Consider the following 53,095-nt stretch of genomic DNA (forward strand, 5'->3'; position numbering starts at 1 on the left):
CGGAGGGGCCGTAGGCGTTGAGCATCAGCCGGTTCGGGCTCCACTGCGTCACGACGTCCGCTCCGAGGACGTCGCCGCCGACGGCTACCGTCGTCACGCTGTCCACGGGCGGGACCGTGGCGAGGACTGCGGGAGTGGACAGGAAGTGGGTGACGGCGTGTTCGGTGAGGAACTGGGCCATCGCGTCACCGTCGACCAGGTCGGTCGGGGCGATCACGAGGGTTGCGCCGGCACCGAACGCCAGGATCAGCTCCAGCATCGCGGCGTCGAAGTTGACCGAATAACCGTGCAGTAACCGGGATTCTGCGTCGACGCTGTAGCGCGGAACGACCTGCTGAGCCAAGGCGTGGACGGTTCCGTGCGTCACGGCGACCGGTTTGGGTGTGCCCGTGGATCCAGAGGTGTGGATGACGTAGACGGGGTGCGCCGGCAGCAGCGTCGAGGTGCGCTCGGCGTCGGTGACGGGTGCGTCGCTGAGCAGTAGGGCAGCGGCTTCGTCGACCCAGTCGATTCCGGTCTCGTTGCCGCCGAATCCGATTCGGATGCCGTCGAGGATTGCTGTGCGTCGGGCTGCGGGGTAGGTCGGGTCGACGGGGACGAACGCGGCCCCGGCCTTCGCCACGGCCCACAGGGCCAGCACGTAGTCCGCCGAGCGTTCCAGCGACAGTGCGACGAGTGATTCCGGTCCGACTCCCTCGGCGATGAGCAGGCGCGCGATGCGGTTGGAGCGACGATCCAGCTCGTCGTACGTCAGCGTCTCGGCTCCGTCGAGAGCGATATTTCCGTCGGTCCACACGTCCAACAGAGTGCCCACGGGTGCATCCACGGCGGGGTGCTCCGGCTGCCCCAGCTCGATGTCGCCCAGCTCGATGTCGCCCACCACCGCATCGGGTGTGTCGGCGACGGTGCTGAGCACGGTGAGCAGGGTGTCCGCGAAGTGCTGGACCGTCCGGTGCTCGTACAGGTCGGCGGCGTACTCGATCTGGCCGGTGATGCCGTCGGCGGTCTCGGTGAGTACCAGTCCGAGGTCGAATTCCGAGGTGTGCGTCGGAACCGACACGACGGTGATCGGGAGGTCGTCCACCGACCGGTGCTGTGCGTTGTCGAACGCGAGCATGACCTGGAAAATCGGGTGCCGGTCCAGTGATCGGTCCGTCGCGAGGGCGTCGACGATGCGCTCGAACGGCAGTTCGGTGTGCGCGAACGCGTCCAGGTCGTTGTGCCGCACGGCGGCAAGCAGTTCCGTGAAGGTCGACGAGGGATCGACGTCGACGGCCAGGGGCACGGTTCCGACGAACATTCCCACCATGTCGTCCAGTGCCTCGTGGCCGCGGCCGGCCGACGGTGTGCCGACGACGGTGCGCGAGGCGTCCCCGAACCGGGTGAGAGTGGCGGCGAGTGCTGCGTGCACCACCATGAACGTCGTTGCGTTGGATGCCTTCGCGAGATCGCGAATCGCGGAGTGCACCGACGCGTCGACGGTGATCGGGACGTCGGCGGTGACCAGGGACTGCACCGGCGGGCGTGGATGATCGGCGGGCAGCGCGGCAAGCGGAAGATCGGTATCCAACACGGTTGTCCAGTAAGCGAGTTGGCTTTCCGCGACGGCGTCGACGACCGCTCGGTTCCAGACCGCGTACTGGCTGTACTGCGCGGGGAGTCTCGACCACGTGGGTGCGTGCCCGGCGAGTCGAGCGGCATGTGCGACGGCGAAGTCACGGACCAGCGGGTCGATGGACCATCCGTCGATCGCGATGTGGTGCAGCACGATCACGACGGTCACGTCCTGATCGGACTGCAGAACGGCGGCGCGGATCGGCACGTCGTCGGCAACGTCGAAGCCGGCCGACGCCAGTGCGGCGATGCGCCCGCCCAGATCGTCCGGGTGCACCGCGTACGTGGGGATGTGGCCCAGCACCTGGCCGGTGGGCTTCACCACCTGGCGTGGGCTGTCCTCGTCCGCCGGAAAATACGTGCGTAGCGACTCGTGCCGTTCGAGCACGTCTCGCAGTGCGGCCACCACGATCGATCCGTCGCTCGCGGTCGCATCGGTGATCCGCAGCGCGACCGGCATGTTGTAGGCCGGGGAGCTCGCGTCGAACTGGTTGAGGAACCACATGCGCTGCTGCGAGTAGGACAGTGGAATCCGTTTCGGCACCGGCATATCGAACAGAGCCTGGGTGTCGAGCAAGTCCAGCGACGAACCGTGATCGGCGGATGCGTCGAGGGCGGCAGCGACTCCGGCGACGGTGGGGACATCGAACAGCGTCGGCAGCGTCACCGCGCCGCCGAGCCTGGACAGCACGCGCGTGGCGCTGAGGGAGTCCCCGCCGAGGTCGAAGAACGAGTGTTCGCGTCCGACGCGTCCGACGCTGCCGGCGCCGAGGACGTCGGCGAAGACGGTCGCGACCAGCGTTTCGGTCTCGGTCCGCGGCGCCACGTACGCGGTGTCCTCGCCCACGACCGGCGCCGGCAGAGCACGTCTGTCGATCTTGCCGCTCGCGGTCATCGGGAAAGCGTCGAGAACCGTGACGTGGGCCGGCACCATCCACCGAGGCAGGTGCGCGGAGAGATGCGAGTCCAGATTGTCGGTGGAACCTGCGACGTACAACGTGATTCGCTGATCGTGCACCGTCGCGACGGCCGCCGTGACGCCGGGTGATCGGGCGGCGACCGACTCGATCTCGCCGAGTTCCACGCGGCGCCCCTGCAGTTGGACCTGGCGATCGCTGCGGCCCAGATACTCGAGCGCACTGCCGTCGACAGCCCACCGCACGACGTCTCCGGTTCGGTACAACCGAGCGCCACCGACGTCCGCAACGAAACGCGAGGCGGTGAGACCGGGTTGGCCGTCGTATCCGCGGGCGATGCCGTCGCCCCCGAGATACAGCTCGCCGACGCCTCCGCGCGGTGCAAAACGCAGGTGGGCGTCGAGAACAACGGCGCGGACGCCGGGAAGAGCGGTACCGATCGTGACGCGTTCGCCCACCGTCATGGGCTCGGAGAGCGTGGCCAGGACGGTCGCTTCCGTCGGTCCGTAGGCGTTGAGCATCTGCCGATCGGACAACGCGCCGGCGGGCATGTGGTGGGAGGCTGCCGCGAACCGGTCGCGCAGTTCCGGTGGGCATTCTTCACCGCCGACGTCGAACACGTCGATGCCCGCGAGGTCCTCGGGTTCGAGTGTCGCGAGGACTGCCGGGGAGGTCACGAGATGGGTGATGCGTTCTGCGGCAATGAAATCAGCCAGCATTCTGCCCGCGTACACCTCGGCGGGCGCGATCACCAACGTGGCACCGGCTGCGAACGCGGAGAGTATTTCCTGGATCGACGCGTCGAAGATCGGCGATGCCAGGTGCAGCACCCGAGATCTTGGTGTCACCGAATAGCGTTCCACCACAGCGGCTGCCAATTGCGCGAGTCCGCGATGAGTGACGCTGACGGCTTTGGGACGCCCGGTACTCCCCGAGGTATGTACGAGGTAGGCCTCGTTGTCGACACGTGTTGTCGGAGCATTTGTGTCGGTCGGCTGCGCGTCGAGCAGATCCTCGATGACCAGCCACCGCACCGACCCGGGTAGCGACGCCGCGAGCTCGCGGGTGGTGATGCCGACCTCGACGGAGGCGTCGGTGAGGATCTGCGTCAGCCGATCGGCCGGCTCGAACGGATCGACGGGCACGAACGACCCACCGGCCACCGATACCGCCCACGCCGCCAGAAGCGAGTGATACGACCGTCCGATCGCCACGGCAATTCGCGTCTCGGTACCGACCGGCAGCCCGGAGGCCACTCCCGCCGCGCTCAGGGCGAAATCGGTAGCGGTGTGGTCGATTCCGCCGTACCGAACGACGGCAGATTTCTGCAGCAACGAGGTCAACAGCAGCGGCTCGGTGGTACCCCACGCTGCGCTGTCCTCCGCGCCGGGGACGGTGAGCTCCGAGACCGACAAGCCGTCGGGAGCGCCGACGAGTTCCCGCAGCAGGTCGAGAAACCGTGCGTGGTGGTAGCCGAGCTCGTCGGCGGTGTACACGGCCGGGTTGCCGAGGAAGTCGACGCGGGTGGTGGCCCCGGCGACGCCCGGGTAGACGTTGACCATCATGTCGTCGATGGGACCGCTCGACAGCACTCGATACTCGCCGACGACGTCGCCGAGTCGAATTATGCTGTTGTACATCATGATATTGACCGACGGGCCAAAAATGCCGCGACCAGCGGCAGCGCCGACGTCGGTGCCCGCGGCACGCTGCATGTCCTCCAACCGGAACCGCTGGTGCCGGAGTGCGCCGGTGAGCTCGACCTGAATGCGTCGGAGAAGCTCTTCGACGGTGACCCCGGCCTCGACGCCGATGCGCAGGGGTACGACGTTGGACATCATGCCGGAGGAGTCGCGCAGCTTGGTCGTCGCGCGGCCGGAGACGGGGAGGCTGAGCATGACGTCCTCGGTGTCGGTCATCCTCGCGAGATACAGCGAGAACGCTGCGAGTACGACGGGCACGTCGGAGGAGTTGTAGCGGCGCGCGAGTTCGGCCATGGCGTCGGCGATCTCGGGCTCGAGCTCCGCCCCGACGCTGATCGAGATACCGCTCGGCACCGAGGACGACCGCGCGAGGCGCGGGGCGTCGCTGTGTCCGTCGAGCCGGCCGAGCCAGTACTGACGGTCGGTCTCGTAGCGGGACGACGCGGGGTAGGCGGCCTCGTAGTCGTAGATCTCGCGGACGCCGACGGCTCGGGTCTTCGGCGCATCGGTGCCGGTGAGCAGAGCGGTGTAGACGGCGGCGGTGCGTTCCTGGACGGAGATGGCTCCGAGGCCGTCCATGACGATGTGGTGGGCGCGGCTGAACCAGTAGTAGTGCTCGTCGCCGACCTGGATGATCTCCGACGCGATCAGTTGATCCCGCACCAGGTCGACAGGTGTGCGGTACTGCGCGTTCATGTACTCGTGGGCGTAGGCGACGGGATCGAGTTGGACGCGGAAGTCCCGGTAGATCATCGCGTAGGGCACGCCCGAGTCGAACCACTGGTAGGGACGGCCGTCGATCTCGGTCAGCCGAACGCCCGGTGACTCGAGGTCACGACAGGCGATATCGGTGGCGCGGATGAGCGTCGGTGGGTCGATGTGCCCGCGGATCTCGACGTACTGCGCGATCGTGAACGGCACGTCCGGTGCCAGCTTCTGCGCGAAGTAGATGTTCATCTGGGCAGCAGAAAGCGGAAACAGGCCATCCTCCAACGGCGCACTTCCAGACGACACTTCTGCTACCCCTCCTCAGGCTCACTGCGGACGGCTTCGCAGACAACTCAGCTACCCATACGGTCGTTCTGTAGGGTCGCAAAAACGACCTCGACCTCTCGTGGCCCCTCTACAAACTAGTGGACGGGCGGCAATTGCTCTACTTGCCGGGAAATGTCGGGGCATTTCGATGTTCGGGATTCGGCGAACCCTCAGAAATGGCCCCGAAAAAGGTCGACTTGCTTGTTTTTCGACGGGAAATCACACGAGGTCAGGTCGTTTTCCAGCCGTAACGAACCGCGCCGGCCGTCAGGATCAAGATGCGGATATCACGGAAAAGCGACCAGGACTCCACATACGTCCTGTCGAGCGAGTGAATGTCTTGCGGTGTCAGTTCGGTCCGGGGAGTGAGCATCCAGAGGCCGGTCATGCCCGGGCGTAGCCGAACCTCGATCGGCCTCTCCGACAGCGCAGGCCGTACCGGCCGGGGCCGTGGACCGACGAGGCTCATGTCTCCGCGCAGTACGTTGAGCAGCTCGGGCAAGTGGATCAGACCGTACTTGACCAGCGGCCGGTCCTTCCGCTGGTCAGCCGGTGCGGAGAAGTTGAGCAGGTCGAACGCCTCACCGCCGAGACCGAGCCGGGGCACTGTGGTCACCGGGGCCTTCGAGGGGCCGGTGACCTTGGCGTAGATCCAGCAGCACACGAACACCGGAGCGAGCACCGCGAGAGTGCCTGCGGCGACGATCTTGTCGAACACTTCCTTGGTTGTTGCATCCCACGAACCGAGCGCTACAACTCCCGCATTCGAATGTGACGGGTCACCGCCACTTCGACCCAGTCGGTCGCCCTGCACCGATTTTTCACCCCAACTCGTACGTCTGTCGAAACTCGACTCGAATGTCGTATGTAAGCACCATCACGTTACGATCACGCTAACGCGTTGGCCTTTCCTCGGTTTCGCGCATTATTCGATTGCTTGAAATGTCATTCACGTGAATTAATCGCTACTCTTCCCTGAGCATCGTCACATTTTTCACGGTGTGACGCTCACCGACCTAGCCCACAGGAGTTCTGGCGACATGACGACCGGTACCGAGACCCGCTCATCGTCACGCGGACGCAAGAAGCGCCCGATTCTGTGGACCGTCGTGATCGTCCTCGTGCTTCTCGTCGCGTTCGTGGCCTGGCTGGCGTACGAGGCCGTGACAGCGAAGTCCAACCTCGAGACGACGCGTGACGCCGCCAACAAAGCCAAGGATTCTCTGCTCGACGGTGATGTCGCCGGTGCGCAGGCCGCAGCGGCGGAGGCGTCGGACTCGGCGAAGAAGGCACAGGACGCCGCGTCGTCGATTCCGTTCTCCGTCGCGGGAGCGATCCCCTACCTGGGCAGTCCGCTCGCGACGGTGTCCGATATCGCCGACGTCGTGCACGGTCTCGCCGTGGACGTGCTGGAACCGGCGTCCGCTGCGAGCGCGAGTATTTCACCCAACAGCGTCATCGAGGGCGGCGGGCGAGTGAACCTGCAGGCGTTGACGGATGCCGAGCCGGTCCTCGCCGAGACGTCCGCCGCTGCGGAGGATCTGTACGTCCAGGCTCAGGCGATCGAGGATCCGGTGTTTCTCGGAGTGGTGCAGGACGCCAGGGTCCAGCTCGAGAACCAGACGCACGATCTTGCCGGGCTGCTCACCAACACCTACACCGCGAGCCGCTTGGTTCCGTCGATGATGGGTGCTGACGGACCGCGCTCGTACTTCATGGCGTTCCAGACCAACGCCGAGGCACGCGGAACCGGCGGTCTTCTGGGCGGTTTCGGCATCATCAGGGCAGACAACGGCACCGCTCGCGTGGATACCCTGGGCGCCAACAACGAGTTGGAGTTCGCCGAGCAGCCGATCGATCTCGGGCCGGAGTACAACGCGCTCTGGGCGCCGCGCAACACCACCGTCGACTTCCGCAATTCCAATGCGAGCCCGAACTTCCCGTACGCGGGACAGATCTGGTCGTCGATGTGGACGGAGCAGACCGGTGAGCAGTTGAACGGTGCCATCGCGACCGATCCGATTGCTCTGAGTTACATCCTCGACGCCACCGGACCCATCACTCTGGCCGACGGCGAGGTGATTTCCGGAGACAACGTCGTCGAGGTGACACTGTCCACCGCGTACGCGCGCTTCGGGGACGATCAGATCGCACGCAAGGCGTACCTGCAGGAGATCGCAGCGGCCGTCGTGGCCAAGATGACGACGGGCGTGGCGCCGACACGCCAGCTGCTCGACGCCGTCGGCCGCGCCGGAAGCGAAGGCCGCATCTCGGTGTGGAGCGCGGACCCGGCGGAGCAGGAAATTCTGGCTGCGACCAAGATCGGCCATGCACTGCCGACCGAGCCTGTCCCCTACGCGAATGTGATCGTCAACAACGCCGGCGGCAACAAGCTGGATTACTACCTGGCCCGCGACATCACGTACACCGCGGAAAGCTGCAACGGTCCCACCCGAAAGTCGACTGTTACAGCGACATTGACCAACACCGTGGATCCGAACGGTCTGACGCAGTACGTCGCCAGCACCTTCCAGCCGGGCGTTCCGTACGGCACCAACGAGTCCATCGTCTACCTGTACGCAACCCAGGGCGCCAAGATCCTCTCCACGAAGGTCGACGGGCTCAGTGCCTTCGCCGTTCAGGGCGGCGTCGAACTCGGCCACCCCGTACAAGCTGCCTACGTCACCATCCCGCCGGGTGAATCCTCGACAGTGACATGGGAAGTCGAGGAGCCCACCGTTCCGGGCGAAGCGTTGGTTCCCACGCAGCCTCTCGTCGACGACCCCACCATCACCGTCGACGTCCCCACCTGCTGACCCCGGAATGCCCCATGGTTTCCGTGTCGTTCGTTCGTATGTAATCCGATTGCCGGATACCCGTTCCGCTCGCCCCCTGTAAGCATTGATTCGACCGATGACACTCATTGTCGTTCGAAACTACGTGTGCGGAGCAAACATGTTGAGCAATAGACTGATCCGACGTTCCATCGCTGTGTCTGCGACACTCGGCGCCGCTCTTCTCCTCGCGCCTGGAGGTGTGTCCGCACAGCCGTCGGTCGGGAGCGCCGACGGAGCCATCAGCGGCGGCAGCGCAATTCTGGACAGCGGGAGCAGTGTTCTGGACGGGAACATCGTCGACGGAGTCACCGGCATCGTCAACGGCGGCAGCTCGATCCTCAACAGCCTTCCGGGGACCGGGTCGTTCGCTCCGCGCCAGCCGTGCAATCAGGGCACAGTCTCCGGCGGTCCTGGCGTGACCCAGACCAATCACGACTTGGGACGGCCCGGGCCTGCGTCGTTCGTCATCAACTACGAGACCGAGAGCGTTCCCGACGTCATCGAGGTGTTCTACCAGGGCGGCCTGGTTCAGAGCATCGGCCCCGTGGGTGACAACATCAACGAGGGCACCGGTTCCGCCGTCGTCGCTCTCCCGCCCGGTGGCGACACGTCCGTTCTGGTGAAGGTGACGGGGCCTGCGGACACCATCTGGGAGTACACGGTGAACTGCCCCTTCGCCTGATCAGCGGTTCGGCGCGTGCATCGACGGCGCCACTCGTGTGAAGCTGGGTCCCATGGGAACGCGAAGATGGTTCGACAACACATTCGCCGACACGTGGGGCCCAGTTCTGATGTTGGCACTGCTGGCCGTGATCGGTCCCGGCGTGATCGACAGCGCGCTCGACGAGCGGTCGCCCTGGCAGATCTTCCTCGTCCTGGCGTGGGCACTGCTCGTCGTCGTCCAGGTGACGGAGCTGATTCGTCGACGAACCCACCATCCCAGCACTCAGCTAGTCGACCCGGCCACCATCCCGGTCGATGACGTGGCCTTCGCGATCTCCGAAGCTCAGTCACGTGTGAAGGCCGTCAAGCTGCTGCGTGAACGTCATCCTGGCCTCGGGTTGAAGGAGGCGGCGGACCTGGTGGACGCCCGCCGATAGTTCAGTATTTCCTGAATACAGATTTCAATGTACAGTCACCGGAATGGACGTCCTGACCCGTGTATCGGTGCTGTCGCGCTTCGGCCATGCCCTGTCGGATGAGACCCGTACGCGGGTACTGCTGGCGCTGAAGGAAGCGCCGGCCTACCCCGCCGAGCTTGCGGCAGACCTGGGCGTGACACGTCAGAAGATGTCGAATCACCTCGCGTGCTTGCGTGGCTGCGGCTTGGTCGTCTCGGTGCCGGATGGCCGGAGAACGCGCTACGAGTTGGCCGACGCCAACATCGGGCGGGCTCTGGACGATCTGCTGCAGGTCGTTCTCGCCGTGGATCCCACGTGTTGCCCGGCGTCGAACACCGAGGGCTGCTGCTGATGGCCACCGACATCGGACTCCCGGTTCCGAACGCTCGTCGACGGGCAGTGCTGTCCAGGCGAATTCGGTGGTTCGTGGCGGCGACCATTGCCTACAATGTCGTCGAGGCGGTCATCGCCATTTCCGAGGGTGCCCGGGTGTCCTCGACGGCACTGATCGGGTTCGGTTTGGACTCGATCATCGAGGTCTCGTCCGCGGCCGCGGTTGCGTGGCAGTTCTCGGCCTCGGATCCGGAGTCGAGGGAGAAGGTCGCGCTTCGCATCATTGCGTTCTCGTTCTTCGGGCTCGCGCTCTACGTCACGGTGGATGCCGTCCGGACACTCTTCGGAGCCGCCGATGCCGAACACTCGTCCATCGGAATTGCGCTTGCGGCAGTGAGTTTGGCCATCATGCCTGCACTGTCCTGGGCTCAGCGCCGTGCAGGCCGAGAGCTCGGGTCGGCGAGCGCGGTAGCGGACTCCAAACAAACATTGTTGTGCACTTACCTGTCGGCCGTCCTGCTGGTCGGGCTCCTGCTCAACAGCCTTTTCGGGTGGTCCTGGGCCGATCCGGTCGCGGCACTGGTGATCGCCGGCCTGGCCGTCAAGGAAGGGCTGAACGCGTGGAAGGGCGACACCTGCTGCGCCACGCCGATATCCGCGCCGGCCTCGGCCGGAGCCGATCACTGCAACTGCTGCGACTGACCCGCATCACCATTCCCTCAGCGCTGCTCGGGCGGAATCCAGTGCCGATTGCGGACTTTCGAGCAACCAGTTGGCTTCGCCTGGTTTGTCGAAGTCGAACCACAGCAGCCCCGAGACGCGGGTGGTGCCGAGGTAGGCGAAGAGGTCGGTGATCCATTGCGCTTTGTCTCCCAGGGCATCTCCGCTGCCGGTTTCGTAGATCCACACAGGCTTGGAGGGTGCCACCGAGTTCGCGGTAGCGATGGCGTCGGCGAAGAGGTTGTCCGGGGTCTGCCAGTACGTCCCTTCACCCCCGCCGTTGTATCCGTCGATTCCCACGAGGTCGACGTAGAGGTCGCCGGGGTAGGTCTGCGCAGCGATGTCCAGCCCTCCTGGGCGGTCGCTGCTGGCGTCGTAGGACCACACCCATTGCACTTTGCTGGCTCCGGCTTGGAGAAATATGTCGTGGACCCGGCGGTAGGCGGCGACGTAGTCCTCGGCGGTCGAGCGTGAACCGTCCACCGACCACGGGTACCAGTTGCCGTTCATTTCGTGTCCGAACCTCAGCTGCATCGGCTGGTCGAACTCGGCGGCACTTCTCGCCCATCCGGTGATGTACTCGTCGAACTCCCCCGCTGCGATCCGCGCGGGTCGGAATCGTTCCTGATACTCGCCTTCGTCGGGATGCCACGGCTCCCACGTGACGGCGGGGATGGCTCCTCGGTCGTGGATGTCGTACAGGGTGTCGAGCGCGAGTGGGCGCTCCCAGGCCCACGCCTCGAAGTAGTTGATCACTTCCGGGGAGCGGTCCAGCGCATCCCCGGTCGTGAACGCCGTCGCGACGCCCGAGTTCTCGCCTTGCGAGGATAGGCCGAACGTTCGCGGTGGCGTGTCCGCGGTGGCCGCACAACTTGCCGCTGCGAGCACTGCCGTCGTGACCACAGCCAGGGACGCGAGCGTGAAGCGGGTCATGAGGATCCAATGTGTCGGTCGAACAGCGGACAGGTTTCGAAAAGCGGTCAAACCAAACTCGAGGTAGGTTTCAGGAAGTCGGGTGTCACTCAGGTCAGCGTCGACCATCTTTCTTCCTCTGCGATCGAAACTACAACAGTCGATTGGCCTCCATGACATCTACATACGAGGACCGGATTGCGATTGCATCCCGGTCCGTCGACCCAGCGCTCGTGTCCCCTCCTACCGATCCAGGTTTACCGTCGCCGCCGACGGACGTCGAACGTGATTCCTATCTCCAGAGTGAAAATCGTTGGATTCCTTTGGCTTCCACGTTCGGCGGTTTTCTCACGACGGTCAGCTTGCTGTATCTCGTCCAGGGCCAGATGTGGGCAATACCCCTGCTGATACCCCTTGCCATCACGACGACGGCGATGGTCGTCTCCCTGCTCACGTCCGTGCAACCGCGTCGAGACAACTTGGCCGGACACATCGCACGCGTGCGTTCCTACGCGCCGGTTCACTATCCGAGTGTCGATGTGTTCCTTCCCAGCGCCGGGGAAGACATTGCTGTGCTGCACAACACGTTCTGGCACGTCAGCCGGTTGGATTGGTCGGGCGAGATCACCGTGTACGTGCTGGACGACTCGGACCGGGGCAGTGTCCGCGAGCTGGCGGAGACCTTCGGCTACGAGTACCGAGTGCGCCCCAACCGTGGATTCCTCAAGAAGGCAGGCAATCTCCGGTTCGGTTTCGACGAGTCCCACGGAGAGTTCATCACCATCTTCGACGCGGATTTCGTGCCCCGGCCGGACTATCTGCACGAGCTCATGCCGTACACCACCGAGGACGACGTGGCGATCGTGCAGAGTCCGCAGTTCTTCGACACCACGCACCGAATGAACTGGATGGAGTACGCCGCGGGCGCCACACAGGTCCTGTTCTACCGCTGGATCCAGGCTGCACGGGACAAGAGCGACGCGTCCATCTGCGTCGGCACCTGCGCCGTCTACCGCCGGAGTGCCCTGGAGCTGGGCGGTGGGTTCTCGGCCATCGAGCACAGCGAGGACGTCTACACGGGCGTCGACCTCATGCGCGTCGGTTTCCGGACGCGGTACGTCCCGGTCGTGGTGTCCAAGGGCTTGTGCCCGGAGACTCTGGATCAGTTCGCCAACCAGCAGTACCGCTGGGCCAACGGATCCATGAGCTTGCTGAAGTCACGCGATTTCCACAAGATGCCGTTCACGCTTCGTCAGCGTCTGTGCTTCTGGTCCGGGTTCCTGTATTACATCGACACTGCGGTGAACGTGTATGTCATTGCGCTGCCGCCGATTCTGATGGCGTTCCTCGCGCCCGACGATGTGTCGATCAACAACTACCTGTTCGTGTTCCTGGCCATGGTGGTGCGCTTCGCGCTGGTACCGGTCATCACCATGGGCCGCGAGAGCACCCTCGGACTCGATCGCGTTCAGGCCTTCTACTCCTACATCCACTCCCTCGCGGTCGTCGACGTCATGCGCGGACGTACCGATGCCTGGCAGGCCACCGGAATCAAGACGCGCTCGACCACCGCGAGGCGCGTCAAACGCGTCATGACGTCCTGGTTGGTCCTGGTGCAGGTGCTGATGTGGGTGGGCATCTTCTGGCGGGCACCGCAGTACGGGTGGTCCAACTACGCTCCGATGATCGGTTTCGCTGTCTTCAACCTGATCGTCGTCTATCCGTTGATGTTCTGGCGCACGGAGTTCCCGTCGTTGCTGGATCCGATGACGCTCCGCCGCAGACTGTTTCGCTCGGAGGTCATGACCTTCACACAGCCACCGTCGTCGGAGAGAGTGCCGGAGCGTCGACGCAGGATCCGCATCGAGTGGTCGGCGTCCGCGGCATGGCCGTGGCTGCTCGTCATGGCCGTCGTCTCGGCGGTTCTTTCGCTGCGGCCGGGTTCCAACAACACCGCGTTCCAGGACGAGGGTCTGTACCTGTTCATCGGTCATCGCATGCTCGAGCACGTCGCCGACGGTGCCACCGTGACCGAGTACCCGGGCGGCTATCTGTCGGGCGCGCCGGGGTTGTTCCCGGTGTTGGGTGCGCTCGCCGATACGGTCGGCGGTCTGGAAGCGGCCCGGCTGGTCAGCTTGTTCTTCACCTGGGTTGCCATCGTCGCCGTCTACGGAATAGGTAACCGCTTGTTCGGCACGCTGGCAGGACTGTTGGGGGCTGCCGCATTCACGTTGTCGGGATCGGTGATCTTCGTGTCCCACATGGCGACGTTCGACGCGATGGCCATGAGCCTCGTCGCCGTCGCGCTCTGGCTCACTGTACGCAGTGCTCAACAGAATTCGCTGTTGTGGGCTCCGGTCATCGGCGCGATCCTCGCTCTCGCGTTCCTGACGAAGTATGCGACGGCGGTCTATGCGCCCGGCGTCGCCGTGATCGGCATGATTCTGGCGTGGCCGAGCATCCGCTGGGGTGCGGCGCGCCAGGCTCTGCTCATGCTCGCGTCGGGCACGGCGACGGCCTTTTTCATCCTGATCTTCTGGGCTCAGGATCTCATTCCGGGAATCATGTCGACGACGACCAACCGGGCGCCCATTTCCCCCGCGTCGGCATCACTGCTGTCGACGAACGTCGCGACGTGGGTCGGCGCGATCCTCCTCCTGGCGCTGGTGGGCGCGGCGACGCAGTACCGACGGTGGCCGATCGGGCTCGTCATGCTGGCTTTCTCGGTCATCGGGCCGGCCCAGCAGATTCGGATCGGTGAGGAGACGTCGCTCTCCAAGCACGTCGCGTTCGGTCTGGTCTTCGCCGCGCCTCTAGCGGGTGTCCTGCTGGCGTGGTTGATCATTCGAGCCAAGTGGGTCGGCATACCGGTGGCCGGTGCGGTTCTGGTGATGCAGTCGGTACTCGGGTTCACTCAGTCTCAGCAGTTCTTGACGACATGGGTCGACGACACCGCCATGGTCGCGGCACTTCGCGTCGAGATCGCTGCGTCTCCGGGGAAAGCGATTCTGGGCGAGGAACCTTCGGCTCAGCGTTACGCCCTGCGCGGTGAGGTGGAGCCGATTCTGTGGACGGACACCTTTGCGCTCGGTTACGGCAACAAGACCGGGATGCCGGCGTACCGCGAGGCGATCGACCAGTCCCACTTCGGCACGATCTACCTCAACCTCAACACCGAGAACGGCAAGCAGATCAACGAATATCTCACGACGGCGGAGACTCCGTATCGTCTGTCCAATCGAGTCCCATTCACCCGCTACGAGGAGTTCGCCGGCTACTACCTCGTCTGGACCCCGAAGGTGTTGGAACGGTGACACATCACTTCGCCGGCGTGCTCGTGTGCGTGCCCACCTACAACGAGTCCAGCAACATCGAGTCGCTGGTCCACCGCACACTCGCTGCGGTGCCCGGTGCATCGATTCTGGTGATCGACGATTCGAGCCCGGACGGAACAGGAGATATCGCCGACGCGTTGGTCGCGGAACACCCGTGCATCTCGGTGCTGCACAGGCCTGCGAAATCGGGGCTCGCGACGGCGTATCTCGATGCGTTCCGCATCGGACTCGAACGGGGGTTCACTCGTCTGGTGGAGATGGACGCCGACGGTAGCCATGCTCCCGAGCATCTGCCGGCGATGATCCAGGCATCGGGCGAGCCGGGCGTCGGCCTGGTCATCGGCTCTCGGTACGTCGCCGGCGGGCGTACCGAGGGGTGGCCGTGGACCCGGAAGGTCCTCTCGCGGGCCGGGAACAGCTATGTCCGTCTACTGACGCCTCTGAGAGTTCGCGACGCGACCGCGGGTTACCGGGTCTTCACCGCAGACGCCCTGACGTCGATGGACTTGCAGTCGGTGACGTCGAAGGGATACAGCTTCCAGGTGGAGATGGCGTTGCTCGTGCATCGGGAGGGTCTGGGTATCACCGAAGTGCCCATCACCTTCCGTGAACGAGAACTCGGCACGAGCAAGATGAGCCGTGCAGTGATCCTCGAAGCACTCTGGCGGACGACTGTCTGGGGTGCTACACCACGGTCGACACGATGAGGATGAGCACCAAGGAGACGACGGAGCAGATCGACGGGCCGAGGGTGTAGGTCTTGAGGGTTCCGCGGACGGACAACCCGTAGACGGACTTGAACAACCAGAATCCGTTGGCGTTCGGTAGACCTCCGAAGAGAGCGCCCGCGAGCGCGGCCAGTGCGAGAAGCATTGCGCCGCTGGGGCTTGCTGCGGCGACGACGGGTCCGAGAATGCCGACTGCTGTCATTGCGCCGAGGGTGATGGATCCGACGGCAGCGTGCAGGATGGCCGCGATGATCCAGGCAACCAGGATGGGTGCGCCGCCGCTCGCTCCGAACATGTCCGTCAGTTGGTCACCCACACCGGAACCGTTGACGAGGGCAGCGAATCCTCCGCCCACGCCGGTGAGAATGAGGATCGAGCCGCTGGTACGCATTCCGTTCCCGACTGCGGCCGATACTTTCTCGACTCCGAGGTAGCGACGCGCCAGGACATACGCGAGGCAGACCCCGACGAACAGTGCGAAGCTGACGTTGCCGAGCGCGTCCGTCACCGGGCCCTCCACTCCGAACACCGCCAGGAACGCACCGGTGAGCATCAGGCCGACGGCGACGATCAGCGGGCTGGCAAGGAGCAACAGCGGAGGCACCGAGTCCTTCGGCCGTGTCGCTGTCACCGTCCCGGTGCGCTTCCCTCGAGTTGAGCCACCTTCGGAGGAGTCGGATTCAGCGGTGGCCGAATTGTTCTCGGCCCCGACTGCAACCGCCTCACCCAGGCTCTCCGATTCGTCACGCGCTTCGTCCCACAGTCCGATACGGATGAGGGTCGAGTACACGGCAACGGTCACGACGATGGCCACGATTCCGAGGGGTAGCGCGTAGAGAAGGGCGGTTCCGATCGGGATGCCCAGGATGCCGACCACCGCCATCAGTGCGGTGCCCGGCACGACGAAGACGAGGCCGGCTGTGATGCCGGTGATCGCGACGCCCGAGAGCAGACCGTGCCCGTTCTTCCCCAGCTTGCTCGAGGCGTGTCGGGTGAGCGGGCCGGACAGGACGATGAGCACGTCGGCGAACACCGATGCGAGAACAACTCCGAGCGAGAGTCCATGTGCGTAGGGCAACCCTCGTCGCCCGAAGATTCGCAGCATCCCCTCGGCCACCCGTTGAGGAACGCCGAGTGCTTCCACCAGCGCTCCCAGCAGTACGCCGAACGCGATGAACAGCCCGATCTCGGTCATCACCGAGCCGAAGCCCTCGACCATCTCGGTCGTCGTACCGGCGAATCCCTGCCCGGTCGCGATTCCCAGATATCCGCCGCCCAGGACCAGCGCGATCACCGGCTCGATCTTGAAGGCCACGATGATGGCAACCACTCCGACAACGCTGATGGCGATGTGGACCAGCGACATTGATTCCATTGAGCGGGTGCCCTTCTCGTGTCCGAACCGTGCGGCGATCGACGGCCCGCGAGCGAACCTCGATCACTTCGGCACGCTATGTGTCCTGCATCACCAAAGTCAAGCGTTTGTATACATTTCTGTGCTTATGTAGCCTGCAGACACCTCTTGAACCACTGAATGCATACATACTCGCTCACAGAACGGACAGCGCTCATGACGGAACAGCCCCGATCCGACGGTTCGGCCGGCCCCTTGGCCGGGCTGCGAGTGATAGAGATGGGCCAGCTCATCGCCGGCCCGTTCTGCGGCCAGATACTCGGCGACCTCGGTGCCGAGGTCGTCAAGTTGGAACAACCAGGAAGCGGTGATCCGATGCGCGCTTGGGGACGCACGCTCCCCAAAGGCGAGTCCATGTGGTGGTCCGTCGTCGGTCGCAACAAGCAGTCAGTCACCGTCAACTTGCGCACCACGGAGGGACAATCGATCGCGAAGCGCCTCATCCGGAATGCCGATATCGTCGTCGAGAATTTCCGGCCGGGCACGCTGGAACGCTGGGGACTGGGGTACGAACAGTTGTCCGAGCTCAACCCGAGCGTGATTCTGACGCGGGTGTCGGGTTTCGGTCAGACAGGCCCGTATTCGTCACGGGCCGGGTACGGAGCGATCGGTGAGGCCATGGGTGGGCTCCGGTACGTCGTCGGCGATCCGTCCACTCCTCCGTCGCGCGTGGGCATTTCGATAGGCGACACGCTTGCTGCTTTGTTCGCGGCCATCGGGACTCTGGGAGCGGTGTTCGAGCGCACCCGCAGCGGCCGTGGCCAGGTGGTGGACTCCGCGATCTACGAAGCCGTGCTCGGTGTGATGGAATCCCTTGTTCCCGAGTGGGTTATCGCCAACTACCAGCGCGAACGAAGCGGCGCGATCCTGCCGAACGTGGCGCCGAGCAACGTGTACCCGACCAAGGAAGGTGCGTGGATTCTGATTGCCGCCAACCAGGACACCGTCTTCGCTCGACTCGCCGAGGCCATGGGCCAGCCGGAGCTGGCCGTGGACGAGCGCTTCGCCACTCACACTGCGCGCGGTGAGCGGCAGCAACAGCTGGACGGCCTCGTCGCCGAGTTCACTGCCGGTCTCGACGCCGCCGAGCTGGAGAAGCTTCTGCACGAGCATGCTGTCCCGTCCGGCAAGATCTATCGGCCGTCGGACATGCTCGAAGACGAGCAGTTCATCGCTCGCCGCAGCATCATCGAGACCGAGCACCCGGTGCTGGGCTCGGTTCCGATGCAGAACACCTTCCCCCGTTTCAGCCGCACCGATGGCAGCGTGCGTTGGCCAGGTCCGAGTTTGGGCGAGCACACCACCGAGGTTCTGCACCGCCTGGGCGGGTACACCGAGGACGAGGTCGCGCACTTCGCGGGTCAGGGCACCGTGTGATGATCGGCCGCGACTTACCGAGCAGTGCAACGGTTGTGGACGTCGGCCTACGGGACGGCCTCCAAGCCGTCGAGAACGTCCTCGACACGGACGCCAAACTGGAGATCCTGAACGGGTTGTTGGCGTCGGGCTTCACGACCCTGGAGATCACCTCCTTCGCTCACCCGCGCGTGCTCCCCCAGTTCGCCGATGCAGAGCAGGTGATCGCCGACGCGCCGAGGACTGCCGGCGTCACCTACAAGGCGCTGGTGCCCAATTTCAAGGGTGCGCTGCGCGCACTCGAGACGAGGATCGACGAGATCGTCATGGTCGTCCCGGTCGATCCGGAGACCGCTCGACGCAACCAGAACGCAACTCCCGACCAGTTGCTGACGGCGCTGGCCGAGGTGGTCGACCACGCGCATGCGTCGGGCAAGAAAGTCACTGCTGCCGTGGCTACGGCGTTCTTCGCTACCTGCCGGGGACCGATCCCGAACAACGAACTGAAAGACGCTCTTCGACGGGTGATCGACGCCGGCGTCGACTCGCTGTATCTCGCCGGCACCAGTGGAATGGAGATCCCGTCGGAGTTCGAGAACGGTATCGCCCTCGCCAAGTCGCTGGCACCGGACATCCCGGTCGGTGTGCATCTGCACAACCGAAACGGGTTCGGTCCGATCAACGCCCTTGCAGCGCTGGCCGCGGGCGCCGACTGGCTGGAGGCGTCTTTCGGAGGTCTCGGCGGAGACATGTGGTTCCCGGGTGACAAATCCGTCCTGGGGAACGCACCCATGGAGGATGTGCTGAACCTGCTGCACAGCATGGGCGTCGCCACCGGCATCGACTTGGACCGCTATCTCGACGTGGTCCGGTACTCGGAGAAGGTCACCGGAACCGACTCGTACTCGTTTCTGTCCCGTGGTGGTACACGGGACGACGTGGCTCGTACACAATGGTTGGACTGACGCGCAAGGAGCCACGCCATTGTCCGAACTCAGCAAGGCCATCTTCGACCTCATCATCAGCGGGCAGTATCAGCCCGGCGAGAAGCTCAGAGAGATCGAACTGGCCGAACGCTTCGGCGTGAGTCGCACCCCGGTGCGGGAGGCCTTGAAGGCGCTTGCAAGCAGCGGCGTCATCACCATCGAACTGAACAAGGGCGCCCGCGTCGTCGAATACTCGCAGGATTCCGTCGAGATGATGTATTCCGCACGCTCGATGATGGAACCGCACGCCGCGCGCCTGGCCTCGGAGAACATGAGCGACGACGACGTGGCACAGCTCCGCACCTTGGCCGACGACATGTATTCCGAGGTGGTGGGCGAATCGAACTTCGCCGCGATCGCGGTTCTGAACAACGCTTTTCACTCGGCGATCCTGGAACGGTGTCCCAATGCTCGAATCGCGGAGATGACGTCCAGCATGCTGAAGCCGGTGGTGGCGTCTCGAACGTTCCGCAGCTACAGCGGGCCTCAGTTGATGCGCAGCGCCCTTCATCACCTCGAAATCGTCGACGCCATCGAGGCCCGCGACCCCGAATGGGTCGAATCGATCATGCGCGCCCACATCCGATCCGGGTATCACAGCGCCGTTACCGCGAGCGCGCATCAGCCAGAGCGAGCGTGATTCCCGGCAACCTGCCAACCGGTCCACAAGAACCCAACTGGCGTGATTGCTCCGTGAGACCACTCAGGTGCCCGAGCAGTCGCTGCTGTGCCGGGGCTGTGTCCGTGACATGCTCGCAGGCATGCCGATGCCGTCGTGGCAGGACCAGCCCGCCCACCGCGAATACCAACAGGCCTTGCGCGATCTACGCATAGCATTGCCACGGTGGTGGCCCACCAGGGTGCATGCCGATGTCGTGGGCGGAGACTTGGACACCGGCGCGGTCGTGCTGCATCTGCCGTTCGACGGCAACCCGTATCTCGCGCGGCTACCGCTTCGAGGTCCTTCCGGCGGCAACACCGACACCACGTTGGCCGAGCTCGACCGCACCCACACCTGCCGCGAATGGACCCAGGACGACTGGCGTTACATTGTCTTCAGCCGCACCCCGCTCACCGACACCGACTTCCGGTGCATTCGGATGTCCATGAATGCAGCGCCGCGGACGTCACCTCGAGCTGCAGTCTTCGACCCCACCGACAAAGCGCTGTTCGAGACACAGCGCCAGCGCGTGGATTGGCAGCTGCTGCAGAACGGTGTCGTCCACCGCTACGACACCCGATTCGCTCTCGACACCGCCGCAGGCCACCTGGCAGGCCTCGGGTACATCATCCATCTCGTCGACGCGGCCACCTGGACGAACCTCGACGACATGCACACCGCCCTCGCTGCGGCGCTCTCGTTCCCCGCCTACTACGGCCGTAACCTCGACGCCCTCGATGACGTCCTGCGCGATGTCGCCGAATACCACTACGGCAGCGACCCAGACACGACCGGAACCGTGCTCGCCGTCGCCGGTTTCGATCGTCTGCTACACCTCGACCGAACAACCGCGATCGCGGTGCTCGACATCATCGCCCAACGCGCCGCTACCGCAGCACTGTTCGGGCATCCGATGCTGTGCTTGATCGATAGCACCGCCGACGGACTCGGCTCCGTCGGCGGCGCCCCGGTTCTGCGGCAAACAGTCTCAGAATATCCACCCGATCCACCGGAACCGTTCGACGAATCGACGATCGTCGAGTTCAGGTTTCAGATTTTTGCCACGCCGATCGAAGCAGAACAGTATGCCGTGCGCATGAGGGGGCTCGTCGAGCCTGTTCTCGCCGAAGTGGGCCACTACCAATTCAGGCCACCGCTCCTGACGTCTGTGAGCGAAGGCCAGAACGACGAACGCCATTCGAGCTCCGGACGGCAACGCAAAGACGGACAGCACCTGTACGACATCGACTTCGCCGTCCGAGGGCACGGTGACCGACATGTACTCGGCGACACTGTTTTCGACCGGGTCAGCGACGCGGACATCGGATTCGAGCAGATGTACACCTCCTACTTCTCCGGCAAGTACCTCCCCGACGCTCTCGACCGCTACCCCTTGCTCGACCTCGAAAATCCCGAACAGCCTCGATAACCGAGGCACCGATCCGTGAGATTGCCAGCACGTTCCGCGTGAGCGACGGACGAGGTAACTCATTCACCCAATCCGCAGTTTCGGTGGGTGAATATCAGACTGCTGCATGACAGCGCACTACTTCAGCGCTTCCGATACATGCCGGGCGATTGCCGCGTGTCCTTCGTCGTCGACGTGGATGCCGTCCGAGGTGAGCATGTCCTCGGTGATGACGTCGGTGGGATCGACGAGGGAGATGAACTGACCGCCCGCTGCGGTGGCTGCGTCGCGGACGACGTTGTCGAATGCGGTCACGAACGGCGGAACTTCGCCTGCGCTGGAGGGGCCGACGGCGATGATCCGAGTGTCGGGTAGGCCTGCTCGCAGCGTGCCGAAGGTTCTGTAGATCGCGTCGACGACGGGGGTCGGATCGTTGACGAAAGCCTCGAAGTCGTTGTTTCCGCCGGACACCACGACGATGCGGGGGTCGAGCTGGACGGCCTCGGCGGCGACGGTACCGAAGTTCTCGCAGCGCGTTGCGCCGCAGTCGTTTCCAGCGGTGATGTAGCCAGTGGACCCGATGCCCAAGTTGGTTTCGTTCCAGAAGTTCGTGGATGCCAGCAGCGATGTCCATCGTTCGGTGAGTTCGCTCGCTCCGGCACCGGAGGTGTACGAGTCGCCGATGAACACGGCCGAGGGGCCACCTGCACCGGCAGGCGGCGTGTAGGCGGGCTGCGCACCGTCAGCGGCCTCGTCTTGTCGGGTCGAGTCGTAGTACAGACCTGCGATGATCGCAGCGACCACTACCGCGGCCGCAACCAGGACGCCCTTGTTCGAGATCCGATCAGACATGACTGTGTTCCCCCTCGTAATGCTGTTCGAGAGTGCGTGCGACCGCTGCGGTTCCGAATCGTCGACGCACCTCGGCGCGTCCTCTCGTCCCCATCTCGTCGCGAAGTGCACTGCTGCTCAGCAGTTTCCGAACCGCCCCGACGAGCGCATCCGCATCGTCACCGGGCACGACCATTCCGCACCCGATGCTCGCGATCTCCGGTGCAAGTCCGCAGCTGTCGGTGACGACGACGGGCAACCCGACGGCCATGGCCTCGAGCACCGCCATGGGATACGGCTCGTCGACGGACGGCAACACGTACACCGATGCTCGACGCATACGTGCTGCGGTCTCCGACGGCGCGATCGCTCCCTCCCAGCGAACGTGCTGAGCTCGCACGATCTGCGCACCTTCGCCTTCGTCCGGCCCGACAAGGGTGAATGCCGCGGTCGGGAACTCGGGCACCAGCACCTCGGCCATCCGCGCAAAGAGTTCGGGTCGCTTACGTGAATGCAGTCGGGCGAGAAAGAGCACTTCGACGCTGCCGGAGCCAACCCGTTTCGGTAGCTCCGGGACCCCATTGGTCAGCGCCACGAGAGCAAGACCAGGGCCGGCGACGTCGATGAGGTCGGATCGCTCGCGCGGGGTGAGGTAGAACAGCGCAGATGCCGATCGCAGCACCCGCCTCGTGAGGAGTGCATCGAGTGGCTTTGCGAGGGCGTTGTCGCTCGCATCGATCATGCCGTGGGTCTGCACCACAACGCGGACCCCCAGGGCACGCAACAGAATCGCCGCCGGAAGCGTCACCAGATCGCGGGCGAGGTGCACGTGCACCACGTCGAACCCTCTGCCCTCGCGAATGATCCACCACAGCAGACCTGGCGAAGACAACCCGGCAAAGCCGATTCGCGGCAACAGTTTTCGTGGTTCGAACAGGTGCACGGTCACATCGGACGCTCTCGAGTGCTGCGCGGACCCCGCCGCCACGATCGTCACATCGTGCCCGTCAGCGGCCAGCGCGTCCGCCTGATTCGACGCCACCCTCGCAGGGCCGCCGTAGGCGCCGTCTTCCGAGATGAGGGTGACGACGTGAAGAATGCGCATCAGTTCGTCGGCGAGGTCATGTCCGCGGACGGCGGTGCGAGAACAACTGCGCCTGGTAGGACATCACGAGTGACGAGCGCGGTGGCCCCGACCGTCGCATCGTCTCCGATGGTGACCCCGCGCAGCACCGTTGCTCGAGCGGCGATCCACACGCTGCTTCCGACGGTGATGGGTGCGTTGTCGAATTCGAATGTGGGCGAGCGGCGATCGTGACTACCGGTGCACAGCAAAACTCCTTGAGAAATGCAGGTGTTCGCACCGATGTTCACGGGTTCCAGGTTGAGAATCCAGACGTCCTCGCCCACCCACGAGTCGGCGCCGATGCTGAGCTTCCACGGCCAATGGATCCGTACTCCGTGGCGGACGAGAACACCGGGGCCGATCTGTGCCCCGAACGCCCGAAGCATGGCGACCCGCACCGAGTTGGGGCACCACCACCGTCCCAGAATTACAGTGGACACCGTCAACCACAGAGCCTGAACCAACAGCGGCCTGCCCTTGTCGTAGCCTGCACCGGTGAACCCGGCCAGCGATCGAGGCATGGCCTACTTCTCCAGCGGCTGGGCCATCGGGGCAACCATCACACTGCCCGAGGCTACGTCCCTGACCACCACCGCATTCGCGCCGATCGTCGAACCGTCTCCGATGGCGATCGGCCCGGCTATCACTGCGCCGGCTGCAACCGTGACGTCGTCGCCGATGGTGGGCTGGCCCTTCGCGGACCATCCGATGGACACGTGCTGATTCAGCCAGAAGTTGCGTCCCACTGAGGTGGCGCACAGGATCGTTCCTGTTCCATGGTGCAGAAAGAATCCTGGCCCGATCGACTCGGAGTCGAGGACGATCGTCGGATCCGGCCGATAGGCGACGCGCGCTGCCAGCCGGAGAGGTAACGGGCTCTCGCGCAGGCGATAGTGCATCACGTTGCGAAATTCCTTCAGCGCTCCGGCAAGATAGGCAAAGCGCGAATACTCGTCGAGCGGTACGAGTGCGTCGTTGCCGATGCAGTCGATCCACCGATCTACGTCGGCGCGCACTACGTCGGACTGCCCGCTCACCGAAACGGCCCACCAGAGCGGCCTGGCCCACAGTCGAGCAAGAAGAATCAAAGGAGACTTCCGCGCACTGTAAGCCATGGCTCCAAATCTATGGTCACACAAGGCTTGTGTCCACCCGGCATACTTGTTTCCGTGAGATTCGGACATGCGGTAGCGGCCTCGTCGACGGCAGTGGTGTTGCTTGCGGCGTGCTCGACAAGCGAAGTGCCCGAACCGAGTCCGGTAACGGCGCCTGATCCTGTTTCGATCTGGAATTCGGTGGGTGTGGCCACCAACGTCGCGAGTGTGGACATGCCGGGCACCACTGCAGAACGTGACCTGCAGTCTGCCGCACAGGCAGGATTCGACGGCGTGCGTCTGGTGGTCGAATGGTCCGAAATCGAGGCGGAACGAGGCGAGCTCGACTGGAGCGCCATGGATTCGGAGGTCGATGCGGCACTCTCGGCCGGTCTACCCATTCTCGGTGTTGTGACGTGGTCTCCCACCTGGGCGGTGCCGCCGGAGTATGCGCTCACGGCGCATCCGGCACCGGCGGACCCCGAACTGTTCGCTGCATTCGCCGGCGCGGCTGCGGACAGGTATCGCGACCGGATCACCGCGTGGGAGGTGTGGAACGAGCCCAACGTGGCCGCAACCTTCGGCCCGAGCGCCCACCCGGAGCGGTACTGCTCGCTTCTTTCTGCCACTTCACGTGCGATTCGCGCGGCGGCTCCCGACGCAGTGATCGTCACCGGATCGACCTCCCCTGCCGTCGATTCCGTGAACAGCCTTGCCCCAGCCACGTTCGTCGAGGCGCTGTATCGGTGTGCGGGCGGTAGCACGTTCGACGCGGTGTCGATGCATCCGTACAGCACGCCCGCTCTGCTCAGCGAGCCGGCAGCGGAGTGGGACTCGGCCAACGAGATCGCCCGCGTTCGCGACGTCATGATCCGCTATGGCGACACTGCGAAACAGATCTGGTTCACGGAATTCGGCGCACCCACCGTTCCCACCTATCCCGGCGTCGACGAGATGCGTCAGGCGGAGATCCTGGTCGACGGAATCGAGACGTTGCACCAACTCGACTACGCTGGGCCTGTTTTCGTCTTCGATCTCCGTGATTCTGCAACCGCAGACCCCAGCCCCGAGTACAACTACGGGCTCCTCCGTAGCGACTACACCCCCAAGCCTGCGTTCGGCGCGGTTCGAAACCTGTTGCGGTGAGCGCGTGACAGTTGCTGCAACCATGTCTCCAGCCTGTCGATGGCGACCTCTCTGGACATCGAGCGTCGGACGTATTCGAACCCCGATTGCGCCAAAGTGTCAGCGTATTCGGGATGCGCAGCCAGCTCGGCCACGGCCCGCACCAACGCTGCAGGTTGCGCCGGATCGACGCGTATTCCCGCACCTGCCGCCCGAATCTCCTGGTCGGTGACGCTGCCCGCCGCGGTGGCGGCAACCACCGGGGATCCGCTGCCGAAGTACGACGTGAGCTTGCTCGGCACCGACATCTCAGCGACTTCGGGTAGTTCGTTGACCAGCAGCACGTCCGCAGCAGCGAGGGCTGCGCGAAACTCTTTCTCCGGCAACGACCGAACGAACGTCAGCGACCGGACGTCCTTGCCGCGATCCTCGAGATGTTCGCGCTGATTGCCGTCGCCCATCAACACGAACTTCACCGGCCCGCCCAGTCGGTCCGATTCGCGGGCCGCGTCGACGACGTTCTCCAGTCCTTGCTTCAAGCCCATGTTGCCGGCGTGCAACGCGATCACGTCGGTGCGAGACCATCCCAGCAGATCGCGGGCGTGATCGCGATCCATCGGCGGCGCTGCCGGCATGTGCGTCCAGTTGGGGATGATGCTGACCTTGTGCTCGGCGACACCGAGGTGGTCGATCGCGTGGCCCGCGAAGCGCCGGTGGATCACGGCAACCCCGTCGGCGGCCCGAAGGATCCCGGACTCCAGGTTGGAGGTCGCCGTCGCGCTCGGGCCGTGCAGCGTCCCGGTCTCGATGACGCCGCGGCTGTAGAGGTCCTGAACCCACACGCCGAGCGCGGGACGAATCAACTGCGCTTTGAGCCGCGCGAAGATCAAGCCCGTCGACACCAGTGCAGGCGATACGCACACCACCACGTCGGCCGACGGTAGATGGCTCCGGACCACTTTGCTACCGAACGACATCTCCAGGTGCGTGCGCTGGGTGACGGTCATGCTGTCCGGCACGTAGTGCCGGTGCCGCACGACGGGTACTCCGTCGACCACTTCGGTGATGGTGGATCCTGCGTAGCGGGGGTCGGCGATCCATTGTGGGTAGTGCGGGAACCCGGTGACGACGTGCACGTCGTAGCCGCGTTCGGTGAGTCCTTCTGCCGCATCTGCGGTGTAGGGCGCGATGCCGGTGACTTCGGGCTTGTAGTTGAGACCGATCAGGGTGACGCGCATCAGCTTCTCCGTTTCCGAACGTCGAATTCCGATCTCCTTTTGTCCCACAGCTCGTCGGTGCTACAGATCCTGCGAGCAGGGTTCCCCGCGACCACGTCCCCGGCGTCGACCGACGTCGTCACGACGGAACCGGCGCCGATAATGGCGTCGGCACCCACGGTGACGCCGGGCATCAGCACCGTTCCGAGTCCGACGAACGCCCGTGCCCCGATCTTCACCGGTGCTCGTCGGTACAGTTCCTCGTCCGGCGGCAGATCGCCTCGTGCCTCGGCGATGCGGTCGAGCGAGAAGTCGTGGGTGAGGATCTTGACGGCGTCGGACACCACGCATCGGTCGCCGAAGCTGATGGAACCGGGACCGGAGTTGTCGAGGAACACCGACGACGAGATCCACAGTGGTCGTCCCAGCACCTCTACTCCGGACCGTCTCAGCAGGGTCAGCGCGACGTTCATGTACGCGTCCTGGTTGACCCGGTTGAGTATTCGGAACAGCGGCAGGAATTTCGACGGATCGATCATGCGACACCCGCCCCGACAGCGACCGGCACCTGCTGATTGTCGGGTTCGGGTCGACGCCGATTCACCAGGCGGGGAATCCACGCGATGTCCGGGATGAACTGGCACACGATGACTGCCGCTGCGGTGACCAGTACGACGCCGGGGGCGCCGTAGGTCGGAGCGATGGCGACGGCGAGCAGTGTCGTCACGGCCGCCATCGCCGCAAGGCATCCGGCCTGCCACTTGGCCTCCGACGGCGTGGTCAGCAGCATCCCCGAAGGAAGGTGGAAGCACTGCACGATGAGCAGAACCGCGAATGCCGCGGCCAAGGTCGCACTGACGTCGATGCTTCCGTCGGAGAGCACGTCGGCCAGCCACGGGCTGATCGCGACGAGGGGAATCGATGCCAGCGCCGCGAGCAGTCCGAAGCCCATGGTGGCGCCGAGCCAGAGCCGCACGGTCTCGTCGGCTGCTCCTCGCCGTTTGACGAAGATCGGCCAGAAGGCAAGCGCCGCCATCGAGAACACCGACCAGCACAGCCCGTACAGCTGCGCCATGAGTGCGTACCGGCTCAGTTCGAGTGGAGTGGACAGGTGCGAGAGCACGATTCGCTGTACCTGCAGCCCGAACGGGATGCCGACACTGACGATGAACAGCCACAGCGAGCCCTCCAGCAGTCCCTTCGTCGAGACCGCTCGAGAACTACGCTCGAACACCGTGGTGCCCAGGCCGGAGACTCGCAGCGCGACGACGGTGCCCACCAGATTGCCCAGCAACGCGCCTGCCAGTGGAGGCAGGACGTACCAGATTCCGCGGACACCACCCGCGTACATTCCTGCGGTGACCGCAAGCGCGAACAGCGAGTTGCTGACCATTACGACCACGACCAGTTGAGCCCTGTCGACACCGATCAGAATCCGTAGTCCGAGACCCGCCGGGATGGTCAGTCCGAACAGGACGACTGCGAGCGTCACGACGAGACGGTCGTCGGGTCCCGTGGTGATGCCGAGCAACGTCCCCCACCCGTCGACAGCCATGATCGTGGCGGCCGCGACGGCCACCGCCACCGACACTCTGGCGAGCACGCGGTACGAACGCCGGATGACGGCAAGGGCGTACGGGTCCTCGGCCGGATTGCGGGATCTCGATGCCGCACTGGTCACGACGGCACCGATCCCGAGGTCCGCGAACGGCAGCAACAGCCCAACAGTGGCGACTAGAGCGACCAGCCCGTACGTCGACGGTCCGGTCGCCCGGATCACGAGCCCGGCGCTGACAAGTCCGGCTACAGCGACGACAGGGGTGCCGAGGATTCGGAAGACCGTGCTGAGTAACACGGCTCTGCGTTCGGTCGCGTCGAGCCCGGTGCGCTGTTCTGGCTCGTCCTCGGGTTTGCGGTGACGTCCGCTCATGCCGGTTCCCCCGCCCTGATACGCCTGCTTCGGACAACTTGCTTGGCTCGGGCAGTCAGCTGGACCAATCGCGAGTAGGCCGTCGCAGCGTCTTTTCTGCCGAAGGGGTAGTAGTTCGCTCGGTCCCAGGCGCGTCGGATGTCGTCGTAGTGGTCGCGCTGCGATCGGGTGCTGCCCGCACCCCCGGCGTCGAAGTCGCACAGTACTTCGTCGATGACGACGGGGTGCTCGACGGTGGCGGCCCCGAGCATGTACAGGTGATCGGCGGCGAGCCCGAATTCGGTGTCGTACGGTCCCAGTCGGTCCAGGAGGTCTGCACCGAACAGCGTCGCCTGATGCGGAATCGGTCGGATTCCCAACGCGAATCCACGGAGGTCGAACGGGCTGTACCCCCAGATCAGGCCCTCTCGGGCCGGGTCGCCGACGATCCGCGCCTTTCCGTATCCCCAGCAATTGCGCGGCCGAGCGCCGAGGGCCGCGATACCTGCCGCGGCGGCGTCGGGTCCGGCGAAGCAGTCACCGGAATGCATCAGCCACACCACGTCACCCGTTGCGTGCGAAATCCCTTTGTTCATCGCGTCGTAGCGGCCTGCGTCGGGCTTCGATTCCCAGTACGACGGCGAGTTGCGGGTCAGGTAGTCGGTCACCTCGGGCCCGGAACCACCGTCGATGACGATGTGTTCGATCGCGGGATAACTCTGCCGCGCAACGCTCTCGGTGGTGCGACGCAATCCGTCCAGGTCCCGATAACTGATCGTGACGACGCTCAAGCTCGGGTCAGCTCGCACGAGAGACCTCCGCCCCGGAAGAGAGACTCGTCATCGCTTGCTGCACTGCGGTTCTGCTGAACTGCGCAGCGGCGTAGACAATTGCACCGGCACCAGGCCGGCCTTCGGTGAACCCTATCCGGACCGCTCTACGAATGCTTCGCAGCGATCGGGCAGACGCCGCCGCAGTGACAGCGCTGAACAGGTAGTAGTCGCCTCGCACTCGCGCACTCGACCGTGTCAGATTCTGGCGACCCCACGCGATGTAGTCCTCGGACACGTCGTCGTTGCGGTTGGAGACCGAGTCGTCGCTGATGTTGTAGATCGAGAAGCATTCCGGGACGTGCCGAAACGTCAAGTCCGGAACGTGGTCCTGTAGGGACATCAGCCAACCCGGCTCGTCGTGTATCGAGTCGGGAGCGAAGTTGAGCGGTACCGTCGCCGCCAGTGATCGCGGAAAGCAGAGGGTGCTGCTCTGCATCATTCCGCCGCCCATCGTGAACCCGTCCAGCCGGAAGAGATACTCGGCTACCGACTGGTGTTCGCCGATGGTGTTGCGTGGCCAGATTCGTTCCTTGCGGCCGCGGGCGCGGACCGCGCACCGACACGTGACCACCCACTGCGCATCACCCAGGTCGGCGATCTCGTCGAGCTGACGTTCCAGCTTGAACGGGTGCCACAGGTCGTCGTCGTCGAGTAGTGCGATCACTTCGCCCGTCGATTCCGCCACTCCGCATTGGCGTGCGTTCGCGCTGCCCGACGCCGGGCCGGTGCGAATCACGCGAATTCGGCTGTCCTCGGGCAGATTCAGCGTCGCCACGGTGTCGGCAGCGATCACGACCTCGTGTACGGGAGCGGATTGATTCAGGGCGGACTCGACCGCCTCGTAGAGGCTTGCACGACCGATCGTGGGAATGACCACGCTTACCGTCGGTCCTGTTCGGTGCGGTTTCATGACGCCCTCCGAGTCGGGGTCCGGTTGCGAAGGGAGCGGAACAGGCGGTAGTCGATGGCCGCACCGGTTCGGTGACGCCCCGGTGTCTGCAACGCCACGTAACTGCACGCGATGACAGCGAACACGGCGGGAAGGTTGTACGACCACGGGGAGAACAGGATGTCCCACGTGGCCTGCATGCCGAGGTACATCAGCAGCGGTGTCCAGACCCCCGCCGCCCCCGATACGAAGATGAGGCGGTAGCAGGCCCACAGCAGCCACAACGGCACCACGGCCGCGAGCACTCCCGCCTCTGCCCACGAGCCCAGCAGAATCGAATGCAAGGACAACGACCCGTTGGGCAGTTTCCAGGCGTACTCGAACGGGAACGATCGATCGAATCCGATCTGCATGGCCGCGTGCTGAGCGTGCACGTAGGCCTCGCGAGAAATGTTGTCGGCGTTGCCCCACCCGAGCAGCGGTCGCTGAAGGATGGCGGTCAGAGACAGCGGTGGCTCGGTTCGACCGGCCAGCAGCATGGGGAGGGAGCCGTCGGACTGCATCAGCACCTTCTCGCGCAGAGACTGCCCCAGGAGCCCGTCGCGCGCGGCCAACTCGAGCAGCCACGAGAACAACGCACCGAACGCCACCACGGTCGCGAGTCGCACGACCAGCGGTAGGCTGCCACCCTTGTATTTCGAGAGAGCCAGCAGCAGGGCGACTCCGCCGCACACCAGGGCGTGCGATCGGTAGTTCAGAATCAGACTCATGCCGGCGAGGCCGATGAGTACCACCGCTACCGTGGGCCATCGCGCGCCGCGTGCTGCTCCGAGATACAGCACGAACACCGTCGCCGCCGGTGCGACGCCGTACTTCCACAGGTCCGTGATCGAGCCCGTCGCCGTGAGAAATGTACCTATCAGAACGAAGAACACCGTCGAACCGCACGCGATGCCGAGCATGACGGTCGCGATTCGTTGGATGTCCCTGGCCAACACCGAAATTCCGCAGAAGTACAACGCGAACGATGCGTACGCAAAAACGTTGGGCGACAACGGGTCCGTGTCGTTCATCCAAGCAGACGCCAGGTAGGCAGCAGTACCGACGACGGCGAGCGCGATAGGCAGCAGGGTGCGCCGACGATCCGACGGAAGGAAGTACGCGAGGGCGATTGCCACACACACGAAGGAGAAACCGGTGACGGTGAAGTTCATCAACGGCAACGCTGATGTCGCGCCGAGCGCGAACAGGCACGCACGCTCGGGCAACCTCAGCCGAGCACGGTCCGGCGACGGAGTCGGCCTTACGCGCAACGGCGTTACCCGTGCCTGGCGCCCCGATTGCTGCCATCTGTTTTGCCCATCCCCCCGGACTTGTGTCACGTCAATTTTCTCGGAGCTGGATTTCCCCGAATCCGGCCCGGAAAAGTCGTCGACATTTACGCGATACGTGACGCTCAAATGCCCACCCCAATCGACACCGCGAAACGCACGCCCGCCACTTGCTTTCCGTGCGAGCCTATCCTCGGATCCGTTGCCGCGCAGCACATAGCCGAAGCCACCGATTATGCAATGTCCGATTCCTCAGGCGCCGCAACGTATTGGATATTCACTTTCCCCTTTATTGTCGAGATGGGACCCGATAACCCGACACCGCGTCCGATCAGGCCGTCGAATCAGGTTCGCCGACTTGAATCGATACGTCGTGCATATCGTCCGAGGTGGTCAATCGACGCTTGAATTTCGCCGGAACACCGGCGTACACACTGTTCGGCTCGCAGTCGGAGGTCACCACACTGCCCGACACCACCACGCATCCGTCGCCGATCGTGACGCCGGGAAGCACCATGACGCGCGATCCAATCCAGACGCCCTCACCGATGACGATCGGCATGTTGACCGGCTTTCCGAACCTCCGCCACTCCGGTCCCACGTCGTGGCTGCACGTGATGAGCATCGACTCGTACCCCAGACCGGAATTGTCGCCGAGAGTAATGGGCGCACCGAGATCGAGGAAGCATTTGTAGTTCAGGAACGTGTTCTCACCCATGGTCAGACCGGACCAGGACCCCAGAAACGTGTGCGGGTTGAACCGGGCCGTCGGATGGATGTCGTGTCCGGTCTGACGCAGCAGTACCGTACGCAGGCGCCGCGGAACCGCGCTGCTCGAGATGAACCTGTTGAGCACGATATCGCGGACCACCTGGGCGAGATCCTCCGCCAGAACAGCTCGAATCCCCATCACTCACGCACACGGTCGATGTTGGCGCGGTACCACTCGATCGTCGAAGCGATACCCTCGCGCAGCGGAATCGACGGCTTCCATCCCGACGCCTTCAGGGTGGACACGTCGAGAAGCTTCCGAGGTGTGCCGTCGGGTTTGCTTGCGTCCCATTCGATTCGGCCTTCGTAACCGATCTCCTCGGCAACCATCTCCGCGATCTCCCTGATGGTCTGATCTTCTCCGGTTCCGACGTTCACCTGCTGTGGACCGTCGTAGTGGTCGAGTAGGTGCAGGCAGGCCGAAGCCATGTCGTCGACGTGCAGGAACTCCCGCATCGGCGATCCGGTCCCCCAGTTCGTGACGACCTCGTCGCCGTTTGTTCTCGCTTGCTCGTATCGGCGGATAAGGGCCGGGAGAACATGCGCGCCTTTGGGCGAAAAGTTGTCGCCCGGTCCGTACAGATTCGTCGGCATCGCCGAGATCCACGGTAATCCGTATTGCTTTCGAACCGACTGAATATGAAGTATGCCCGCGATCTTGGCGATCGCGTATGCGTCGTTCGTCGGCTCCAGCAGTCCGGTCAGGAGGTACTCCTCCCGAATCGGCTGCGGTGCAAGCTTGGGATAGATACACGACGAACCGAGAAACAACACTCGCTCGACGCGGTGCTCCAGCGCTGCGTCGAGTACGTTGACCTGCACCTGCAGGTTCGACGAGATGAAATCGACGGGGTAGGTGCTGTTGGCGAGAATTCCGCCGACCTTGGCGGCCGCGAGCACCACAGTCGACGGAGTGTTCCGTTCGAAGAACTCGAACACCGCTTCCCTGTGGCGAAGGTCCAACTCCGATGAGGTTCGACCGATGAGATCGGTGAAACCTCGCTCTTGCAGATGCCTCCAGATAGCCGAGCCCACCAGTCCGTGATGGCCGGCGACGTAAAAGGGAGCATCCCGGTCGAGCGGAGTGTTCCAGGTGCCGATATCGACGGTCGTCATGCCCAGTCCTTCAGCACGGGAGTGTCGATCCATGGCCTTCCCTCGCAGTTCAGGGCCTCGATGTCTGCGTCGACCATGATGCGCGCGAGCTCCGGAGTGTGTACCGATGCCTTCCACCCGAGGTCGTTCTCGGCTTTGCTGGCGTCGCCGACGAGGGCGTCCACCTCGGTAGGCCGGAGGTAGCGGTCGTCGAACCGGACGTGCTCCTGCCAGTCGAGCCCGGCATGCTCGAAGGCAACAGAGAGGAAATCTCGGACGGTGTAGTTTCCACCGGTGGCGAGCACGTAGTCCTGAGGTGTCTCGGCTTGCAGCATGCGCCACATGCCCTCTACGTATTCGGGCGCGTAGCCCCAGTCACGGATCGCGTCGAGATTGCCCATGTACAGGCAGTCTTCGACGCCGGCTTTGATCCGAGCCACTGCGCGTGTGATCTTGCGGGTCACGAAAGTTTCCCCACGTCTGGGTGATTCATGGTTGAACAGCACACCATTGACGGCGAACATGCCGTACGCCTCGCGGTAGTTGCGGGTGACCCAGTACGAATACACCTTTGCCGCGCCGTACGGCGAACGTGGATAGAAGGGAGTCTCTTCGTTCTGCGGAGGTGGGCTGGCACCGAACATCTCGGAGCTCGACGCCTGGTAGAACCGACACTGCACTCCCGTCAACCGCACTGCCTCGAGCAGGCGAATCGAACCGATTCCGGTGGTATCCCCGGTGTGCTCGGGCTCGTCGAAACTCACTCGGACGTGCGACTGCGCAGCGAGGTTGTACACCTCGTCAGGCCTGATGTCGGCCATGAGCGTCACCAGACGGGCACCGTCACTGAGATCGCCGTAGTGAAGGAACAGCTTGGCACCGGTCTCGTGCGGATCGACATACAGATGTTCGACACGCGCTGTGTTGAATGTCGACGCCCGCCTTATGAGTCCATGTACTTCGTAACCCTTCGCAAGTAAGAGCTCCGCCAGATACGAACCGTCTTGACCGGTGATCCCCGTAATCAAAGCCTTTTTCACCACTGCTCCATTCAAAGCGTGGGTGGACAGTCCGCCAAGAGTACAAACGAATTCGACTTGGCGCACTGTTCACTGAAATCCGACATTACCTGCGCCGCAATCAGTTCAGCTCATCCATCAATCGATCTTCCGGCTTCTTCCCGACGAATATGTTCTCCGGTTTGGGTTGAACGACACTACTCTGTCACCCCAGTGTGACTGCCGAGCAATAACGGTCATTGGGAATGTTTCACGCGGACGACGTGAATAGAGACCTCGGGTTACGCTTTTCTCTCACCTCCGGTACCACTGGATTCTAATAGGGGTCCTCGATGTCCATAGCGCACGGATCGCAGACCCGACGTCGCAGCACGCGACGATCTACCGCATCGCCCAAGCGCCACGATATCCAGACGTTGCGGGCCATCGCGGTTCTGCTCGTCATTGCCGACCACCTATTCGGCTGGCCTTCAGGCGGTTTCATCGGAGTCGACGTTTTCTTTGTCATCTCCGGATTTCTCATCACAGGCCTGCTGCTGCGGGAGTTCGACCGCACCGGCAGTATCTCGTTCGCGGGGTTCTACCGTCGTCGCATCCGGAGGATCGTGCCGATAGCGACAGTCGTGGTCGCATTCTGTTGCATCGTAGGTCTGTTGGTCTTCTCCCAGGCGCGCGCGAAATCCATCGGCATCGACGGGATCTGGGCGTTCTTCTTCGCGTCCAATTGGCGCTTCGCGATCAAGGGCACCGACTATTTCAACGCCGATACGTCGATCTCTCCGCTGCAGCACTACTGGTCACTGTCGATCGAAGAGCAGTTCTACTTCGTCTGGCCGGCACTCATGTTGCTGATCGGCGTGATGGTCGCACGCAGGTCGTTGTCCGGTCGAGCGAAGCGAGCGATCACCGCTGCAGTCATGGGCACCATCGTCGTGGTCTCCTTCGGGTGGGCCGTTCACGACACCGCGACCAACCAGACGTGGGCCTACTTCTCCACGTTTACTCGTGTGTGGGAGCTGGGTGTCGGAGCCTTGCTGGCGATCGGCAGCGCTGTGCTCGCCAGAATTCCGCGCGCTGTCAGCGCCTACCTCACATGGGCAGGGATTGCCGTCATCGCCGTCGGGGTGTTCGTCATCTCGGAGTCCGGCCCGTTTCCGGCACCGCTGGCTGCGATCCCAGTTCTCGGTGCGGCACTCGTCATTGCGGCGGGGATCGGCGGCAGTGTTCCGCATTCGTCGGTCCTGACAACGAAGACAGGCGTCTACGTCGGCGACCTGTCGTACTCACTGTATCTGTGGCACTGGCCGCTGATCATCTTCCTCGGCGCCCTTATGGATCCGTCCTTCCACTACTACGTCACCGTGCTCGCGTTGACCTTCGGGCTGTCGATCTTCTCCTACCATTTTGTCGAGAATCCGATTCGGCACTCCACGCTGCTCGAGCCCCGTGCTGTGCGGGCCGCGGCACGGCGCAAGAAGAAGAATCGCCTCGGCAGGCAACCCATGTCTGTCTCGTCTCGTTACGCCGCCGTGGGGGCCGTTGTTCTGATGACGGCCGCGTTCGGGGCGTTCGCGTTGCAGCCGATCGAGCCGCCCACGGCCCCACCCGCGCGAGCGGTCGTCGCCGCGCAGCCGGTCGAGTCCACCGAGACGGTGCCTTTCGGTCCGGCGCAGACTGCACTCGCCGCTGAGATCGACGCAGCAGTGAATGCGTCCGAGTGGCCCGATCTGGTGCCGTCGATGGATGATGCGATCGACGGCGCGCAGGCGCCGACGGACATCGTCGAATGCGGGCTCGCCGCCGCCCCGGATCCATCGACGTGTACGTGGGGCTCGCCCAATGCTCCCAGATCCATCATGGTGCTGGGTGATTCGATGGCGATGAGCTACGTGCAGTCGATCAGGAACTTCGCCGAGGCAAGCAACGGGGAGTTGAAGGTTCGCTCGGAGGCAATGTTCGGGTGTGCGTTCGTGGACATGGCGGTGACGACGGTCGACGGCGCCACGGTCGAGGCGTGTCCGGGGCGTAAGGATGCGGCGGTTCGGGCTGTCATCGAGGACCGTCCGGACGTCGTGATCATCACCAATCTGCACACCGATGTGTCGCCCAAGTTGTGGGTTCCCGGGATGCAGCGTTTGACGGATCAGTTCGAGTCGAGTGTCGGCAAGATCGTGTTCTTGTCGGCGCCGCCTAACGACAAGAAGGCGAGTGACTGCTATACGCGTACGAGTGTGCCGGCGGATTGCATCAGCCGGGTGACCGACACGTGGCGGGCGCGTAATCGGGCGGAGATCAACTTGGCGGCGCGGGTCGGTGGGGTGCATGTCGACAGCCGTGCGCTGTTCTGTACTCCCGACGATTTCTGCCCGTCGTTCGTCGGCACTACGCCGATGAAGTCCGATTCTGCGCACATGACAATCGAATACGGGCAGAAGATCTCACCGGCGCTCGGGGAGTTGCTCCGGTCGTCGGGTGTGGTGTGACTTGTCCGCCCGGGGACCGCTTCGGGCCAGAACGGTCAATGGTGTTCAGGCGCTGCGTTTTCGCCTTCGATGGAAGCTGGGTATCGGCGTTCGCTTCGGGTCCGCAGCAGTCGGCGGAATCGAGTACGGATGACCGTCCTTACCTATCACCACTTGCCATCCCTCGTGGTGGATCATCCGATGACACCGCCGGCAGACGAGCGCAAGATTGTTCAGATCCGTCGCCCCACCATCTTCCCAGAACACGACATGGTGCACCTCGCTCCAACCAACAGAGCTACTACCATACGCGACTGGGTACTACGCCCGAGTATTCAGAGCCGACGCCGTTGGTATCGACTCGAATGGGCCCACTTCCGTCAGCTGGTCGTTTGCCGCAGCACACGAGGGTTACGAACTCATCCTTAGAACCGTATACATCAATGATCAGCCAAACAATCTTGAGCCTAGATTAACAAACCTCTGAGACACGGGCTCTAAACTTCCGGATGCAAACTCGAATCTTTTCCACGACCCAGACGCAGCCGGTTTGACAGCAAACGCCCGACAAATTTTGGCGGAAAATATAAGAAATTCAAACCCAACTTTCGCGTCAACAACCAAATTAGCAATGAACCTGCAATCGCTACGAAGCAAATGACGAGCGGATAAAAATAGGCTATCGGCGCAGATGGACCGGGCGAGACCAACCCCACGAGGACGACAAGGGGAACAATCCATAACACGTGACATACATAAACTGGGAGCGTATTCCTACCCATCCAAGAAAGCCAACTTGTTCCACGAACACGACCAACAGCATGCGCCAAAAGAAGGCCCGTTGACAAACCGAATAGACGCAAAATCACACCGATCCCAGGAAAGGCCTGTATGCTCAACAAATGAACCAGGAGATACGAACCAAACCATAACGTACAAAGTAGTAATAAAGCAAGCAATCGCATCCTTGGAACCCAATTTAGAATAAATTCTCGCCCATAGAGACCTACGAGGAACAGTAAGTAGTACGAGCAAACCCCTTCGACTGCACCATTCGGAAAATGAATGAGACCAGAAAGAGCTACTGCTGAGGCCAAAAAAGCCAACACGAAATTCACCATCGGAATCCGATAGAACAACTTAGCGAACACAAAGAACACAATTAAAGCGTACAAGAACCACAACTCATTAGTCGGCCAGAAAGGCGCCGCCAGAAGCCGAGAGAAATAGAACGGTTCTGGCGTTCCCCGTCGCGGCGCTATTAGAAAGTAAAGCCAACGGATTGTGCACCAAGTAATGTAGACCCAGAATAGCAGTAGTAACTTATGCGCGATGAGTTCACGCCACGACTTCCTACTGATCCAAGATGCGGCAAATATTCCAGAAATGCAGAAGAACAGCGGCATTCGCATCGTTCGAAGAAACTCCGTGACCGCTGACCAGACGGGATCAGTGGCTTGCTCGAGCAGTAACCACTGGATCGTGTGATGTAGTACGACCAGAATAATCGCGATACCGCGGGCGATATCGGGCCACGGTAGCCTCCGTCCGACACCCGATTGCGAGGAGCTTTGACTACTTCTGCTAATAAAAATAAAGCGCAACCCAGCAAGCACCTTATTTCTACTCTCGGCCAAAACAGTCATCGAACAACTCCCCTTCGGCGCTGCGCGCGAACCTTGTCATCACCCACGGGGCGGTCTTCACACCCACGCCGCGAAGTAGTCTCAAATTGCAGCTTGAAATAGCCAAGAAATATTAGAAACCACACAACTCCAAAGGTAATTCTAGTTTCCGTTATGTTATAGACGAGCTGCGAAACCGAAATAGCAAAAACCCAGCCGTAGTAAGCACTCTTAGTGTCAGAAAACATTGCAACTGATGAAACCACCATCCAGATTAGGATGATCATCACAAGGAAGGTTCCCACAACACCAAGTTGTAGTACCAGATCCAAGTAGCCATTGTGTGCATGTCCAGCGTGGAAACCTATATCATGCCAAATCCTCTGTGTAGCGGGATTGTTGCTTCTCCAGGCTGCCATGAAGCCGGTCCCGAACCATGGCCCTCTACCAATTTCGCGAATTACTGCAGTCCAGATCTCAGTTCGGCCAGTGAGATCCGAACTTCGGCCGAGCGCCACTGATACTTCTGACAGCGGGGTCATCAGTACTAGCCAGACAGATCCAGCTAGAGCCACAACCGACACGACAGATAACGAGCTCGATGACATGCGAGATCTGCCCAACGTCACTAGCAAGATGCCGGACACACCTGCAAACACGGCTACTACTAACCCCGTGCGGGAGTCAGTGAACCACAGAGTCGCGATGCCGACAACTACCCAGCCAACCCCCGAAAGTTTTCCGACTAGCTTCAAGCGCCATTCGGTCACAAACGTCACAATCCCAAGAACACACACTGTCGCGAACTGATTCGAATGTACATAAAGACCATTAATTGCAAATCCAACGTCAGACGCAATTGAGTACGACGAACGGACATCAAAAGCCACCAACACCCAGCTGACAACTATCGCTGCACGAAGCGCGAGCGACGCGCCGCGAATTAGCGTAGCCCAGGTGAACTTCCACGCAGCCAGGTAAGCAGATAGAGCAATCGCGGAGTACACGATGGCACTCACAAGGCTAAAACGGAAATCGGAGCTCCAAAGGCACGAAATGAAGAGGTAGGCCAAGAGCAGTGCCGCCGTTACGGGCACGACCCTTTTCGTCCGTAGCTGCGCGTCGCCGACTAAAAGAAGTAGCCCCAGGAGCCCAAGCAGGACAAGGTAAACCCCGTATTGCTTTGGATACAATGCTGATCCGAAGACGACCAGAGCTAAGGAAACTCTAGCAAGCTTCTGCCCATGCGAAGGAGTCTTCACGCGTTCGTACCTCCTATGTCGATTGGCTTTGGCTCATTGCAGCCTCAATACGCTTATCGCGCCGCGTACATCTCGAAATAATTAGAAGAGTGCGGACTTCAAGCGACATGAATTTAAGCCCGAAAGCCAAACCTATTCCTAGGCTCGCTCCTAGCGCCCCCGCCCACAACCCTCCAATTGCGACACCGATGAAGATGACCGGTACAAATATCAATCCATTCCTGGCGCAATACCTTGCGTCGTCAAGTCCTTGAAGAATGCTCGCGCAGGCAGGACTTGCACCGATGAATATCATAGAAATGAGCATTACATAAATCGCAAATCGTGCCGACTGAAATTCATCACCTAACAGCAGAACACCAACCGTCGAAATTGGCAGACCAACAACGAAAAAAACGGGTACAAGCACCAAGATCGAGACCAGAAGGCGGCGATTATAAGATTTTACTGTTTTCAAATCAGCTCGCGATACATTCGGCAACAGCACTGAGGTCAAAGATCCCGTAAACAACAATATTGGATTTGTAAGACGGACCGCGGAGGCATAAATTCCAGCCGACGACGCTGACGCAAAGATACCGACAATAACAACGTCAAGATTCCGCATCTGACTTGTCAAATTGGTAACCCAATACGGCCATGTCCGCAACAGAACTGATTTTGTGGTGCTTAAATCGCACGGGTCGACCGTAACCAAATATCGTGATACAACCAGGCCGAGTAGACCACCTGCCGCAAGGGAGGCGCTGAAGGAGACGACAGGATTCACACGGAGCAGGTCCAAAATTATAAACAGGACAAGTGCACTCAGTCGACGAACTACAATCGCAAAAGCCGCATGCCCTGCCTTATTATCGGCAACAGAGAGATTGAGCCAAATGTCGGCATTCTTTTCGGCTGCAACCCAGATCGAGATTGGAATAAGTGCGTAGAATACATCATCGATCACTACAGCTGAGATTAGGATAAGGCAAGTTGCTACTGTGACTATTAAAGCACTTGTATACAGGTTCAACCGGAGCGCAGCTGCGATGGATCCCTTTAGTTCGTCCACAGAACGAGCACGGAGCACATAAGTTCCAACACCAAGGTCGGCTATAGCGACCAAAACCACACCCACACCGATTGCCACACTCACGTACCCGAACGTCTTTGGATCAGTCCAGCGCGCCAGAAGTATAATACAAACAGCTTGTGAGACACTTGCGAAGGCTCGGGACAGCAGCAACGTTGCGAATTGACCACGCATCAGTTTGCTGTCCCGCGTTTTTGGAGCATAAGCCGTCTGACGGTAGCGTTGAGGGTACTCGCTAGCTTTCGGAGAAGGAAAACAGCCGTCGCCAGGAGGCCATATGCAAGCGCTGGAGCTGAGTATTTGGCTCCCATTCCGTGTCTGAGGCATAAAACTATACCGTCGAAGCTCCCTGCTTTCATCGCGAACCGCAAAGGGACACCAAGAATGAAATCACCATAAGATTTCCGACCGCAGTCCAAGTTATTTTCGGCCCACACCATGCTGTCAGACCATTTGGTTTGTGCCGTAATACCTGTACTGGCCTTGTCGCAGATAACTGAAACTCTGCTCGAGATGGCGATCGTTGGCTGTAGTTTCGATTCGACTTGGAGAAGCCACTGCCAATCCTGATGTAGGCGAGTTTTGCGGTCAAACGGCACCTCAGTTGCTAGAGAAGTGCTAAACAGCAGCGTTGATGACTGCAACTGTCGGCGCGCCGACCATAAAGTTGACCGTTGAAACAGATAGTCTTGAACGTCGGTTACCTCCCGTGCAAATCTGTCTCTCGGCCATATCGAGTTCTTGTCCATCTTAACGCTGTCGGACAGTGCTGTTGCGATCACGCACAGGCCACGTTTTGCGCTAACGGATTTCATGAACTCAATCTGGTGCATAAGCTTATCAGGAAGCCAAAAGTCGTCATCGTCGAGAAGAGCGGTAAAACTATATAGAGCCCTCGTTATCCCCGTCTGCCTCGCATGATTGGCTCCAGACCCAGGAGGGTTACGTACAATCTTCACGCGCTCGTCGTAGTGAAAGTCTGGAAGTGCGTCCCGACCATTCATAACGACGAGAACTTCGATATTTTCGACGCTTTGCCTCAACACACTGTCTACTGCGCGTTTTAAGGTCGCGCGCCCGGTAGTCGGGATCACCACAGAAATTCCATCAATCTCGTTGATGTACATCCTTAATCCTCGCAATCAGTGACCGGGGAGATCACTGTTGGCGCAGCTTTATTACGGGTGGCCGCGTTTGTAGATGCAGCCTTGAACTCAGATGCTGCGTTTACATGCAATCCGCGAGCACTCTTTGCTCCAATCACGCGAGCCGGCACACCACCCAGTGTGCAGCCGCCATCTGGAAAGCTTCGATTGACGACGGCATTAGCACCGACAGCGGTTGCTTCACCAATCGTAATCCGACCGAATAGTTTCGCACCGGGTCCCAAGTAGCAATTGTTACCGATTACGGGAGTAGCGTCTGCTTCGCCCGCTGCCGTGCCGATGTTCACACCAGCATGGACTCGGCAATTGCTACCAATCCGTGCGTGTGAATTGACAATTATGTCTCCACGATGGGCGATGGAAAGACCTGGTCCGAAGGTATTTGGCGGGATCGAGAAGCCAAGTCTTATTCCTGCTGACCGGAGTCGATATTTCGCTATTAGCAATCGAACCGTCGACCTATTGCAGTTGAGAATATACTCCACCCTACGCAAGCGGACTTGGTACTCCCAGATTTCATGTTTTAGTCCCAATGTCCTCAGTATCTTCTGTTTGATTGAATGGGGTACTCCAAGTGCCGATGCGTCTTGCTTCAGGAATAGCTCGTAGTCCAGGCGAGAGTTGATCCTCATTGTGGCGTCCTGCACATCTTCACCGCTTGCTTTCGTCATTTCCTATCCTGACTAACGCGTGTGGCGGCGGCGGTCTGGAGATCGCTGAAAGTTATCGCACACGCATCCGCTTCGACAACGAGCCCGAGTCCTGATAGCCGACTGCTTATCTGAACCTGGTGGTCATCGATGTGCTCACCTCTTGACCTCCTACGGGGAACCATGACTGGACACTTTCCTGAATCCAAGATTCGGATCGCTGACCCTACTCCGGCATGCGTAATGATCACGTCAGATTCCATCACCAACCGATCAAAGTGTTCAATCGGCATAGACGTATGCACGACCCCTGGAAGGTCTGAGCGGTCGGTCGCGCCAAGTTGCCAGACAATACGTGTGCCGCTCGGTACGATGTTCTTGACCCTCTCTACAAGGGAATCGAATCTATAAGGCTTGATTGTTCCCAGGGTAACGAAGACTTGCTTGACGATGCCGTCAGCAGTTGGCGATAATTTCGCAGCGTAACTGTTTAGAACCGACGTCTCGTATGTCCAATCCTCGTTCGCCCACGATGGATGCTGAGTAAATCGCCTTATCCCCGGAATGAATCTGAGCGACTTTCCCGTCAGAGAAGGTCCGTCGAACCTAGCGACACTTTCAATATAGACAGAATCTTTTCTGAGCGCCTTTGCGACAGGCAGGGCCACGCCCGCGATTGCGGCCCCAGTACTTACTGCGACATCGAATCTCTCTCTAGCCATTATTCGCGCAATATGTGGCGATGAACGAAGTGCCGTAGCAAAGTCTCTTGAAGCGATATATGGGATGTACTCGACCCGTTCGCCTGCGAGCAATGAATTCGACTGAGCGTTACTGAACGTAATCCACAAGGGTTTTGGAGCAATACCCATTTGCTGACTAAGCTTATGGAGCTGCTGCAAATGCCCGCCCGTGGAGGCGCAAAGAATTGCCCGGCTTCCATTTCTTATTCCGAAAATGTCCGACATTGCGATCCCTCATTTTCCAAAAGCGTTTATTATGGCTAGCCACTCAAGCTCTAATTTTTGCGCCATTTTCTCGGATGAATAGCTCGCTTCGATTTTGCCTATCGAAGAGCGCGACATGGATGACAAGCGGCTTTCATCCGCTATCAGCATTTGTATTGCGTCCGCAAGCGCGGTTGCGTCGTCGGTGCCAACAAGTATTCCTACGTCTGCGGTCACTACTTCCGGTATTTGCCCCACAGGTGTGGAGATTATCGCGCAACCCGCGGCCATAGCTTCCAGTATGAACATAGGCATGGCTTCGTGCCGGGCTGGAAGAAGCGCAATTTTGGTCTTGCAGAGGCGGTCCATGAGACGCTGATGGCTCTCAACGCCTGCGTATTCGAGCCTGGGTAGATCAGGCCATTCTGAAATATCGCTCTGTCTGGGACCGATCAACTGCAATACCCATCCATCAGTACATTCGCCAAGCTGACGCCACGCACGGATCGCTACGTCAACCCCTTTCCGCCGCCCAAGCTCGCCGGCCATAACTATGCTGTTTGTTCGCGTAGTGCCACACGGACGTTCACCGATTTCTACGGCGTTCTTGATCTGGATTACACGGACATCTTGCGGCGACCGCACAACAGATTTTATGGCGGAGGATGTTTTGTCCGTCAGTGTGAATACAGCGTGGGCACTTGTTAGTACCCATGCTGTAGTTCGTGGATGTCGATCAGCGTGCGCAGGAAACTCGCTGCCGTGAAGTTGTACCGCAGTCGGAATTCCCAGGGCTCTTGAGAGGATCACTAGGGAACCTTCTCGGACGAACGATCCTCGTTGCGACATATGGAAAATTGCAAGGCTTCTCTTTTTTTTTAATCGCAAAGCCATTAGCCGACGGACACTCGCAGCGAATCGGATGGGGTCTTTGCGGTTTCGTTTGCCATAGGTTGTCCGAACGCCGGACACTTCGACAGTCTCGAATTTCCAAGTACAGTAGGAATTGATTACTTGCGCTATTCCGCCAGGCATTTCCCCCTGCGGCCCAAAATGCACGACCTGTACCGTTTTTGGCGATGTCGATCGAGCACCCGGCCGAGTGGTTTCCGCGTCATCTTGAACGCCTAAGTAGCTGTTCATGAGACTTCTGCGCTTCCTGTGTACCTTAATTTCCCGGCCGAGTGCGTGGTCGCATTCATCATCAGTAAGCTCCATCGCTTCCAGCAACAGCTTTGATGGTTTTGGCGATGATGAGCAGGTCCCCGACCATGGACCAGTTCTCTACGTATGAAAGGTCGAGCCGAACGGTTTCTTCCCACGAGAGGTCGGAACGACCGCTAACTTGCCAAAGTCCGGTGATACCGGGCTTAACTAGGAGACGTCGTCGGACTTCTCCGTCGTACGTCTCCACCTCGCGTCGCAGCGGCGGTCGAGGACCGACAACGCTCATCTCGCGCCTCAGTACGTTGAGGAACTGCGGCAGCTCATCGATGCTGAAGCGACGCATGAACTTGCCAACCTTGGTGATGCGTGGGTCGTCACGCATCTTGAACAGCACGCCGCCTTCGCTCTCGTTCTGCGCAAGGAGTGCGTCCACCTGCTTGTCGGCATTCTGCACCATGCTGCGGAACTTGATCATCGCGAACGGCTTGCCGTCGATGCCCATCCGCTCGGACTTGTAGAACACCGGTCCCCGACTCGTCAGCTTCACGGCCAGCGCGGCGATCAGCAAGATCGGTGCGATCACGAGCAGAACTGCACTCGCGAAGATGAAGTCGAAGGCAGTCTTGCTGAAGCGCGTTGCACCGTTGTACTGAGGCTTCTCCACGTGGATCAACGGGAAGCCGGCCACCGGGCGCATCACCAGACGCGGGCCGGCGACATCGACGACGCCAGGTGCGACCACGAGGTCGACGTTCTTCTTCTCCAGATCCCAGACCATCTTGCGAATGCCCTTGTTCCCGAGGTGCTCGGTAGCGGTGACCGCCACGGTGTCGGCGCCGGAGAGCTCAATTGCCTCGATCACGCTGTGCTCGTCGCCGAGCACTGGGATCTCGTACCCCTCGACCGAGACTGCGTCGCGTTTCGGTTCGAACCCGGGGAGACACATGCCGACGACGCTGTAACCGGATGACGGCGAGCGCTCGAACTGCTTGGCCATGGACACGGCTGCCTTGCGGCTACCGACGATGAGAACAGCAGTCTGATACTTGCCCTTGCCGCGTTGCTTGGAGACAACCTTGCGCCAGAGCCAGCGGCTGACGAGGAGACCGAGCAGTCCGACAGGAAGTGCAATGGCCAGGTACAGCCGAGCGATGTCGACCTTGAGGAGCAGGGACAGGATCGCAATCACGCCGAAGAGGCGGAAGGTGGCAGAGACGATGCGGCGGTACTCCTCCGCCCCGTTGCCGATGACGCGCGGAGATCGGGTCCGGAAGATCGCGAGGAACGCGATCCACAGCCCAGCGAGTACGAGCGAGACGCCGGTGTAGCTAAGAGTTGCGGTGAGTCCGTCGCTCTGCAGCTCGCCGAAGCGAATCATCTGGGCGAGTGCGACGGACAACACGATGACTATGACATCGGAGACTCTGAGCCTGTCGATGTACTGGTGCTCCCACACGCGACGAGAAGTAAGCCGGCGCACCCGCCAAGTGCTCTTCTCGACGACCTTGGTCTGTGGAGTCTGCTGCACCGATCCCAGTGTTGCCACCGACTCCCCCTCCTTCGCTGCTCCGGCAGCTTTCGGCCGTCGGTCCATGGTTCGAATGTGCGAACCTTCTCCACTCACATCTGCGCTGACGTGAAGAAATCGGTCCAATGGCCCGAACTGCTCGAGCGTTCAAATTTTCGCACGCCGGGGGAAACGTGACTCTCCAAGTGGGTCACATCACAGAATCATTACGCCCGACCCACTTGGTTTACCACACTCACAATCTGCCACGAGGGCATTCATGTGAGAAATCCCGACGAAGACTGCATCGAAGAACGTTCAACTTTCGTTACAGCGTGATCCTACAATCCCTAGATTGATCGAAAGACACTGCGCTCCAAGCACTTTGATTGTGCCACTTCACAGTCGCGACTTCGTCGGCGCGAGCGTTAACACCCAGGAAACAAGCAAGGTCGATCGGTCTTAACACGGCAAAACAATGCCGACGTCGAAACCGCCTTGGCGACTCACTTACAAACTCAAACGGTCATTCTGCCTGTTTCTCGGACGGGCTACAAACGCCGGCGGGCATTCTTTAATCCAAGTGAATGACCCGAGTTTTCTTCTGGCTGACTTACAGCAGTTTTACCTGCACTGATACCGAGAACGGGCTTGGCGGACATCATGGCCTTCCAAGCCCCCGGTACGTCCACCCCGCTGCGCGCCACTCGATCGGGTCGAGGCAGTTGCGCCCATCTATCAAGGTTTTCGCCCGAACCACGCCGTCGAGGTCCGCAGGCTTGAGGGCCTTGAACTCTTTCCACTCCGTCAGCACCAGCACCACATCGGCGCCTTTACATGCCTCCAACGCCGAGGCGCTGTAGCCGAGAGTGGGGAACAGCGCCCGCGAGTTGTCCATGGCCTTGGGGTCGTACACGTTGACCGCAGCACCCTGGAGCTGGATCTGACCCGCGACGTTCAGTGCCGGCGAGTCACGGACATCGTCGGAATCCGGCTTGAACGCCGCGCCCAGGACACCGACCCGGGCTCCGAGCAGAGAACCGCACGCCTCACGAGCCAGCTCGACCATCCGAGTACGGCGTCGCATGTTGATGTTGTCGACCTCACGGAGAAAGGTGAGCGCCTGGTCAGCGCCTAGCTCGCCGGCGCGCGCCATGAACGCCCGGATGTCCTTCGGCAGACAGCCCCCGCCGAAGCCGATACCGGCGTTGAGAAACTTGCGGCCGATCCGGTCGTCGTGGCCGATAGCGTCGGCCAGGATCTTGACGTCGGCGCCAGATGCTTCACAGACCTCGGCGATGGCATTGATGAAGGAAATCTTGGTGGCGAGGAAGGCGTTGGCCGAGGCCTTGACCAGCTCCGCCGTCGCCAGGTCGGTGACCAGGAACGGGATCTCCTCGTCGAGAAGCTGCGCGTAGACCTCACGAGCCAGGGCCTCGGCCCGGCCCGGTCGGTCGCGGTCGACTCCGAGGACCAGACGATCCGGGTGCAGGGTGTCCTTGACCGCGTAGCCCTCACGCAGGAACTCCGGGTTCCACGCGATCTCGACGTCGTTGCCTGCGGGTGCAAGTTCCCTGGCCAGCGTTCCAAGGCGGGCGGCGGTGCCTACGGGAACGGTCGACTTGCCGAAGATGACGGCCGGCTTGGTGAGCAGCGGCGCGAGAGTCTCGATGACGGAGTCGACGTAGATCATGTCCGCCGCGAACTCGCCCTTCTTCTGCGGAGTGCCCACCCCGAGGAAGTGCACCTCGGCGAACTCGGCGGCCTCTTCGTAGGAGGAGGTGAAGCGAAGTCGTCCGGCGGCAATGTTTCGCTGCAGGACCTCTTCGAGTCCCGGCTCGTAGAACGGGACCTCGCCGGCTTCGAGCTTGGCCAGCTTGGCCGGGTCGACATCGACGCCGAGCACCTCGTGCCCCAACTCGGCCATGCATGCCGCATGGGTGGCACCGAGATAACCGGTGCCGAACACTGTGATCCGCATAGCGCTGTTTCCCCCGTCAGAGACCGAACTCGAGAATCGATTGAGATGTCAGAGATGGACTCGAGGCACGTCTGCGCTGACGGCTGCTCTTGCCTTGCACATAGTAAACGCTTGACCCGACAAGTCGCGAGACGGCTTCGGCCCTCCGGTTCCCAGTGTGCCCACCTGATCGTGATCTCGCAGCATTCGCGAGATCACCGCCAGGACAACAGGACACGAACATGAGGTGAACCAATCGCGCGGCACTTTTTTGGTTGTCATTCGAGCGAATGACTCGCTTCGGAGTACGAATCACAACGATCGCAACTGTGTACTTTCACAAGCCGACCGTCGGACAATCGATGTTCCCAACCGAAAGAGGTGACCCATGTCCGATGCTCGAGCCGACTACATCGATGACAACGTTCGTACCCTCGTTCGGCTGTGTGGCTACTCCGCCGACCGTGCGCGAGCGGAACTCACCGCCTTCTCCCATCGCGAGAAGGTTGGACTGATACCGGCGAGCCGAGCGCTGCAAGTGTTGGTTGAAACGGTAGGAGCGGCAGAGAACGCCGACACCGCCGACGCCAACCGTCGCCAGTGGCGGGAAATTCTGCGGACGCCAGAGGGTGAGGGCTACTCGCTGGCCGCCTGACCGCGGCCTGCCGTCGCAACCTCGGACTGAATGGCTCGCTTGCAAGACGGCTAGTTACTGCCGCGACTGCAGTGCGTCCGAGATGTAGTAGCAACCGCGTCGGGATGGCGGTGAGTTGTATCGACCACCGTCGCTACGTCGTGCAGCCACGCGTCCGCCGCTTCGAAGTACGGGTCCACATAGGCATAGCGAAAGGTCGACGGACCCATCACTTGGTCGTTCTCGATCCGCCGTCGAAGAGTTGTTTCATCGGTGTGCAGAACAAAGTGTTGGACAGCAATCCCGTGCTCCGCGAGTCCGTCGCTGATCTCACGCCAGTACTTCTCGATGAGGAAGGTTATCGGCACGATCAGGGTCCCACCCGTGTATTCGAGTACCCGGCGAGCTGTTTCGACGACAAGCGGACGCCACGGCGGCCAATGCTGAAAATTATCGGTCGCGGGGAGGCCCGGCGAGATGTCCATCAACGTCTCGCCGACCTTCTCTGCGTCGAACACACGCGAATCAGGCAAACGCTGCTGCAGGCGATGGCTGGTGGTCGTCTTCCCAGCACCGTGCGTGCCGTTGAGCCAGACGATCATGAAGCCGACGTTACCTGCAGGCTGTTCGCATCGAAGGCATCATCGATGCTGGCGTCGTGCTCGGGACGCAGTCAGGCGACGACGAATTCGCACCGTTTCGCGGACGCCGCCCACGGACCGGCAACACCTTCGTCACCGTGCACGACGCAATCGATTGCGATTTCCTACGCGTCGGTGTCGACGGAACAACGGTGTACATGCGCAGCACCTCATCGCCCTCAGGACCGAAGATCAGCTTCACGTAGGAATCGGTGAAGTCCACCGGTTGGAAGTTGTCGAATCCCGGATCACCGAGGTAGACCCGCTGCATGTGCGGCGTGAGTTTTTCGGTGCGAAGAACTGTCAAAGTCGTCTTGCGTCTAGCCACGTGTCGAGCCTTTCCGAACTGCCGGGAATCGTCGTCGGCGTCTGGACAGATATGCCCACGCCAGTCGGCGCGGATAGTGAACACTCACACCTTCCCCCTCTCGCGGAAATCCAATGCAGCGCCCACCTCGTCGAGGCCGGGCACCGTTCCCCCTGCCAGATCGTTCAACGTCCACAACACCGCCAGTGTCAATTTTTGGCGGTAGTTGAGAGGGCGAAAATTTGTCGGTCCGCGCCGTTATTGTCCTGTTCGGAGGGTTAGCCAACTCGGGAGGGGAAGATGACAGGACTTGAAATCGCCGTGGCCGTGGTCACCATCGTTGGATACGTCGCTACCGCCATCGGTGTGATCGTCGCACTGTTCGCAGCGCTCGTGATCGAACCGAAACGCGCGCGGACGGATCGCGATCAACGAGACGATCTCGCTCGCGAGGACCGCGAGCGTTACGAAGCGCAGATGGCGACTTTGTTACGAGCGGAGAAAGATCGGATCGCGGCCCAGGCGCGCAAGGTGATCGTAGGTATAGATACAAACAGGTTGCTGGGAGAAGACGTTTTCTTCGTGCGAGCGGTCAACCACAGCACTGCTCCAATTGGAGAAGTCAGCGTTCGCGTACACGCGGTTGATTCCGATGGAAACGAAGTCGCTGATGGATGCGAGCAAGCGAACAGGAGCCTGGGTGCAGATGTGAACGTCTCGAAGATCGTCGCTGACGTACTCAGCGAGACGATGGCTAAGCAGATGCGGAAGTCACCGATGGGCGGCATAGGAGCAATGGGCGGCCTGCAGGGCTTTCAGCAGCAACACCTGCAGAACCAAATGCGCGGAACCATCCAGAGCACACTTGGCCCGCCACTGCAGTCTGTGGTGAACGATGCTTTGCAGGGGCTGCTCACAGACGAATGGCGCTCCACCTTGTCGCCCTCCCAAATGGCAATTATGGGCTATCACAAGACTGCCGGGGTACGCCTCGCCGCGGAGATTTCCTTCACGGACGAAGCAGGTTACCGATGGGTCCGCGACGATCGCGGAGTGCCGCGACAGGTCGGAGGCCCCGATGCCTGATTACTCACCAGTGCCGAAGTTCTACCCCGGCCTAATCGTCCGTTATCTCGGAGATCTTTGGATCGTTGATGCGTCGGGGCCTACTAAACTTCGCCTCGCGGAGTCCCTGACAGCAATGAACATCATCATCAACAAGGAAGCTGCATCATCGGTCGTGGCCCTTCTCCGGAGGAAGCCGACGCCGCGGCCGAAGGAATCGAGCAGCGATTTCTAGGCTGAGCCGACCTCGATCCGGATCCACTCGATTGCGGATCCGGATCGACGCCAACTGGTGACCGCCAAGCACCCCGATCGCACCGCTCAGTCCTGCTAGTCTGCCGCTCGTGGCAGACGACGTAAAGATCTTCATCAGCTGGTCGGGCGACCTATCGCGGGAGATCACGAAAGTTCTCCGACTGTGGCTACCGAAGATGTTCGATCGGGTCCAGCCGTGGATGTCGGATATCGATGTCGCAGCGGGATCCCGCGCGCTGAAGGACATCGAAGACCAACTTAACGGCAGCGACTTCGGCATCATCGTCGTTACCACGGAGAACCAAGACAAGCCCTGGCTAAATTTCGAAGCTGGCGCACTGTCGAAGCGTTTCGACAATAGTCTCTCGCTCGTGGTTCCGGTGCTGGTGAACTTCAACGACTTCTTCGAGATCGGCGGGCCCATTCGGCAGTTCCAGGGTGTGATGCTGCAGAAGCAGAATGAACCTTACAAAGAAGGTGTCCGAAAGCTCCTCCAGTCGATAAGCGCAGTCGCTTCGACAGACTGGAGTGCTGTCGAAGCGCGATTCGAGTGGTCCTGGGAAGAGTTCGTCGCAGATGTCGAGGCCGCGAAGTCAAGAGTCGAACAGCAGCCGGAGCCTCCGAAGTTCGACAAAGACGATGCTCTGCGCGAGATCCTTTACCGGATGGACCGGATGGAACGAGTTCAGGCAGTCCCGTCCTCGTCCGCGTCCCGCACTGCCGACGACGACGACGACTATGCCCGGGCACAGTCGCTCATTAATCGCGATCGGAAGCTTGTGCATCACGCGTTGCAAAAATCTGGAATCAACCACACCAAGATCCGCATTGTCCTGATTGACGACAAAGAGGTTGCAATTGTGTCGGTTCTGACGCTTCCAGAAAAGTCAGCTGCCGCCCAGGCCGCCAGCCGAGTCCGAGCAGCTACTGGAATGGGCCTCCGCTTTCAGCTCGCAGACAAAAACGATATCTCCAACTTAGTCACACTCTGACGGCAGCTTGGGCCCGTGGAGCGCGCAACAAAAAAATGGACACGTACCGCTGATGAGGTGCCCCCCTCCGGTAAATCCCCAGTTCAGAGGCGCAAATAGGCCTATCGCGCCATCGCTTCAGGCTCCAGAAAGCCAAAATGCGTTGCACTGCAACGTAATCCGTCTCCGATAGCTACCACGCCAGGATGGGAGTCCGCGCAGTGACTACCGGAGCCGGATGTTCGGAGCGATCCGCGGCTGTTCCACCAGCTGCGTTGCGCTCCTGATGTCGCATCCCAGCGCTCCGCATAGGAGGGCGTGGCCAGGGTGCGACGGTTACGGATCGAGCAGCTGCCCACAGGGACAGGAGGGCCCGAAAGCTGCTGATCCGTAAGTTCTAGCGGATCCAGTCCGTAGGCTCCTCCGCGGCGCCATCGGTGCCAGGTTCGCTGTGGCCGATCTCCGTTACCGGGATGGTTACCGGCATCGAAGCGAGCACCTTCGCGGCCTCTGGAGACTGCTCCAGCAGCGTCCGCCACTTGTCAGCGTCCGCCGGGAGCCAGATGGCCCTGCGTGATCGCATCGGTGATCTTCTGCTCGCGTTCCCGCTTGGCAGCAACCGCTGCGATCGTCGCACCTTGTGCAGCCGCGGCCTTCAGCTCTTCGTACTTCACGATATCGATGGGGATCGTGGCGCCAGCCGCTGCGTCCGCTTGCCTTCGAGCATCAAAAAATCTTGGATCCTCGAACTGTGGCGGCTCCAGCCGGGGCTGAGGGCAACGACCTCCACATCCATCGTCTGAAGTTCACCATCCCGACTGATCGTCAACGGTATGACTTCGCCCTTCGCCTTTGGTCACTCGAACTCCTGGCCGTCATACACGATGGGGTACCAGATCATCGGTTTCCTCCCTCGCCGATGCTTGACTCCTTGGTCTTGCTGGCTTCCATCTGGATCTTCAGCATCCGCTTCTGAACCCGCTGTCAATGGCCAAGATGAAGTCCCCGCTGGTGGCCAAGTAAAAGTCCCCACCCCGTGTTGATGTTTCCGGTTGGTCAGGGGCGGTCCTTTCGGTGTTGT

44 protein-coding genes and 1 pseudogene (1 of these 45 running past the window's edge) are annotated in these 53,095 nt (G+C 61.6%); 16 read left to right on the plus strand and 29 right to left on the minus strand.

All coding sequences use genetic code 11. The annotated features are described in order from the left end of the window. A protein-coding gene (locus tag CH292_RS05790; protein ID WP_256977946.1) for a non-ribosomal peptide synthetase crosses the window boundary here: on the minus strand, window positions 1–5,248 show its 5' portion. It extends 4,751 nt beyond the left edge of the window; the window shows 5,248 of its 9,999 coding nt (coding positions 1–5,248); it begins with the start codon at window positions 5,246–5,248; the stop codon falls past the left edge of the window. Between the two features lie 250 nt (window positions 5,249–5,498). Continuing rightward, complete coding sequence (locus CH292_RS05795; protein ID WP_179277913.1) at window positions 5,499–5,987, minus strand: sugar transferase; 489 nt, start codon at window positions 5,985–5,987, stop codon at window positions 5,499–5,501. A gap of 322 nt (window positions 5,988–6,309) precedes the next feature. On the opposite strand from CH292_RS05795, the gene CH292_RS05800 reads away from it, so the two are divergent. The 5 genes from CH292_RS05800 (at window position 6,310) to CH292_RS05820 (ending at window position 10,262) form a co-directional block, all read left to right on the plus strand. After that, window positions 6,310–8,085 carry a DUF4012 domain-containing protein gene (locus tag CH292_RS05800; protein ID WP_094654214.1) on the plus strand — a complete coding sequence of 592 codons (1,776 nt, stop codon included), beginning with the start codon at window positions 6,310–6,312 and terminating at the stop codon, window positions 8,083–8,085. A gap of 139 nt (window positions 8,086–8,224) precedes the next feature. Next, complete coding sequence (locus CH292_RS05805) at window positions 8,225–8,788, plus strand: hypothetical protein (RefSeq protein ID WP_373454668.1); 564 nt, start codon at window positions 8,225–8,227, stop codon at window positions 8,786–8,788. 52 nt (window positions 8,789–8,840) lie between these two features. Further along, window positions 8,841–9,206, plus strand: coding sequence for a hypothetical protein (locus CH292_RS05810; RefSeq protein ID WP_094654216.1), 366 nt, complete (start codon window positions 8,841–8,843; stop codon window positions 9,204–9,206). A gap of 43 nt (window positions 9,207–9,249) precedes the next feature. Then, entirely contained in the window at window positions 9,250–9,579 is a 330-nt protein-coding gene (locus CH292_RS05815; RefSeq protein ID WP_094654217.1) for a helix-turn-helix transcriptional regulator, read from the plus strand. Next, window positions 9,579–10,262: a cation transporter gene (locus CH292_RS05820; RefSeq protein WP_094654218.1), complete on the plus strand. Its 684-nt coding sequence runs from the start codon at window positions 9,579–9,581 to the stop codon at window positions 10,260–10,262. Before CH292_RS05815 ends, CH292_RS05820 begins: the two co-directional genes overlap by 1 nt. Before the next feature lie 6 nt (window positions 10,263–10,268). On the opposite strand, the gene CH292_RS05825 is transcribed toward CH292_RS05820, so the two are convergent. Further along, entirely contained in the window at window positions 10,269–11,213 is a 945-nt protein-coding gene (locus CH292_RS05825) for a glycoside hydrolase family 26 protein (protein ID WP_157773149.1), read from the minus strand. 302 nt (window positions 11,214–11,515) lie between these two features. Here CH292_RS05825 and CH292_RS05830 point away from each other — a divergent pair, with 302 nt between their 5' ends. Beyond that, window positions 11,516–14,506 carry a glycosyltransferase family 2 protein gene (locus tag CH292_RS05830; RefSeq protein WP_179277914.1) on the plus strand — a complete coding sequence of 997 codons (2,991 nt, stop codon included), beginning with the start codon at window positions 11,516–11,518 and terminating at the stop codon, window positions 14,504–14,506. Then, a complete protein-coding gene (locus tag CH292_RS05835) occupies window positions 14,503–15,234 on the plus strand; it encodes a polyprenol monophosphomannose synthase (protein WP_094654220.1) in 732 nt (243 codons plus the stop codon). Before CH292_RS05830 ends, CH292_RS05835 begins: the two co-directional genes overlap by 4 nt. Here CH292_RS05835 and CH292_RS05840 read toward each other — a convergent pair. Continuing rightward, window positions 15,212–16,621, minus strand: a complete 1,410-nt coding sequence (locus CH292_RS05840) for a GntP family permease (protein ID WP_094654221.1) — start codon at window positions 16,619–16,621, stop codon at window positions 15,212–15,214. The two genes, CH292_RS05835 and CH292_RS05840, sit on opposite strands and share 23 nt — an antisense overlap. Window positions 16,622–16,825: 204 nt before the next feature. Between CH292_RS05840 and CH292_RS05845 the strand changes: the two genes are divergently transcribed. The 4 genes from CH292_RS05845 (at window position 16,826) to CH292_RS05860 (ending at window position 21,101) form a co-directional block, all read left to right on the plus strand. Beyond that, complete coding sequence (locus tag CH292_RS05845; protein WP_033189068.1) at window positions 16,826–18,046, plus strand: CaiB/BaiF CoA-transferase family protein; 1,221 nt, start codon at window positions 16,826–16,828, stop codon at window positions 18,044–18,046. Continuing rightward, entirely contained in the window at window positions 18,046–18,990 is a 945-nt protein-coding gene (locus CH292_RS05850) for a pyruvate carboxyltransferase (RefSeq protein WP_094654222.1), read from the plus strand. The genes CH292_RS05845 and CH292_RS05850 overlap by 1 nt, the downstream gene beginning before the upstream one ends. A 19-nt stretch (window positions 18,991–19,009) precedes the next feature. Beyond that, on the plus strand, window positions 19,010–19,651 hold the full coding sequence (locus CH292_RS05855) for a GntR family transcriptional regulator (protein ID WP_033189066.1): 642 nt from the start codon (window positions 19,010–19,012) through the stop codon (window positions 19,649–19,651). 121 nt (window positions 19,652–19,772) lie between these two features. Continuing rightward, entirely contained in the window at window positions 19,773–21,101 is a 1,329-nt protein-coding gene (locus CH292_RS05860; RefSeq protein ID WP_179277915.1) for a barstar family protein, read from the plus strand. 117 nt (window positions 21,102–21,218) lie between these two features. On the opposite strand, the gene CH292_RS05865 is transcribed toward CH292_RS05860, so the two are convergent. Genes CH292_RS05865 through CH292_RS05880 form a run of 4 tightly spaced genes read right to left on the minus strand, consistent with a single transcriptional unit; the run spans window position 21,219 to window position 24,152 of the window. After that, window positions 21,219–21,932, minus strand: a complete 714-nt coding sequence (locus CH292_RS05865; protein ID WP_094654224.1) for an SGNH/GDSL hydrolase family protein — start codon at window positions 21,930–21,932, stop codon at window positions 21,219–21,221. Further along, entirely contained in the window at window positions 21,925–23,016 is a 1,092-nt protein-coding gene (locus tag CH292_RS05870) for a glycosyltransferase (RefSeq protein WP_094654225.1), read from the minus strand. The genes CH292_RS05865 and CH292_RS05870 overlap by 8 nt, the downstream gene beginning before the upstream one ends. Beyond that, complete coding sequence (locus tag CH292_RS05875) at window positions 23,016–23,558, minus strand: DapH/DapD/GlmU-related protein (RefSeq protein ID WP_094654226.1); 543 nt, start codon at window positions 23,556–23,558, stop codon at window positions 23,016–23,018. The genes CH292_RS05870 and CH292_RS05875 overlap by 1 nt, the downstream gene beginning before the upstream one ends. 3 nt (window positions 23,559–23,561) lie before the next feature. After that, complete coding sequence (locus tag CH292_RS05880) at window positions 23,562–24,152, minus strand: serine acetyltransferase (RefSeq protein WP_256977947.1); 591 nt, start codon at window positions 24,150–24,152, stop codon at window positions 23,562–23,564. A 54-nt stretch (window positions 24,153–24,206) separates the two neighbouring features. Between CH292_RS05880 and CH292_RS05885 the strand changes: the two genes are divergently transcribed. Then, window positions 24,207–25,277: a cellulase family glycosylhydrolase gene (locus CH292_RS05885; RefSeq protein WP_256977948.1), complete on the plus strand. Its 1,071-nt coding sequence runs from the start codon at window positions 24,207–24,209 to the stop codon at window positions 25,275–25,277. On the opposite strand, the gene CH292_RS05890 is transcribed toward CH292_RS05885, so the two are convergent. The 9 genes from CH292_RS05890 to gmd all read right to left on the minus strand — a co-directional run bounded on the left by CH292_RS05890 (window position 25,229) and on the right by gmd (window position 34,341). Continuing rightward, window positions 25,229–26,494, minus strand: a complete 1,266-nt coding sequence (locus CH292_RS05890; protein WP_094654229.1) for a glycosyltransferase — start codon at window positions 26,492–26,494, stop codon at window positions 25,229–25,231. The genes CH292_RS05885 and CH292_RS05890 overlap by 49 nt on opposite strands. Continuing rightward, a complete protein-coding gene (locus tag CH292_RS05895) occupies window positions 26,494–27,012 on the minus strand; it encodes a DapH/DapD/GlmU-related protein (protein ID WP_094654230.1) in 519 nt (172 codons plus the stop codon). Before CH292_RS05895 ends, CH292_RS05890 begins: the two co-directional genes overlap by 1 nt. Beyond that, window positions 27,009–28,403, minus strand: a complete 1,395-nt coding sequence (locus CH292_RS05900) for a lipopolysaccharide biosynthesis protein (RefSeq protein ID WP_094654231.1) — start codon at window positions 28,401–28,403, stop codon at window positions 27,009–27,011. The genes CH292_RS05895 and CH292_RS05900 overlap by 4 nt, the downstream gene beginning before the upstream one ends. After that, window positions 28,400–29,191: a glycosyltransferase gene (locus CH292_RS05905; protein ID WP_094654232.1), complete on the minus strand. Its 792-nt coding sequence runs from the start codon at window positions 29,189–29,191 to the stop codon at window positions 28,400–28,402. The genes CH292_RS05900 and CH292_RS05905 overlap by 4 nt, the downstream gene beginning before the upstream one ends. Beyond that, window positions 29,181–30,125: a glycosyltransferase family 2 protein gene (locus CH292_RS05910; RefSeq protein ID WP_094654233.1), complete on the minus strand. Its 945-nt coding sequence runs from the start codon at window positions 30,123–30,125 to the stop codon at window positions 29,181–29,183. Before CH292_RS05910 ends, CH292_RS05905 begins: the two co-directional genes overlap by 11 nt. Then, a complete protein-coding gene (locus tag CH292_RS05915; protein ID WP_256977949.1) occupies window positions 30,122–31,417 on the minus strand; it encodes a hypothetical protein in 1,296 nt (431 codons plus the stop codon). Before CH292_RS05915 ends, CH292_RS05910 begins: the two co-directional genes overlap by 4 nt. A 349-nt stretch (window positions 31,418–31,766) precedes the next feature. Beyond that, window positions 31,767–32,345 (minus strand): DapH/DapD/GlmU-related protein, encoded by a 579-nt coding sequence (locus tag CH292_RS05920; protein ID WP_256977951.1) that lies wholly within the window; start codon window positions 32,343–32,345, stop codon window positions 31,767–31,769. Then, window positions 32,345–33,322 (minus strand): GDP-L-fucose synthase, encoded by a 978-nt coding sequence (locus CH292_RS05925; protein WP_094654236.1) that lies wholly within the window; start codon window positions 33,320–33,322, stop codon window positions 32,345–32,347. The genes CH292_RS05920 and CH292_RS05925 overlap by 1 nt, the downstream gene beginning before the upstream one ends. Continuing rightward, entirely contained in the window at window positions 33,319–34,341 is a 1,023-nt protein-coding gene (gmd, locus tag CH292_RS05930; protein ID WP_179277916.1) for a GDP-mannose 4,6-dehydratase, read from the minus strand. The genes CH292_RS05925 and gmd overlap by 4 nt, the downstream gene beginning before the upstream one ends. A gap of 311 nt (window positions 34,342–34,652) precedes the next feature. Here gmd and CH292_RS05935 point away from each other — a divergent pair, with 311 nt between their 5' ends. Beyond that, the gene (locus tag CH292_RS05935) at window positions 34,653–36,803 is read left to right on the plus strand and encodes an acyltransferase family protein (RefSeq protein WP_094654238.1); all 2,151 of its coding nucleotides are present in this window, start codon (window positions 34,653–34,655) and stop codon (window positions 36,801–36,803) included. 45 nt (window positions 36,804–36,848) lie between these two features. Here CH292_RS05935 and CH292_RS05940 read toward each other — a convergent pair whose 3' ends face one another. The 9 genes from CH292_RS05940 to CH292_RS05985 all read right to left on the minus strand — a co-directional run bounded on the left by CH292_RS05940 (window position 36,849) and on the right by CH292_RS05985 (window position 48,162). Further along, window positions 36,849–37,061 carry an HNH endonuclease signature motif containing protein gene (locus CH292_RS05940; RefSeq protein ID WP_094654239.1) on the minus strand — a complete coding sequence of 71 codons (213 nt, stop codon included), beginning with the start codon at window positions 37,059–37,061 and terminating at the stop codon, window positions 36,849–36,851. 218 nt (window positions 37,062–37,279) lie between these two features. Further along, window positions 37,280–38,428: an acyltransferase family protein gene (locus CH292_RS05945; protein ID WP_094654240.1), complete on the minus strand. Its 1,149-nt coding sequence runs from the start codon at window positions 38,426–38,428 to the stop codon at window positions 37,280–37,282. Beyond that, window positions 38,425–39,669, minus strand: coding sequence for an O-antigen ligase (locus CH292_RS05950; protein ID WP_094654241.1), 1,245 nt, complete (start codon window positions 39,667–39,669; stop codon window positions 38,425–38,427). Before CH292_RS05950 ends, CH292_RS05945 begins: the two co-directional genes overlap by 4 nt. Before the next feature lie 13 nt (window positions 39,670–39,682). Continuing rightward, window positions 39,683–40,918: a lipopolysaccharide biosynthesis protein gene (locus tag CH292_RS05955; protein WP_179277917.1), complete on the minus strand. Its 1,236-nt coding sequence runs from the start codon at window positions 40,916–40,918 to the stop codon at window positions 39,683–39,685. Continuing rightward, complete coding sequence (locus tag CH292_RS05960; RefSeq protein ID WP_094654243.1) at window positions 40,918–41,871, minus strand: glycosyltransferase family A protein; 954 nt, start codon at window positions 41,869–41,871, stop codon at window positions 40,918–40,920. Before CH292_RS05960 ends, CH292_RS05955 begins: the two co-directional genes overlap by 1 nt. A gap of 706 nt (window positions 41,872–42,577) precedes the next feature. Beyond that, complete coding sequence (locus CH292_RS29615) at window positions 42,578–43,528, minus strand: glycosyltransferase (protein WP_094654244.1); 951 nt, start codon at window positions 43,526–43,528, stop codon at window positions 42,578–42,580. A 9-nt stretch (window positions 43,529–43,537) separates the two neighbouring features. After that, window positions 43,538–44,725: a glycosyltransferase family 4 protein gene (locus CH292_RS29260; RefSeq protein WP_094654245.1), complete on the minus strand. Its 1,188-nt coding sequence runs from the start codon at window positions 44,723–44,725 to the stop codon at window positions 43,538–43,540. Then, complete coding sequence (locus tag CH292_RS05980; RefSeq protein ID WP_094654246.1) at window positions 44,712–46,268, minus strand: sugar transferase; 1,557 nt, start codon at window positions 46,266–46,268, stop codon at window positions 44,712–44,714. Before CH292_RS05980 ends, CH292_RS29260 begins: the two co-directional genes overlap by 14 nt. Before the next feature lie 574 nt (window positions 46,269–46,842). Continuing rightward, the gene (locus tag CH292_RS05985; protein ID WP_094654247.1) at window positions 46,843–48,162 is read right to left on the minus strand and encodes a UDP-glucose/GDP-mannose dehydrogenase family protein; all 1,320 of its coding nucleotides are present in this window, start codon (window positions 48,160–48,162) and stop codon (window positions 46,843–46,845) included. Window positions 48,163–48,529: 367 nt separating this feature from the next. Here CH292_RS05985 and CH292_RS05990 point away from each other — a divergent pair, with 367 nt between their 5' ends. Continuing rightward, the gene (locus CH292_RS05990; protein WP_094654248.1) at window positions 48,530–48,796 is read left to right on the plus strand and encodes a hypothetical protein; all 267 of its coding nucleotides are present in this window, start codon (window positions 48,530–48,532) and stop codon (window positions 48,794–48,796) included. Window positions 48,797–48,846: 50 nt separating this feature from the next. Here CH292_RS05990 and CH292_RS05995 read toward each other — a convergent pair whose 3' ends face one another. Together CH292_RS05995 and CH292_RS06000 are read right to left on the minus strand one after the other, a co-directional pair. Then, window positions 48,847–49,377, minus strand: coding sequence for an AAA family ATPase (locus CH292_RS05995; RefSeq protein ID WP_094654249.1), 531 nt, complete (start codon window positions 49,375–49,377; stop codon window positions 48,847–48,849). A 98-nt stretch (window positions 49,378–49,475) separates the two neighbouring features. Next, window positions 49,476–49,744: pseudogene (locus CH292_RS06000) on the minus strand (siderophore-interacting protein); the annotation flags it as partial. Between the two features lie 279 nt (window positions 49,745–50,023). Between CH292_RS06000 and CH292_RS06005 the strand changes: the two are divergent. Beyond that, entirely contained in the window at window positions 50,024–50,809 is a 786-nt protein-coding gene (locus tag CH292_RS06005; protein WP_094654250.1) for a hypothetical protein, read from the plus strand. A gap of 323 nt (window positions 50,810–51,132) precedes the next feature. Further along, window positions 51,133–52,035, plus strand: a complete 903-nt coding sequence (locus CH292_RS06010) for a TIR domain-containing protein (protein ID WP_179277919.1) — start codon at window positions 51,133–51,135, stop codon at window positions 52,033–52,035. A gap of 521 nt (window positions 52,036–52,556) precedes the next feature. On the opposite strand, the gene CH292_RS29270 is transcribed toward CH292_RS06010, so the two are convergent. Next, entirely contained in the window at window positions 52,557–52,688 is a 132-nt protein-coding gene (locus CH292_RS29270) for a hypothetical protein (RefSeq protein ID WP_256977950.1), read from the minus strand. Window positions 52,689–53,095 lie beyond the last annotated feature (407 nt).

The organism is Rhodococcus sp. 14-2470-1a, assembly GCF_002259425.1.
Classification (GTDB): Bacteria; Actinomycetota; Actinomycetes; order Mycobacteriales; family Mycobacteriaceae; genus Rhodococcoides; species Rhodococcoides fascians_E.

Excerpts from the sequence above, each read along its gene's own strand:
- CH292_RS05840 (WP_094654221.1), bottom strand. The coding sequence starts at position 16,621 with ATGTCGCTGGTCCACATCGCCATCAGCGTTGTCGGAGTGGTTGCCATC.
- CH292_RS05910 (WP_094654233.1), bottom strand. The coding sequence starts at position 30,125 with ATGAAACCGCACCGAACAGGACCGACGGTAAGCGTGGTCATTCCCACG.
- CH292_RS05935 (WP_094654238.1), top strand. The coding sequence starts at position 34,653 with ATGTCCATAGCGCACGGATCGCAGACCCGACGTCGCAGCACGCGACGA.
- CH292_RS05850 (WP_094654222.1), top strand. The coding sequence starts at position 18,046 with ATGATCGGCCGCGACTTACCGAGCAGTGCAACGGTTGTGGACGTCGGC.
- CH292_RS05800 (WP_094654214.1), top strand. The coding sequence starts at position 6,310 with ATGACGACCGGTACCGAGACCCGCTCATCGTCACGCGGACGCAAGAAG.
- CH292_RS05980 (WP_094654246.1), bottom strand. The coding sequence starts at position 46,268 with ATGGACCGACGGCCGAAAGCTGCCGGAGCAGCGAAGGAGGGGGAGTCG.
- CH292_RS05945 (WP_094654240.1), bottom strand. The coding sequence starts at position 38,428 with ATGACTGTTTTGGCCGAGAGTAGAAATAAGGTGCTTGCTGGGTTGCGC.
- CH292_RS05820 (WP_094654218.1), top strand. The coding sequence starts at position 9,579 with ATGGCCACCGACATCGGACTCCCGGTTCCGAACGCTCGTCGACGGGCA.
- CH292_RS05865 (WP_094654224.1), bottom strand. The coding sequence starts at position 21,932 with ATGTCTGATCGGATCTCGAACAAGGGCGTCCTGGTTGCGGCCGCGGTA.
- CH292_RS06005 (WP_094654250.1), top strand. The coding sequence starts at position 50,024 with ATGACAGGACTTGAAATCGCCGTGGCCGTGGTCACCATCGTTGGATAC.
- CH292_RS05825 (WP_157773149.1), bottom strand. The coding sequence starts at position 11,213 with ATGACCCGCTTCACGCTCGCGTCCCTGGCTGTGGTCACGACGGCAGTG.
- CH292_RS05815 (WP_094654217.1), top strand. The coding sequence starts at position 9,250 with ATGGACGTCCTGACCCGTGTATCGGTGCTGTCGCGCTTCGGCCATGCC.
- CH292_RS05870 (WP_094654225.1), bottom strand. The coding sequence starts at position 23,016 with ATGCGCATTCTTCACGTCGTCACCCTCATCTCGGAAGACGGCGCCTAC.
- CH292_RS05845 (WP_033189068.1), top strand. The coding sequence starts at position 16,826 with ATGACGGAACAGCCCCGATCCGACGGTTCGGCCGGCCCCTTGGCCGGG.
- CH292_RS29260 (WP_094654245.1), bottom strand. The coding sequence starts at position 44,725 with ATGGAGCTTACTGATGATGAATGCGACCACGCACTCGGCCGGGAAATT.
- CH292_RS05895 (WP_094654230.1), bottom strand. The coding sequence starts at position 27,012 with ATGATCGATCCGTCGAAATTCCTGCCGCTGTTCCGAATACTCAACCGG.
- CH292_RS05880 (WP_256977947.1), bottom strand. The coding sequence starts at position 24,152 with ATGGCTTACAGTGCGCGGAAGTCTCCTTTGATTCTTCTTGCTCGACTG.
- CH292_RS05890 (WP_094654229.1), bottom strand. The coding sequence starts at position 26,494 with ATGCGCGTCACCCTGATCGGTCTCAACTACAAGCCCGAAGTCACCGGC.
- CH292_RS05805 (WP_373454668.1), top strand. The coding sequence starts at position 8,225 with ATGTTGAGCAATAGACTGATCCGACGTTCCATCGCTGTGTCTGCGACA.
- CH292_RS05985 (WP_094654247.1), bottom strand. The coding sequence starts at position 48,162 with ATGCGGATCACAGTGTTCGGCACCGGTTATCTCGGTGCCACCCATGCG.
- CH292_RS29615 (WP_094654244.1), bottom strand. The coding sequence starts at position 43,528 with ATGTCGGACATTTTCGGAATAAGAAATGGAAGCCGGGCAATTCTTTGC.
- CH292_RS05925 (WP_094654236.1), bottom strand. The coding sequence starts at position 33,322 with ATGACGACCGTCGATATCGGCACCTGGAACACTCCGCTCGACCGGGAT.
- CH292_RS05920 (WP_256977951.1), bottom strand. The coding sequence starts at position 32,345 with ATGGGGATTCGAGCTGTTCTGGCGGAGGATCTCGCCCAGGTGGTCCGC.
- CH292_RS05955 (WP_179277917.1), bottom strand. The coding sequence starts at position 40,918 with ATGCGTGGTCAATTCGCAACGTTGCTGCTGTCCCGAGCCTTCGCAAGT.
- CH292_RS05810 (WP_094654216.1), top strand. The coding sequence starts at position 8,841 with ATGGGAACGCGAAGATGGTTCGACAACACATTCGCCGACACGTGGGGC.
- CH292_RS05875 (WP_094654226.1), bottom strand. The coding sequence starts at position 23,558 with ATGCCTCGATCGCTGGCCGGGTTCACCGGTGCAGGCTACGACAAGGGC.
- CH292_RS05995 (WP_094654249.1), bottom strand. The coding sequence starts at position 49,377 with ATGATCGTCTGGCTCAACGGCACGCACGGTGCTGGGAAGACGACCACC.
- CH292_RS05990 (WP_094654248.1), top strand. The coding sequence starts at position 48,530 with ATGTCCGATGCTCGAGCCGACTACATCGATGACAACGTTCGTACCCTC.
- CH292_RS05960 (WP_094654243.1), bottom strand. The coding sequence starts at position 41,871 with ATGTACATCAACGAGATTGATGGAATTTCTGTGGTGATCCCGACTACC.
- CH292_RS05860 (WP_179277915.1), top strand. The coding sequence starts at position 19,773 with ATGCCGATGCCGTCGTGGCAGGACCAGCCCGCCCACCGCGAATACCAA.
- CH292_RS05900 (WP_094654231.1), bottom strand. The coding sequence starts at position 28,403 with ATGAGCGGACGTCACCGCAAACCCGAGGACGAGCCAGAACAGCGCACC.